We start from the raw sequence: 40468 nt of genomic DNA, 5'->3' as shown, positions 1-40468 counted from the left end.
CAACAAGCATAACTACATGGAGAGCCCGTTGCGGCGAGAGTCGCACGGCGGGTTCGGCGGGCGGCCTCTGGGAAACGCACCCGAGGAAACTCGGGCGGCGCGCCCAGGGCCGACCCATCTGCCACCGTCCGGCGGAGCTCTCCGAGATCGACCACATCACCAGCTGGGCACGGAATGGGACCACTGATCACCACAACTGCCACGGCGCCTGCAAAACCCACAACCTCCTCAAAGAAGAACCCGGCTGGCACGCCGAACCCACCGGCAACGGCGGCATGACCATCACCACCCCAAGCGGACACACCTACGACACCGCACCCGAACCGCTCCACGACCCACGCCCCGAACCAGAGGAAGACGTCCCACCCTTCTGACTCGACATTCTGTTGCCCTGTGGTCATTCACTGGACGAAACGTTCCCAGCGCCTCGCCCAGCCGGCACCGGGCCCGCCCATACCACGTCGGGCCGTCGATGAACGCTGTCTCAAAACTGTCCTCTCACGCCAACCCAGACTTCCCCGCATAGCCGAAGGGAGCGAGCGATAGCCTCCGCCACGCGGCGATCCTGGTGGTCTCCACAAGAACCAAAGCGCAGAGCTACGTCCAAACAGGGCCGAAAGACCTCTTCGTCGGGCCTGTCCAGTCGAAGCCGCGGTCCGGCCCGACGACATAGCCGTGAGATGGCCATCGAATAAGTCACGTCGCGCATCAGGAGGTCTCGAAACTCACCCGCGAAGCGATCTCCCGAGCGCAGGCCAGGGCTTCGGCCGACCCCGTGTCCACCTCGACGTCATAAGCCACACCCCGGTGCACGACTTCGGCTTGCGACTCGGCCATTCCCGTGACCCGATCCCCTCGCGCCATCTCCCGGCCGGCGGCCACGGCGCCGTCGCACCGGACCCCGACCCAAAGCACCTCAAGCCCGTCCAGCGCATCCCGCCACCGGCGCTGCGACTCCGCACCGCCCAGGAACGCGTCGTCGACGATGACCCGCGCACCCGCCCGCACCATCGCCGCGACACCGGCCATCCACGCGTCCTCGATGCGCCGGAAACCGGCCCCGACATCCACCCCGCCATCCGAGGCGAAGGAGATCCCGTCGGGCACAGAAGGCATCGCGTCGATCAGCGTGTCCACCCCGAGCGTGAGCCAGGGATCCGGCAGCATCGCTTGCAGGCACCGGGCGATCCCGGATTTACCCGAACTGGACCCGCCGTTCACCACGATCACCTGAGTCACCGAATCACCCTAAAACGGACGTGACGAAACCGGCAACGGCCCACCGCGTTCGGCAAGGAAACCCCCACCCGGACGGTTCAATACTCTCCTCGCACCGTTTACCGACTTCGGTAGGTTACAAAAACTCTTACCGCCCCATAACTTGGTGAAACCGTTTCAAGTCGAAACGAACTCCCCGACGCAGGCCGAAGGGCGTATTCATGCGTATGTCCACAATTGCCGCAACGGTGGCCGGTGCCGCCGCGGCGCTCACCCTCGTAGCCACCCCCGCCGCGAACGCGGGCCAGGACATCATCGGCGGCGGCACCGTGAGTTCCGCGCCGTGGGGCGCCCAGATCTACTGGGACGACGCCACCGCGTTCGGCGGTTTCAACTGCTCCGGCACGATCATCGCCCCGCAGTGGGTCCTCACCGCGAAGCACTGCCTCAACAAGCCCGGTATGCACGTCAAGGTCGGCAACGTCAACCTGAACCAGGGCACCTCGGCCGCGGTCGACCAGCAGAAAGCCGCCCCGAGCGGCGACATCGCACTGCTGCACCTCAAGACCGCGGTCAGCACGACGTACATGAAGCTCGGCACCGCGAACCCGGCCAACGGCACCACCAACCAGATCTACGGCTGGGGCCGCACACAGGGCAACAACCCGCCGTCGAGCGTCCTGAAGACGGCCAACGTCCGCATCACCGGGACCAGCAGCGACGCGTACGGCGGCCAGGCCATCGCCAGCGTCGGCGTCAACGGGTCGGCGTGGCACGGCGACTCGGGCGGCCCGCAGCTTTCGGGCGGCGTCCAGGTCGGTGTCTGCTCGACGGGCAGCAACTCCGGCACGAACCCGCAGGGCACCCAGAACTACGCCAGCGTCGCGGCCAGCCGCAGCTGGATCCGCACCACCGCGGGCGTCTGACGCAAAGGAAAGGGCCGTTCGGAAAACGAACGGCCCTTTCCTCCTGCGCGAAAGATCAGGCGCACTTCGACTTCGGGTTGATCATCGACACGGCGCCGACCTTGTCCCCGTTGACGGTGAATTCGTAGACCCAGTCCGGCTGGCCGTCGACAGGCACCTGGAAGCGGCCGTTGTCGCCGACCTTCATCCCCTTGGCGTCGTAGGCCGTCTTGAGGCCGGCCAACGGTGAACCGGTACCGATTCCCTCGGCCGTCTTCGCGTCCGCGGGAGCGGCGAGCTCACGCAGTCCGTCCTTGCCGAAGGAGGCCCCTCCAGCGGCGACGAACGCCTTGTCGCGCTCCTCGCGTTTGCCCGCCAGATCGGCGGACGCCTGAGCGGCGTCGGCGAACAGTCGCGTGTCCTTGGCGGACTTCTCCGCCGACTTGGCGCTCTCCTCGGCGGACGCGCCCGGCTTCGACTCAGGATCGGCTTCGAGTTCGTCGGCCTTCTTGTTCAAATCCTTGGCCTTGGCCTCGACGTCGGCCTCCGCCTTCATCCGCACCTGGTCGGGTGCCGGACCGCCGGTGTAGGAGAAATCGGTACAACCATCCAAAGTGGACGTCGGCGCCGAGGCGAGCTTCCCGCCCGCCAGCGCGGCGTCCTTGGCCATGCCCAAGGTCAGCCCGCGGTATCCCGCCGGGCCGAACACCTCGGGTGCCGCCGGCGCGGCCGCGTCGGGAGAAGATCCCGACGAACAGGCCACCCCGCCGATCAGTACCGCCGCGGCGGTGAGCACGACGCCCGCGCGTCTGCCCGAAATCCGCCGAAAAGTTCGCGTTCCCTGCACGCTTACCCCCTTCATCACCCGGAAACTATCCGGTTCCGAAGGAAGTACCGAACGGATTTCGCGAAGATCACGTCAGCTGGTGCATCGGCCGCGGCGCCCGGAGCGAAAGCGTCGAACCGGCCGCCACGACGGCGATGATCCCGGCGCCCGTGACCAGCGTCCAGAAGTCGGGGTGCACGATGGACTGCCCTCGCTGGGCCTGCCAGGTGAGCAGCGCCAGCAACCCCGCGAAACCCACCGAAGTGGTCCGGACCAGATTCCGCCGCACGAATTCCGATTCGAGCACCGGATACCGCCGGGCGAGCACGAGCAGTCCGTAAGCGACCAGTGGCAGCACCTGGATCGCGTGGATCCCGACGAAATGCGGGATCCGCAGGTCCCCGCCCACCGTGCTCCAGCCCAGCACCGGCAGGCCCGGTCCGCCGTCGGGCACACCGACCGCGTGTGCGCCGACGATCGACGGCTTCTCCCCGGCGCGGTACTGGGCCAGCTGCTGATCGTTGGGGCCGAACATCAGCATCGCGATCCCGATGCCGACGACCGACAGGGTGGCACCCGCGCGTAACGCCGAATTCATCGCCCGGTCGGGAAGACGTTGGAACAGCAGGAGAATCGCGATCGCCGCCGTCGCTCCCCAGCCGGTGAAGGCGCCGTTCGCGACCATGTTGTTGATCCACTGGTCGGCCGGGGTTTCCCGGTTGAAGTGGAGCGTCCGGCCGCGGCCGATGATCTGCCAGAACAACAGCGCCATGTCCAGGGCGAGGCCAGCCGCGAACACGGTGCCGAGCCACCAGCCGAGCCGACGGCCCCGGGTCAGCTGTCCGATCAGCCAGGCCAGTGTCACCGCGTAGAGCCCAACGGAAATCGTGAACTTGAGCGGCTTGAGCCAGATGGGCGCGTTGACGAGGCTGCGATCGTCGAAGAGGAGCCCGCCGAGCGCGATCGTCCCCAGCACCGCCATCGCCGCCGCCAAGATCATCAACGGGCGATGCAGTACTGCCCCAGAACCCTTGTCCACCATGGATTCGAGCCTGCCGGTGGGCTCCGATTCGGACACTGGAGTGCTCCCCCGGATCGAAGGTGGGGAAGGCCCTACCGTCGACCTGTGGGTAATAGTGCCGTCACCGCAACCGGCAGTTGTGCCGTTTGACCACAGTCCCCTGTTTTCTAGCGTGTCCTTCACAAGAGCAGACAGGGCGTCCCCTGGTGCTCACCGGGATTTCCAGCGAGATGAGAGGAGGTGGCCCATCAATGACCGGTACGGGATATCAGGCAGACGCAGCTGCGATGGCGCGCGCCGTCCAGGGGTTCGAGGAAACCGCGTCGAACGCCAAGACCACGATGGCCAGCTTGGAGAGCGAGCTGACCCAGACCCTGCACAACTACAAGGGTGACCAGGCGGTCGCGTTCTGGGACCTGCAGCGCCGCCTGCAGGAGAAGATGACCATCGCCGTGAACGAGCTCAACACGATGTCGCGCCTCGTCCACGAGAGCAACCGGAACTACAACTCGGGTGACGAGCAGGTCCGGGAAAGCCTCACCGGGGTCAGCGGAACCGTCGACCAGACCGTGATCCACCGGCTGAACCCCTGATCCGCGAGAGGACCACCAATCATGGCTGACGTCGTCGAAATCAACTTCGCCGCGCTGCAGCACAGCTCGGCCTCGCTGGCCGCCAAGGCCAAGGCGCTCACCTCACAGCTCGAACAGCTGCACACCAACCTGCAGCCGATCACCCAGACCTGGTACGCCTCCGGCAGCTCCGCCGGTGAGGCCGCTCGTGCGTCTGAGACCCGCCTGCGCCAGGCCACCGCGGACATCGTGGCGATCATCGCGCAGTTCGGTGGCAAGGTCGGCGACGCCCACGACATCCAGCACAGCCTGGAGAACCGTAACCAGGGCCTGTTCGCCGGCTGAGTCCCCATCCGTCGGCCGGCCGGTGCTTTCACCCCCCTCGGCACCGGCCGGCCGGCTTTGCGCGTAGTCGCCTGAGGGTGTGTCTCTCAAACCAAAGTCGACTGATGGGGTGAGGACACGCGCGCGTTTCTTTTCAGCCGGAGGCCTCGGATTTGCGGAGGCGGGCCGCTGACATGGCTCGGTGAGTGCTCAGCCGATGCCACGGCCCGGCTACGGAAATCCGAAAGCGCGCTTTGAGAGAACACCGTCCCTTGATGGCATGGCCGATCACGAGAGAGCCGGGATCAATGCAAGACCAGTCGTACTACGTCCATCTGGAATCACTGAAGGACTTCGTGCGGGAACTGGAGACCCAGATCCACGCGATGTCCAAGCCGAACGACTTCCTGCTGACCCTGAGCGAGCAACCGCTGCTGTTCGGCGAGTTCGGGGAGGCGGGTTCCCTCAACAAGGCGCACCAGGCCGCGGTCGCCGAGATGCAGGGCCTGCTGGACCAGGTCAAGGGTGCGATCACCTTCGCGCAGGACGTCACCACGACCGTCGCCGACGGCTACGCGGCGGCTGACGACTCCGTGGCCGGCGACATGAACCACGCCAGCCAGCAGACCGGGCTGCTCGATCCGCTGCTCAACGTCCTCGGCGGCGTGCTGGGTGGCAACAGCGGCTCCAACGGCGGGGGGAACAAGGGATGACCGACACCGCGCACACGAACTTCGCCGCCTACTCGCACCAGCAGCTCTACGCGATGCTGCAAGCGGGCGACCCCAACACGGCGCGCCACGCGGCCCACAAATGGCAGTCCACCGGCACCGGGCTGTTCGAACAGTCCGAGAACCTGACCGGCGAGCTGAAGGACTTCTCCGGCAGCTGGACCGGTGGCGCCGCCGACAAGTACCACACGATGATCACCGATCTGGTCGGCGGCATCCGCAAGGTCGCCCAGACCGCGCACGCGATGAACAACCTCCTCGAGGACGCGGCGGACGCGCTGGTGAAAGCCAAGAAGGAGATGCCGCCGCCGGTCGCGGTGCCGGACGTCTCCCCAGCCGACGTCTCGCTGGCGGTCAACCCGCCGCTGCTGCCGCCGGATTCCTCGCAGGCGACGATCATCAACGCCGCCCAGCAGCGGCAGCAGGCGATCGCGAACGTCGAGGCGCAGCAGCAGGCCGCGGGCGCGGCCAGCGCGGCGCACAGCAAGGCGATCGTGGTGATGACCCAGCTCGCGGGCGAGTACACCACGACCGAAGCGTCCTTCCCCGCCTCGCCGAACGCCGTCACCCCGCCGCCGGTCACCGGTGGCGGCACGGCCCCGGGCGGCGGCTCCGTCGGCAACAACATCGGCGGCACCCCCGGCGTCGGCGTGACACCGGGCGACAACACGCACCCGCTGCCTTCGGACGGCTCGACGCCGCCCACCACCGGGCAGCCGGGCCAGATCCCCAAGTCGAACCCGTTGTTCGGCGACATGTTCACCGCCGGTCTCGCCGCGGCCTCGGCCGCCGCGTTCGGCCGGTTCGGCTCGATCATGCCGCGCGTGCCCGGATGGGCCGCCGGCAAGAACCCGAACGACGGCAAGGACAAGAACGGTGAACCCGTCGGCGGAGGTGCCGGTGGCGCCGGCGCGACCGCGGGCGGAGCCGGTGGCGGTATCCCGATCGGCGGTGGCGGCGCGCCCTCGCTGGACGGCGGCGCCATCGGCGGCGGAGGGCTCGCCGGTCCCGGTGAGGCACCGGCCGCGTTCTCCGGTCTGGCTGGCGACGGTTCGGCCGGCAGCGCGATGAGCGGGCTGGCCGGCGGAGCCGCCGGTGCCGCGGGCGCGGCGGCGGCCAAGGGCGCGATGCCGATGATGCCCATGATGCCGATGGGCATGGGCGCGGGCGGCGACATGGGCTCGGGCCGTCGTATCCCGCCGTGGCTCGTGGAGACGGAGAACGTCTGGGGTCAGTCGTCCCCGGTCGCTCCGGCCGTGCTCGGCGAAGAACCCGAACAGTACTGATTTTCCTGAGCAGGAGAGGCGGCTCGGTGATGGCATCCAGCGCGGGCGGTTACCGAGTCGCCCCCACCAGGCTCGAAGCGGCGGCGGCCGAACTCGAACAGCGCGCCGGTGTGCTCAAGACCGCGCAGACCGCGCTGGCGGGTGAGAACGTCCCCGCCACCGCGTTCGGCCAGGTTTCGGCCTCCAGCGCGGCTTCCGCGACGTACACCAAGACGATCAAGGACGTCGCGAGCAAACTCGACGGCCAGCTCACCAAAGCGACCGTCATCCACCAGGGACTCACCTCGGCAGCGGGCGGCTACCGGCGTGCCGACGTCCAGGTCGCCGCCTCGTACCGGGCGCTTATGCCGGAGAGCCCGTTGCCCAAGGCCGGGAATCCCGCGGGCATCGGCGGCGCTGCCGACACCGGGCAGTGGGCGACCGCCATCGCCGAGAACCGCGCCAAGGTCTCCGACGCGCTGACGTCCGAACGCGACAGGCTCGCGAACCTCCTGGCACACGGCGGAAAAGCCGACGACATCACGAACGCCCGCAACCGGATCGCGCTGTACGAGGACATCCTCGCCAACGACCGGCAGATCCTGCGGTTCGACCCGTCCGGAAACGGCCGCATCGCCGAACTGGTCGGCCGGATCGAACCGGGCACCCGCAACGTCGGCCTGTTCGTCCCCGGTGTGAACACCTCGTTCGACAACTTCCAGAGCTACGCCGACCTCGGCAAGAGCCTGGTCGCCGCGGACGCCACCGGGCGGACCGCGATGGTGGTCTGGGCCGACGGGGTCTTCCCCCAGAACGTCATCACCGAAGGACCGGCCGCGCACTACGCCCAGACGATGGCGCCCGAACTCAAGGCGTTCGGCGACGAACTACGCGGCCAGATCGACAGTCACGCCGGCCCCGGCGTCGTCGTCACCGCCGTCGGGCACAGCTACGGCGGGGCGACCGTCGGCCTCGCCGAACAGTTCGGGCTCCGGGCCGATCAGGTGCTGCACGTGGAATCCGCGGGCATGGGACACGGCATCTGGGGCCCGGACGACCTCCCGGCCAGCCAAGCCGGTGTGCAGCGCTACTCCATGACGGCCCCCTTCGATCCGATCGTGGTCGCACAGGGCAACGCGGGCCTGGTCGAATGGGTCGGCGCCGGACATGGAGCGGACCCCGACCGCTTCCCCGGCGTCGTCGAACTGGAAACCGGCCGCGACGCGAACGGCGACCTGCAGTGGGGCATGGATTCCCACAGCGGGGTGCTCAAGCCCGGTTCGGATTCGTGGAACAACATCTACGGTGTGATCACGGGCGGGCCGCTCACGCACGAGGGCTTCACGAGCGGCTCGCTGCGGGAGATGGCCGTCGAAGGTGTGGGCCGAGGACTGTGAGGGGTTGGTCATGATCACCAGGAACACCGAACTCGACCCGCTGGCCGAGGATCTGACCGCGGTCATCGACGGCGTCGCGGGCACCTTCGGCACCAGCGCGGAGCGCACCGTGGAAGGCGAGCTGGACTGCGACCCGACCCAGCCCGGGCGGCTGCTCTGCTGGCAGTACGGCCTCCGCGTGGACGACGCGTCCGACGCGATCCGCAAGCTCGTCGACGTCGTCCTGCCCCTGCTGGAAAGCCAGGGCTGGCGGACCCGCGATCGCAGCAACCCGCGTGAGCTGATCGCACAGTTCAGCCGCGACGGCGCCGACTTCAACGTGCACGTCTCCCGCGCCGGCGACGGCGTGGCCATCGTGGGCTCGACAGCCTGCGTAACCGTCCCCTAAAACCCCGGGGGTCGCGAAAGACCTCGTGAGCGGCAGTGATGTCCCCCAGTACACCGCTGCCGCTCACGAGGCGCGAAATCGTGAAGGCCGCCAGCCTCGGCGCTTGCCCCGCCGGACCGCGGCCACCACCACACCCGCCGCGATGGCGACGGCCACTCCGGCGATCGCGAGTACTCCGGAAACCTTGTCCGCTCCTCCGCGGGCGGGTGCGGCCGCGGGGACGACGAAGGTGTCCGGGCCGACGCTCGGCGGTCCTCCCGGTCCAGGCGTATCGGCCGGAATGGCGGCGGAAACCGCGGCGTAGGCGTCGATCGCGCCCCAGCCGCGGCGGGGGTCGTGTCCTCCGCTCGGGCCCCGGTGCGCGGTCAGCGTCAGCCGGGCGACGACCTGTTCCGGCGACAGCTCGGGGTGATATGCGCGCACGAGCGCCGCGACGCCCGCCACATGCGCGGCGGCCAGGCTGGGATCGCTCACCGGCCATCGGTGCGCCACGGTCCCGCCCGCACCCGCGGACGTGCTGACCAGTTCGGCGCCGGGCGCGGAAATCCCCACGTAGGAACCGGATTCCGTCTGGACCGCTTCGCCTGCCTGGTTGGTCGAGCCGACGGCGAGCACGCCGGGTGTCGCGGTCGGATAGGACGTCTGGCCCTGCTGTGACCCCGCGGCGGGAGAGACGATGAGCGCGCCTTTCTCCCTGGCGCGCGAGACGGCGCCGGTCAGCGCGGGACCGTCTGCGGCGGCGGGGACGGCGATCAAGATGATCCCGGCGTCGCGGTTCAGCGCGGTCTCGATGGCCGACGCGAGCTGCGCGGGGTCGCCGCCGCCGTTCACCTGGGTGTAGCGGATCGGGAGGATCCTGGCGCCGGGCGCGATCCCGGTGAACGTCGTGGACGGATCCGGTTGCGCGCCGACGATCCCGGCGGCGATCGTGCCCCGGCCGTCGCAATCGTCGCTCGTGGTGCCCTGTCCGCCGACGACCTGGCCGGGGGCGAACTGGCCGTTGCGGCCGTCCACGCCGGTGCCGATCACCGCGACCAGCTGACCGGTGCCGCGGGAAAGCGGCCAGATCCGCGCGGGATCGATCAGCCGCTGTCCCCACGGGACGGCCGCGGTGTAAGTGCCCGTCGGATTCGCGCACTGCTCGGCGATCGCCGTCGCCGGGCCGGGAGCGCCGAGTACCGCCATGAACGCAGCGCATCCCGCGACGGCACTTTTACCGGCAATGCCCACCATTCCTCCAGAATTCCCTTGTCACACAAGGAAATTCTAGTGCTCTAGTGGTTACCATCGGAAGTTCTCCCGGGGTATTCGGCGGATCCAGGTTTCCGCTGGGCGTGCGGCCGCGAGGTCCTCGTACCGGGTTTGTACTCGGACCTTGCGGCCGTGCGTCCAGTGGGAAGCTGGGCCGTCGAGACCCCGGGAGAACTTCCGATGGTGACCACTCACGTCAGCGCAGGTCCATCCCGAGATCGAGCGCGGGCGAGGAATGGGTGAGCGCGCCGACGGCGAGGAAGTCCACACCGGACTCGGCGTAGGCCCGCGCGACGTCCAGCCTCAACCCGCCCGAGGATTCCAGGCGGGTCTTCGGCGAGACCTCGTCGCGCCTGTCGACGGCCTTCGCGCACTCGTCGGGCGTGAAGTTGTCCAGCAGCACCTCGTCGGCCCCCGCGGTGAGCGCCTCCTCCAGCTGCGCCAGGTCGTCGACCTCGACCTCGCAGTGCAGCTCGGGCGCGTGCTCGCGGGCCGCGGCGAGTGCCGCCGTCACCGAACCGGCGGCGACGACGTGGTTGTCCTTGATCAGTACCGCGTCGCCGAGGCCGAGCCGATGGTTCACCCCGCCACCCGTGCGGACGGCGTACTTCTCCAGCAGCCGCAACCCGGGCAGTGTCTTACGGGAATCCCTTACCCGGCAGCCGGTTCCCTCCAGTGCCGCCACCCAGGCGGCGGTGGCGGTGGCGATGCCGGACAGGTGACACAACAGGTTCAGCGCGGTGCGTTCGGCCGTGAGCAGGCCCCGCACCGGACCGCGGACGACCAGCGCGGGCTCCCCGGCGATCAGCCGGTCACCGTCGTCGCGGGCGGCCAGGATCTCCAGGTCCTTGCCGAGGACGAGGTCGAACACCGCCAGTGCCACCGGGATCCCGGCGACGACGCCCGCCGTTCTCGGCGTGAGTTCGGCCAGTGCTTTCGCGGACTCGGGCACGGTGGCGTTCGTCGTCGCGTCGGGCCCGTACCGCAGGTCTTCGGTCAGCGCCGTCGTGACGACGCGACGCACATCGGCGACGTCGAGGCCGTGATCGGCCAGCGCCTTGGTGACCCACGGGGAGAATTCGGTCATGCCACACCCTCCAAAGCGATCGGATCGGCCAGCACCGGCTGCCCCGACGGGCTGAGCCGGATGAGCTGACCGCGTTGCCAGGTGACGTCGTCCCGTGCGGGGAAATCGGTCCGCACGTGACAGCCGCGGGATTCCGTCCGGCGCGCGGCCGCCGCGACCAAGGCCTCCGCCACCACCGTGAGCGCCGCGTCTTCGACGATCCGAGGCGTCCACAAAGGACTCTCGGTCACCGAAAGATCCAGCACCGAGCCGACGACCGACAGTCCTTCGGCGTCCCGGCCGATCGCGGCGTAGCGGCTCATCGCCCGCTGAAGCGCGTCGCGGTCGGCCACCGCGACCTTCGCCGGGGGCGCGAGCACGCCGCGACGCGGGTCAGCGAGCAGCCCGGCGGCGAGGTCGGCGGCGACCGCGTCGGCTACCCGCCGTCCGACGACCAGACCTTCGAGCAAACTGTTGGAGGCCAAGCGATTCGCGCCGTGCAGACCGGTCCTCGCGACCTCGCCCGCCGCGTAGAGCCCGCGCACGCCGGACCGTCCGTCCACAGTGGTCACGACGCCGCCGCAGGCGAAATGCGCCGCGGGCGTGACCGGGATCGGGTCCTTCACCGGGTCGAGCCCGATCGCGACGCAGGCCGCGTGCACGGTCGGGAACCGCTTAGCGAACCCGGCGATCCCAGTGGCGTCAAGGAAAACGTGATCGTCGACGCCGCCGGGAGCCTGCACCATCCGGCGGGTGATCGCCGCCGACACGACGTCACGGGGCGCCAGGTCGCCGAGCGGGTGCACGCCGCGCATGACCGAAGCGCCCGTCGCGTCGTGCAGGGTCGCGCCCTCGCCGCGCACCGCCTCGGTGACCAGCGGGCACCGGCCGCGGGCGCCTGGGGTGAACAGGACCGTCGGGTGGAACTGCACGAACTCGACGTCCGCGAGCTGCGCCCCCGCGCGCAACGCGAGCGCGAGCCCGTCACCCGTGGCGAGCTCCGGATTCGACGTCGCCTGGTAGAGCTGTCCCAGCCCACCGCTGGCCAGCAACACCGCCGGCGCCCGGACGACACCGGGAACGCCGTTGTGGTCCAGGACGGTCAGCCCGGCGACCTCACCGGCGGGCGTGCGGATCGCGTCGACGGCGATGTGGTGCTCCAGCACCGGGATCCGCCGGTCACCGGCCTTCGCGACCAGAGTCCGCTCGACCTCCGCCCCGGTCGCGTCGCCACCGGCGTGGATGACCCGGAACGCGCTGTGCCCGCCTTCGCGCGTGCGCGCCAGCTCGTCACCACCTTCGACGGCCGGGTCGAAGCGGGCGCCCTCGGCCCGCAGCCTGGCCACCGCCGCCGGGCCGCCGTCGATGATCGACCGGACGGCGTCCTCGTCGCAAAGCCCGGCACCGGCGGTGAGCGTGTCCGCCGCGTGTTTGCCGACCGAGTCGCCCCGCTCGTGCTCACCCTCCAGCACGACGGCGACCCCGCCCTGCGCCCAGCGGGTGTTCCCGTCGGAGACCGCCGCCTTGGTGACCACCAGGACGTGCAGACCGAGTTCCTGGGCACGCAGCGCGGCGGTGAGCCCGGCCACTCCGCTGCCGATCACCACAAGATCGGCGGCGGCCTCCCACACCGGGTGGGTTTTCGCCTGAAGGGCAGTAACCGAGTCGGTCATTCTCCGCCGCCAGGCTGCCCGATCTCGATCATGCGCTGCACGGAAGCGCGGGCACGGGCGGCGGTCTCGATATCGACGTGGACCTCGTCGGCACCCTCACGCAGCGACCGCAGCAGGGCGGCCGGCGTGATCATCTTCATGTACCGGCAGGACGCCCGGTCGTTCACCGCGCGGAAGTCGATCTCCGGGGCGGCCTTGCGCAACTGGTGGATCATCCCGATCTCGGTGGCCACGAGCACCGACTTCGCCTTGGTGTCGCGGGCGGCGTGGACCATGTCGCCGGTCGAAAGGATCTTGACCCGCTCGGGCGCGACGGCACCCTCGCCCGCGAGGTACAGCGCCGACGTCGCGCAGCCGCATTCCGGGTGGATGAACAGGTCGGCGTCCGGGTTCTCCGCGGCCCGCTCGGCCAGTTCGGCACCGTTGATCCCGGCGTGCACGTGGCACTCCCCGGCCCAGATGTGCATGTTCTCCCGGCCGGTCACGCGCTTGACATGCGCGCCGAGGAACTGGTCCGGCAGGAACAGAACCTCCTGGTCAGCGGGGATCGAGGCGACCACGTCGACGGCGTTCGACGAGGTGCAGCAGATGTCGGTCTCCGCCTTGACCTCGGCCGTGGTGTTCACGTACGAGACGACGACGGCGCCGGGGTGCTCGGCCTTCCAGGCGCGCAACTGGGCGCCGGTGATCGAGTCCGCGAGCGAGCAGCCCGCCCGCGCGTCCGGGATCAGGACCGTCTTCTCGGGCGCCAGGATCTTCGCCGTCTCGGCCATGAAGTGCACGCCGCAGAAGACGATGGTGGACGCGTCGCTGCTCGCCGCGATGCGGCTGAGGGCGAGGGAATCGCCGGTGAAGTCGGCGATGTCCTGGATCTCGGGGACCTGGTAGTTGTGCGCGAGCAGGACGGCGTCTCGCTTGCGAGCGAGGCTCCGCACCTCCTCCGCCCAAGCCTCGTCGGCGACGACGCCACCGTAGGGAGTCAGGTCGTTCTGCAGGGTGCTCGTCATCGTTCTGGCCCTCCGGACCGATTTGTCCATTGTCGGTTTTCGCCTTACAATCGAAAACCGTGCGAAGTCATCTTAACACCCAGACCCCCCTCGCCCACGAGGTTTTGGGAGCGGTACTGCAAGTGCGCTCGGACACACTCCGGGTCCTGCTGTGGCGGCGCGCGCTCGATCCGCATCTGGGCCGCTGGTCCCTTCCCGGCGGCAGGCTGCGTCCGGACGAAGACGTCGAGGCGTCCATTCGGCGGCAACTCGCGGAGAAGGTCGACGTACGCCAGTTGAAGCATGTGGAGCAGCTGGCCGTGTTCAGCGCGCCGGACCGGGTGCCTGGCCCGCGCGTCGTGGCGACGGCGTTCCTCGGCCTCGTACCGTCCGATGTGGACCCCGAGATCCCGGAAGACACGGAGTGGCACGACGTTTCCGAGTTGCCGCGGACGGCGTTCGACCACGAGTCCATCGCGCTGCGCGCGCGGGACCGGCTCCGGTCGAAGCTCTGCTACACGAATCTCGGGTTCGCGCTCGCCCCGGAAGAGTTCACCGTTTCGGCTTTACGGCGGCTCTACTCGGCTGCGCTGGGTTACCGGGTGTCCGCGACGAACCTGCAGCGTGTGCTGTCCCGGCGAGGGCTGCTCCTCCCCACCGGGCACACCGCGCCACCGGGACGCAGCGGTGGGCGGCCGGCGGCCCTCTTCTCCTTCGCGGGCAAGGGGATGCAGATCACCGACCCGTTCGCGGTGTTCCGCCCGCCCGCCGGAAAGTGACCGTCCTGCGAAGTACGTGCCGTGCCCGTACCTTGAACGGGTGACCGAGCCGAGCGATGAGTCCACCGGGAAGGCGATCTTGCCGCTGTTCCCGCTACAGACCGTGCTTCTGCCCGGAACACACCTTCCTCTGCACATTTTCGAACCGCGATACCGGCAACTGATGACCGACCTCGTCGGCGACGTCGTCCCGGACCGCGAGTTCGGGGTCATCGCCCTGCGGACGGCGATGATCAGGGAGGTGAGCGGGCCCGAACACGTCCACGAGGTCGGTTGCACCACGGTGCTGCGCGAGGCGAAACGGCTGCCTGACGGCAGATTCGACGTCGTCACCACCGCGCGGCGCCGGTTCCGGCTCCTCGAAATCGACCGCGTTTCCGCGCCGTACCTGATCGGCTCGGTCGAGTGGGTGCCCGACGACCGCGTCGCCTCGGTGCACGGCGACACCGTGGCCAGACTCGCCGACGTCGCGAAGGCCGCGCACCGGCGCTACTGCGAGTCCGCCTGGCACGCCGACGACTGGACCACCCCACCCGACGACGGCGACATCAACGCGCTCGCCTACCGCCTCACCGCGGACTGCCTGCTCCCGCTGGAAGACCGGCAGCGCCTGCTGGAGGAGACCAATCCGCTGCGGCGACTGCGGATCGCGTGCCGTCTGCTGACTCGGGAGGCGGGGTTCCTGAACACCCTCGGCGCGGTGCCGATGCCGCCGGGGGAACTCGGCGAGTTCACGCGCCCTTCGAACCTGAACTGAACGTCGTCCGGCCCCGTGAGTGGAAATTGCGGTAGGGCCACTCACGACCGCACTGGGCCGGTGTCCCCAATGTGGCATTGGGGGCGTTCAGCGTCCCCAATGCCACATCGGGGACACCGACCGTCCTCGCAGGCAACCTTCGCGACACTGCGGCGAGATTGCGCGAAGTCGCATTTAGTCACCTACTTGCGTTTGCTCCGCCTCGCCGATCTGGCAGCGGTGAGCCGACGTCGCGAAAGCCACTTTCGAGACATCTCATGTCCCGAAAGTGGCTTTCGCGACATCTCCGGCCAAAGACCTACTTGCCGGACTCCGGGGCGCTCTCGCCGTCGGACCCGTTCGCACCGTTGCCGAACTTGCTCCACACCTTGCCCGCCGCCCCGGACACCGCCTCGCCGACGTCGCTGAACACCTTCGTCAGCGGGTCGGCCGAGCTGTTCCAGGAATCCTTGTACGACTTCGCGGCCGACTTCAGGTCGTCGGTCCAGGTGGAGGACGGCGCGTCGGCGTCGCGGCGCGGGTACTGGCCCGCCAGGATCGCCCGGTACTCCTCCGAAGCGGCCCACTTCTGCAGTTGCGCGGCACGCACGACGGCCAGCGGATGCGACATCGTCTCGACGTAGCGCAGCTTCAGGTAACTGTCGCGGATGTCGTCGACCGACTCGTACTCCGCCGCCTGCCGCAGGAACGCCGGGATGTCGATCTTCGCGGGGTCGATACCACCCGCGACCAGGATCTGCGACCGCAGTGCCGCGGTCGGGTCCTGCGAGCACAGCAGGCCGGCGCGGTCGCAGGACAGTTCGGCCTTGCGGTACCACTCGCGCAGCGCGGCGATGACGACGCGGATGCCGATCGCGCTCACCGGCGTCCACGACATCGACATCTGCAGGCCGATCAGCCGGATCATGATCGTGCGGTACACCGCGTGCCCGGACAGCACGTGCCCCATCTCGTGCCCGATCACGAACCGCAGCGACGCCAGGTCCATCGCCTCGACGGCCGCGGTGTTGAGCACGATGAACGGCTCGTCCATGCCGATCGTCTGCGCGTTGACCTCGGGGCTGCGGGCGACGAACAGGTTCGGCACGCGGTCGAGATCGAGGGTCTCGGCGCATTCGTTGCGGATCTTGTCCAGTTCCGGGTACTGCGTCGGGCCGACCCGGATCCCGGACGCGAGCGCCATGAGCCGCTCACCGCGTTCGGCGTAGAAACCGGAAACCGCCTTCACGACCTGCGCGAAACCGGGAACCGCGCGCAGGGTGGCCAGCGCGCCGCGGTCTACGGGGTGTTCGTAGGCGCGCGGGCTGATGCCCGGGAAACGGACGGCGTTGTGCCGGGAAACCTCGATGTCGTCAGTCAAGAAATGCCCCCTAGAGAAGTATCAGCCCACCCTAGAGGAAAACGCTCAGCCGAGGCGGCGACCCAGATCTTCCCTGCCGTTCCACGCGGTGAGCAGCGTGTAGGCCAGCGTGGTCATCAACGGCGCGGCGAGCATGATCCAGACCGACTCGATCTGCGGCGCCTTCGCGATGACGTCACCGACGGCGGGCGCGGCGCCGATCTCGTAGCGGCCGTTGGCGAAAGCGACGCCCATCGACGTGCCCAGCCAGCCTGCCAGGGTGGCGCCGCCGGTCGCGGCGATCAGCACGACCGGGCCGCGGCGCTCCCGCAGCATCCAGGTCACGATGCCGATCAGCAGCCCGGCGCCGAGCGCGAGGAATCCGTAGATGGCGAGGTCGTCGAAGCGGTGCCAGCTCTCCAGCTCCAGTGGTGCGAGACCGCCGCGGTCGTTGATCACCCGCATACGCTGCGGCGGCGCGAGCCGCGCCCAGAGCCAGGCCAGCGGGAAACCGAGCAGCCCGGCCGTGGACAGCACGCTGATCGCCGGGAGCAGGTCGGCCTTGATCACGACCTTGGGATGTGGGCGGCGCGGCTTCGGCAGCACGGGCACCGACCAGGGGTCGGACACGCTGGAAGACAGGTGTGCCGGTTTGCCCGACGTCTCGCCCAACCCGGACTCCTCCCTCACGCAGCTTGTGCAGAGCGTAACCAATGACGCCCCCAGCGCACACAACCCCGGCACCGAGTCGCGCCCCCTGCCGCAATTCGGCACCTGGTTGCGATGGATGCGTGCGCAACCAGGTGCCGAATTGCGAGGGGGTTAGCCGGAGAGAGCGCCGTGACGGCTGCATCGGGCCGTCCAGCCGACCGGGGTGATCTGGACGACCATCCGCCGCGCGCAGAACGTGCAGTAGCGCGGCGGTTCGAGTGCCGTTCTGGGGTTGTGGCAAGCGGGATGTTCCACGCCATCGTCGAACGACTGTCCACAATGGACACAGAACGCCGGTTGGTCAGAGGACGTCACTGATCGCCTTCACCGGCATCTTCAGCTCGTCGAGCATCTCCAGGTCCGCGGTGGCCGGGCGGCCGAGGTTGGTCAGGTAGTTGCCGACGATGATCGCGTTGATGCCGCCGAGCATGCCCTGTTTGGTGCCCAGATCGCCGAAGGTCAGTTCACGACCGCCGGAGAAGCGGAGCAGCGGACGCGGCATCGCCAGCCGGAACGCGGCCACGGTGCGCAGCGCGTCCTTGCCTTCGACGATCTCGTACCCCTCGTACGGCGTGCCCGGCTGCGGGATGAGGAAGTTCATCGTGCACTCGTCCGGGTTCAGCTCGGCCAGCTGCGCGGCGAACTCGGCGCGCTGCTCGATGCTCTCCCCCATGCCGATGATGCCGCCGCAGCAGACCTCCATGCCCGCCTCGCGGATCATGCGCAGGGTCTCCCAGCGCTCTTCCCACGTATGCGTGGTGACGACGTTCGCGAAGTGCGAACGCGCGGTCTCCAGGTTGTGGTTGTAGCGGTGCACGCCCATCTCGACCAGCTCGTCGACCTGCTCCTGGGTGAGCATGCCGAGCGAGCAGGCGATCTGGATGTCGTTGCCGTCCTCGCGGATGGCCTTGATCCCCTCACGGACCTGCGAAAGCAGCCGCTTGTCGGGGCCGCGGACGGCGGCGACGATGCAGAACTCGGTCGCGCCGGTCTCGGCGGTCTGGCGCGCGGCCTTGACCAGGCCGGGGATGTCCAGCCACGCCGACCGCACCGGCGTCGGGAACCGGCCGGACTGCGAGCAGAAGTGGCAGTCCTCGGGGCAGCCGCCGGTCTTGAGGCTGATGATGCCCTCGACCTCGACCTCGGGGCCGCACCAGCGCATCCGGACCTCGTGGGCCAGCGCCAGCAGATCGGTCAGGTGGTCGTCATCGAGCCGCAGGACGTCGAGGATCTGCTCCTCGCCGAGGCCGACGCCACGCTCGAGGACCTGGTCACGCGCCACGGCGAGGATGTCGACGGTCTCCGGGGCTGTGGTCACGAGGCGGCTCCTGTTCGGGTGGGGCATCAAAGCAAAGGCACATCATCGTGCACGACGGGACCGCTCGGCCACAGCGACGCAGATCACTTCTGGGCCGACGCGCGGCCGACGAAGCATTCCGGATCGAACTCCCCGCCGAACCACGGCGAGAGACCCGCCCTGGCCAGCGCGGCGAACTCCTCGGGTTCGGCGGTGCCCAGCCCGGCGGGCAGCACGCCCAGCAGCGGGGCACCGGCGGCGACCGGCAGGTCCTCCAGGTTCGACACCGCCGCGAGGTCCGGATCCTCCGGCCACGAGCCGATGATCACCCCGGCCACGGTGAGCCCGCGTTTGGTCGCGACCTCGGCCGTCAGGGCGGTCGCGTTGAGCGTGCCCAGCCCCGCCTCGGCCACGACGATCACCAGCGCGCCGAGCGACCACGCGACGTCGGCCAGCGTGGCCCCGGCGGCGTCGAACCGGACCAGCAGGCCGCCCGCGCCCTCGATCAGCGTGAGGTCGTGCTCGCCGTTGAGGTCGCTCGCCGAAGCGGCGATCTCACTCGGGGAAAGCGCCGGCAGTCCGGAGAGCCTGGAGGCCGCCTCCGGCGACAGCGGATCCGGGTATCGCCGCAGTTCACGGGTGGTGACCGGACCGGCGAGCCGGAGGACGTCGGCGAGGTCGCCGGGCTCGTCCGGCCCCACTCCGGTCTGCGCCGGTTTCAGTACGGCGACGCGTTGGCCCTGCCCGGCGGCCAACGCGGCGATGGCGGCGGTGGTGATCGTCTTGCCGACACCGGTTCCGGTGCCGGTTATGACCAGCATGCTCACGTGCGTTGAATCTAGTCTGCGGGGCGCAGCCCCTCCGTTGAGGGTGGTGGCGGGGCGGGGTCCGGGCTAGTGGGTCGGGCTACAGGAGTGCCGAACGGCTCCGTCAGCTCCCCTGTTCGGGCACGGCAGCGACGGCGCCGACTGGGGCGAAAGCCGGGCTCCCGTCATCCGTCAGGTAGACCTGAGCGGCCCCGACGTCGAAGTACATCCCGGTCAGGTGCAGTTCACCGCGCGCCTCCGCCTCGGCGATCAGCGGGTAGTGGCGCAAGTGCTCCAGCTGCTGCAACACGTTCTGCAACGCCAGCCGATCGACTTCGGTCTCCGGACGTTCGCCGTCGAGGGTCACCGAAACCTTGCGCTTGGCGCTCGGCTCGGCGTGCCGCAGCCAGGAGGTCAGCATCGGCGCGCCGTCGGGAGCGCCGGTCGCCAGCGCCTGCATCGCACCGCAGCCCGAATGCCCGCAGACCACGATCTCTCGCACCTTCAGCACGCCGACGGCGAACTCGACGGTGGCGCCCATCGACGGGTCGGCCTGCCTGGCGGGCACCAGGTTCCCGATGTTGCGGACGGTGAACAGGTCGCCGGGACCGCTGGTGGTGATCATGTTCGGCACGATCCGCGCGTCACCGCAGGTGATGAACAAGGTGTGCGGCGACTGGCCACCGGCCAGCTTACTGAGCGCGGGCTGCATGAGCGTGGCCGTGCGCCGCTGGAACTCCGTCGCCCCGCGCAGCGTCGGTCCGCCGCGCTGGCCGGGCACCTCGACGTCCTTGGCCTGCCAGTCGGACCACGGCGCGAGGAACCTCGGCACCGAACGCACCGCGTCCGTCCTGCTCAGGGTGGGGTCGCCGGATTTGCCGTTGGCGAACCACGGATGCCCGACCTCGTCGACGATCACCTCGCCGCCGGTGCGCTCGTGCCCCTGCTGCCAGTTCGACAGACTCTCGAAGGCGGCGTGGTCGAGATAGTCGACGACCAGCTCCAGGGTCACCTTCGCGCCGTCGGGCACGGTCGCGAGCACCCGGCTGAGCCTCGGCACCGAAAGGAACGTCAGGACGCCTTCGACGACGACGCGCCATTCGCCACCGTCGCGTTCGGCGTGGATGCCGGACCACACCGTGCGGCGCAGCATCAGCAGCACCGAGAGCGCGATGCCGAGCAGGACTCCCGTGAGCAGGTCGAAGACGACGACACCGGCGAGGGTCAGCAGGTACAGCCCCAGATCACCGTGTTTGAGGACCTGCTTCATGTGGCCGGGGTTCACCAGCTTCGCACCGACGTGGACGAGCAGGCCGGCCAGCGCCGCGAGCGGGATGTTCTGGATCAGCCCGGCGAACGCCGCGACGAACACCAGGATCCAGACCCCGTGCAGGATCGCGGACGTGCGAGTGCGGGCGCCCGCGGCGACGTTGGTCGAGCTGCGAACGATCACGCCGGTGACCGGGAGGCCGCCCAGCGCGCCGGAGGTCATGTTCGCGGCACCCTGGCCGATCAGTTCGCGATCGAGGTTCGACCGCGGCCCGGTGTGCATCTTGTCGACCGCGACCGCCGACAGCAGGCTTTCCACACTGGCGATCAAGGCGATGGTGACGACCGCGAGGGCGAACGCGCCCCAGCCGCCGTCCGGGAGTTCCGGCGCGAATCGGATGGTGAGCAGGTCGCCGGGCAGTTCGACGCGGGGCAGGGTCATCCCGGTGGTCACGGACAGCACGGTCACCAGCGCGATGGCGGCCAGCGGGCCCGGGATCTTGCGGACGGACTTGGGCAGCCGCGGCCACAGCAGCAGGATGCCGATGGTGAGCACGCCGATCAGCGCGGCGGTGTCGTGGTGGCCGACGATCTGCGCGGGCAGTTCGGCGATGTTCTTGAGCGCGGAACTCTGCGCCGATCCGCCCAGTACGACGTGCAGCTGGCCGAGGACGATGGTGACGCCGATACCGGCGAGCATGCCGTGCACGATGGCGGGTGAGATCGCGAGCGCCGCGCGGGCGATGCGGCTCAGCCCGAGCAGGATCTGGAGCGCCCCCGCGGCGACGGTGATCGCGCAGGTCGTCTTCCAGCCGAAGGTCGCGATCGTTTCGGCCATGATCACCGTCAGCCCGGCGGCCGGGCCGCTGACCTGAAGCGGGGAGCCGCCGAGCGCGCCGGCGACCACACCTCCCACCACGGCCGCGATCAGCCCCGCGACGATCGGCGCCCCTGACGCGAGAGCGATCCCGAGCGAAAGCGGGACGGCGACGAGGAACACCACCAACGAGGCGGGCAGGTCGTGACGAAGCACGGCGAGGGCTTGGGGTTTCATGATCACCAGGAAACTGGTGATTTGTCCGCTATGCACCACCTGATCGAGTGAATATCGTCCCTCCAGCGGGTGGCGTAGCCCACTTTCGGGTCGCTTTGTTGCCTGGAGATGTCCCGCGCGTTGCGAAAAGCCTTGCTGGCTCCCAAATATTGGGATTCAGGGGCGGTCGATCGCGAATGACATTCAGGTTCTGGCGAGGTGGTCGTCGTGGCCGCGCCCCGGAGACCGAGCGTGTCGCGAAAGCCACTTTCGGGACATCTGATGTCCTGAAAGTGGCTTTCGCGACACCGAAGTCACCCTAGGACTTCACCGGTGAAGCGGCCGAAGTGAACGACCGGCGCGCCGCGTCGAGCAGGTACACGTTCGCCTTCCCGACGTCGAAGTACATGCCGGTGAGCCGGAGTTCGCCCCGCGCCAGCGCGGCGTCGACGACCGGGTACGAGCACAGGTTTTCCAGTTGCTGCACCACGTTGTGCAGGGCGAGCTGATCGGCCTCGTGGCCGGGGCGGGCGCCGTCGAGCAGGAGCGGCCCCTCGGTTTCCCTGCGCCGCAACGTTTCCTCGGCGTGGCGCAGCCAGCCGCCGAGTCGCGCGAGCCCCGTGGGCGCGTCCCCGAGCAGCGCTTTCATCGCGCCACAGCCGGAATGCCCGCACACCACCACTTCCCGTACCCGCAGAATACCGACGGCGTACTCGATCGCCGCCCCCACGGAGAAGTCCGCTTCGGCACTGGCGTGCGGGACGAGGTTTCCGATGTTCCGCACCGTGAACAGGTCACCCGGCCCGCTGGTGGTGATCAGGTTCGGCACGATCCGCGCGTCGCCACAGGTGACGAACAGCGTATGCGGCCGCTGCCCGTTCGCCAGCCCGTCCCACGTCCGCCGCAGCAACGGCGCGGTCCGCCGCTGGAACTCCGAAGTACCACGGCACAACGGCACGCTGCCACCGCGCTGGCTCGGCAGTTCGAGATGCTCCGCCTGCCATTCCGACCACGGCGCGAGCCAGCGCGGCACCACCCGGGACGCGACACCGCGCCGCACGGTCGGCACTCCGGCTTTGCCGCGTCCGAACCACGGATGCCCGATCTCGTCGACGAGCACGACTCCCCCGGCCCGCTCGTGCGCGCGCTGCCAGCCGCGCAGGCAATCGAAAGCGGCGTGGTCGAGATAGTCGACGAAGAGTTCCAGCGTCACTTCCGAACCTGCGGGGACTCCGGCCAGGACGGTCGTGAGCCTTGGCACGGAAAGGAAAGTGAGCGCGCCTTCGATGACGACGCGGGTCCGCGCGCCGTCCGGTTCGACGTGGATGCCGGAGAACAGCATCCGGCGCAGCATGAGCACGAGCGCCACCGCGATCCCCGCGGCGACCCCGGTGAGCAGGTTGACGGCGACCGCGCCCACCAGTGTCGCGAGGTAGACCGGCAGGTCGCCGTGGCGGCGGACTTCACGGAGGCTGGTGACGTTGACCAGTTTGGCGCCGACATAGACGAGGAGCCCGGCGAGGGCGGCGAGCGGGATCAGCCGCAGCGCGCCGGCCAGGAACAGGCAGCAGCCGAGAATCCAGGCGCTGTGCAGGATCGCCGACATCCGGGTGCGGGCGCCCGCTTCGAAGTTGGTCATGGTGCGGACGACGACGCCGGTGACCGGGAATCCGCCGAGCGACCCGGTGGCGACGTTCGCCAGGCCTTGGCCGATCAGTTCGCGGTTGAGGTCGGTACGGGGTCCGTCGCGCAGTTTGTCGACGGCGAGGGCGGAAAGCAGGCTTTCCAGGCTGGCGATGAGCGCGATGGTGAGCACGGCCGCGGTGATCGCGGCCAAGGACCCGGACGGCGCCTCGGGGACGAAACCCAGCCCTGGCAGGCCGTTCGGGAGGTCGACGCGCGGCAGGTCCATCCCCGCCGCGACGGAAAGCGCGGTGGCCAGCACGACGGCGGCCAGCGGACCGGGGACGCGGCGCACCGAACGCGGCATCCGGGTCCACGCCAGCAGGACGCCGACGGTGACCACGCCGACCAGCGCGGCCTGGTCGTGGTGGCCGACGATCTGGCCCGGCAGCGCGAGGATGTTCGCGATCGCGGAACCCTGCGCCGCTCCGCCGAGCACGACGTGCGACTGGCCGAGGACGATGATCAGGCCGATCCCGGCGAGCAGGCCGTGCACGATCGCGGGCGAGATGACCAGCGCGGCCCTGGCGAGGCGGCTGACGCCGAAGAGGATCTGGACCACGCCGGCCGCGACGGTGATGGCGCAGGTGGCGGCCCAGCCGAAGGTGGCGATGGTCTCCGCGAGGACGACGGTCAGCGCGGCGGACGGGCCGCTGACCTGAAGGGCGGAACCGCCGAAGAGGCTCGCGACGAGTCCGCCGACGACGGCGGAGACGAGTCCGGCGAGCAAGGGAGCCCCGGCGGCGTGCGCGACGCCGAGGGAAAGAGGGACGGCCACGAGGAAGACGACGACCGAAGCCGGGATGTCGTGGCGGAGGTTCTTCAGGAGGGTCGAGGCGGGGTTTCGGCGGCCCGGAGGAGGCCCGGTGTCGTGCTCGTCACCAACGATGTCGATCATGGGGGCAGGAAACCGGATCGTCGCGCAAAAGTCCGCTACGCAAAGGTTTCTCAGGTTTGCTTGTGCACCAGAGAACTAGGGCATACCGCACTTTTGCGACAAAACCGTCGTCAAACGTCCCGATCGGACTCGCCCGTTCGCCTGATCATGATCAACTCGCGACCACGCTCTGTACCCAGCGTGGCCTTCCAGGTTTCCTGTGGCCACCGTCACACTCTTTAGGTTGAACTTGGCCGTTTTTACGCTTTTTGCGCGGCCGCGACCATTGCGGAAGTGATCGCGGCCAGGTCGTCCGCGCCGGAGATGTAGGGCGGCATCGTGTAGATCAGGTTCCGGAACGGCCGCAGCCAGACCCCGTTCGCCGTGAGGACCTCGGTCGCCACCGCCATGTCCACCGGATGGTCCAGCTCCACCACGCCGATGGCGCCGAGCACCCGTACGTCGGTGACCGAAGACAGCTCGCGAGCGGGTTCGAGCCCGGCTTTCAGCGCGGCCCCGATCCGCGGGACGTCGGACTTCCAGCCGCCTTCGGCGAGGATCCCCAGCGACGCGTTGGCCACCGCCGAGGCCAGCGGATTCGCCATGAACGTCGGACCGTGCGCCAGCACCGGCAGTTCCCCGCGCGAGATGCCGTTCGCGATCTCCGGCGTGCACAACGTCGCGGCCATCGTGAGGTAACCGCCGGTCAGCGCCTTGCCGAGGCAGAGGACGTCCGGCGTCACCCCGGCGTGTTCCGCGGCGAACATCGTGCCGGTGCGGCCGAAACCGGTGGCGATCTCGTCGAAGATCAGCAGGACGCCGTTGGCCTCGGTGATCTCGCGCAGCGCGCGCAGGTACGCGGGCGGGTGGAACCGCATGCCGCCGGCGCCCTGCACGACCGGCTCGACGATGACCGCGGCCAGTTCATCCGCGTGCCGCTCGATTTCGGCCGCGAGCAGGTCGAGGTAGGCCTGGTCCGGCTCGTCACCGAAACCGCCGGGAGGCTTGGGCAGGAACAGCTGGTCCGGCAGGATCCCGCGCCACAGCGAGTGCATCCCACCTTCGGGGTCGCAGACGCTCATCGGGGTGAACGTGTCGCCGTGGTAGCCGCCGCGCCAGGTCATCAGGCGCCGCTTTTCCTTGCGCCCCACCGACTGCCAGTACTGCAAGCACATCTTGACGGCGACCTCGACCGAAACCGACCCGGAGTCGCACAGGAAGACGTGCCGCAGCCCGTCCGGAGCGAGGTCCACCAGGGTCTTCGCCAGCCTGATGGCCGGTTCGTGGGTGAGCCCGCCGAACATGACGTGGCTCATCCGGCCCGCCTGGTCGGCCAGCGCCGCGTCCAGCACCGGGTTCCGGTAGCCGTGGATCGCCGCCCACCAGGACGACATGCCGTCGACCAGTTCGCGGCCGTCGTCGAGGGTGAGCCGGACGCCGCTCGCCTCGCGGACCAGCAGGGACTCGACCGGGCTCGGCATCGGCCCGTACGGGTGCCAGACGTGTTCCGCGTCGAGCGCGAGGAGTTCGGCGGCGTCCATGCCGCGACCCTACGACACGCCGTCCTCAGCGCAGCAGCACAGGGAGGGTTTCCAGGCCGTGGACGAGGGTGCTTTCCCTCCAGCGCAAGGTTTCCGGCTCGGCGTCGAGACGCAGCCGCGGGAATCGGCCGAGCAGGCCGCGCAAGGCGATCTCGGCCTCCAGCCGCGCCAGCGGGGCGCCGACGCAGTAGTGGATGCCGTGCCCGAACGCGAGATGCCCGTTCGCCGAACGCGTGACGTCCAGCCGGTGCGGGTCCTCGAACCGCTCGGCGTCCCGGTTCGCGCCGATCAGGGAGACCAGCACGAACTCGTCCGCCGGGATCTCGACGCCGCCGACCGTGACGGGCTCGCTGGTGAACCGGATGGTCGCCAGGTGGATGGCGCCGTCGTAGCGGAGGAACTCCTCGACAGCGCCCGGAAGCAGCGCGGGATCGGCGCGGAGCGCGGCCAGCTGATCGGGTTCGCGCAGGAGGGCGAACACACTGTTCGCGATCAGGTTGACCGTCGTCTCGAATCCGGCGACCAACAGGAGGAACGCCATCGACAGCAGCTCGTCCCCGGAAAGGGAATCGCCCTCGTCACTGGCGTGGATCAGGCCGGACAGCAGGTCATCGGCGGGTTCCGCACGCTTCTCCTCGATGAGTTCGACGAGGTACGCGTGCATCTTCGCCGCCGCGCCACGGAGTTCCTCCGGCGTCGACCAGGCGACCATCGTGTTCGACCATGTCGCGAAGGCGGGCTGGTCGCCAGCGTGGACGCCCAGCAGTTCGCAGATCACCCTGATCGGCAAGGGGACGGCGAAGGCGGTCAGCAGGTCGGTGCGCTCCGCGTCGCCGATTCCGTCCAGCAGTTCGGCGGTGATCTGCTCGATCCTCGGCCGCAGCCGGGAAACGGTCCGCGAGGTGAAGGCCTGGTTGACCAGTTTGCGCAGCCGCGTGTGATCCGGCGGATCCAGGTTGAGCATGTGCCCGCTGAGCGCGCGCACGGTGTCGTCACCGGCGGATTCGAAGCCGTCGCGTTCGAAGAGCCGCCTGACCTGGGCGGTGTCCTTGCCCACACGGGGATCCGAGAGTACGGCGCGGGCCTCGGCGTGCCCGGTGACGATCCAGACGTCCAGGCCGCGCGGCATACGCACCTTCCGGACCCGGCCGTCCTCCCGCAGCAGCGCGGAAATCCGGTGCGGCTCCTGGACGAGGTCCCCGCCAAGGCTTTTCGGTTCTTCGGACACCCGCATCGGCTTGCCTCCCAGCGCGCTGGTCAGCGTTCGGCCAGCGCGGCCACCACCCGCTCGGTCACGTCCGTCCAGTATGCCCGCTGTTCCTCGCGCTCGTCGGCGCCCGCGAGCCACTCCTGATGGAAACGGAGCGTGCTCTTCTGCTCGGTGCCGCTCACCGTGATCCGCAGGGTCGAGTCGTGGTCCCAGTCCTTCGGCCGCCAGGTCAGCCAGAGCTTGTCACCCTCGGCGCGGGCACGGAGCTCGCCGGTCGTCCCGGCCGCCGTCTCGTACGCCGCGCCCGGCTCATGGCCGAGTTCGGCACCCGGACCGAGCCAGATCTCCACACCCTCGCGTCCGACCAGGAAGTCCCACACCTGCGCGCCGCTGTACGGCACCGTTTGGGAAACGCCTACCTGCCAACCACTTCCGGCGGTTTTGGCCACTGCTTTCGTCACCGGGCCATCATCCCATCGGGTGTACCGTGCGACAGTCACCGGTCCGGGTGGAGGATCTCTTTCTGTGCGCTACCGTCCGATTTCTCCCGCTCTGCTGGTCTCCGAACTGACCGAACGCATCACGGCGATCACGGGCCGCCGCCGGATCGCGGTCGCCGTCGACGGTGCCGCCGGTGCGACCGACACCACAGAACTCGCCGATGCCCTGGTCGATCCGCTGCGAGTCGCCGGTCACGCGGCGTTGCGGATCTCCGCGAACGACTTCCTCCGCCCCGCCTCGCTGCGTTTCGAACGCGGCAAGGAGGACCCGGACTCGCGCTACACCGACTGGCTCGACATCGGTGCCCTGCGCCGCGAAGTGCTCGACCCGCTCGCCGAGGACGGCAGCGGCCGGGTCCTCCCCTCGCTGTGGGACCCGGTCCGCGATCGCGCCACCCGCGCCGAACGCGTCGATGTGCCCGAAGGCGGCGTCGTCCTGGTGCACGGCGAGTTCCTCTTCGGCGCGGGGCTCGCTTTCGACCTCAGCGTGCACCTGTGGCTCTCGTCCGCCGCGCTCAAGCGGCGGGTGCCCGACGCATGGGCGCTGCCCGCCTACGAGCGCTACGAACAGGAAGTGGATCCGGTGTCGCTGTCCGACGTGGTGATCCGCGTCGACGACCCGAACCACCCGGCGCGCTACGAACCCTGACCGCGCTCAGCGCACCGCCGCGACCGGGTCGCCGTCGAGCAGGCCGGAAAGCCTGCTCGCCATGGTGTCCCATCGCCAGTTCTCGGCGACCCATTCGCGGCCGGCGGCCCCCATCCGCCGTGCCCGCACCGGATCGGCCAGCAACGAGGCCAGCGTCTCCCTCAGTTGCTGTTCGTCACGGCCGTCGACGACGTGCCCGGTGACCTCGTCCAGCACCGTTTCCGGCGCGCCGCCGGAATTCCCGGCGACGACCGGCAGCCCGGTCGCCGAAGCCTCCAGGTACACGATGCCGAGGCCCTCGACGTCGAGCCCCTTTCCGCGTGTCCGCGCGGGCATGGCGAAGACGTCACCCGCGTTGTAGTGGGCTGGCAATTCCTTCCATGGCACCGATCCGGTGATGACCACGTTGTCCTCGACCCCCAGCGCGCCGACGAGCCCGTGGAGCGTCTTGCGGTACGGGCCGCCGCCGACGAGCAGCAGCGCCACGTCCGGGATCCGGTTGCGGAGTTCGGGCAGGATCTTGATCAGCATGTCCTGGCCCTTGCGCGGCACCAGCCGCGAAACGCAGACGATCGTCGGACGGTCGCCGAGACCGTGCCGATCGCGGATTTCCTTGCCCGCGGCGGCATCCGGACGGTAAAGCGCGGTGTCGACACCGCACGGGAGCATTTCCAAACCCGCCATCGGGCCGAAAGCGGCCGAAAACCGGGTTCGCGTGTATTTGCTGACATACGTGACCACGTCGACGGTGTCGCCGATCCGCCGCAACGCCTGCCGCGACCCCGGGAGCATCGACCAGCCGACCTCGTGGCCGTGCGTCGACGCCAGCACACGGCGGGCGCCCGCCGACCGCAGCGGATGCCCCAGCAACGCGAGCGGCGCGGCGGCGCCGAACCAGACGGCCTCGCAGTCGCGGGCGCGCATGATCTCCTTGGCCCGCTTGAGAACGTCCGGTGTCGGCAGCATCAGGGACGTCGGATGGCGCACCACCTCGAACGGGGCGGCGGCGTCGAACTCGCCGTGCGAGCCGGTGCTCGATTCCCAGGACGGGGCGTAGACGACGAGGTCGTCCGCGGGCAGGCGGGTGGCCAGCGAGTTCAGATAGTTCTGGATACCGCCTGGCCGGGGCGGGAAGTCGTTGGTCACCAGCAGGGTCCTCAGCACCCCTGCAAGGCTACTTGGCCCTCCGCACGCGAAAGGGGCGGCACCGCCTGCGCGGTACCGCCCCTTTTTTCGCTTTTCGTCAGGCCGTCGGGCGACGGGCTCCGACGTAGTTGTTCTGCAGCGGCGACACCTTGACGACGTCACCGGTGGTCGGCGCGTGCACCATCATGCCGTTGCCGACGTACATGCCGACGTGCGAAACCGGCGAGTTGTAGAACACCAGGTCGCCCGGCTGGAGCTGCGAGCGCTCCACCGGGGCGCCGAAGGTGGACTGCTGACGGCTGGACCGCGGCAGGGTGAGACCGGCCTGCTTGTACGCCCACATCATCAGACCCGAGCAGTCGAACGACGACGGGCCGACGTCACCCCAGCCGTAGGGGCTGCCGAGCTTGCTCTTCGCGGCCGAGAGGGCCGAAGCGGCGGCGGGACCCGGAGCGGGCAGGTTGGGGAACGCGCCGCCCTTGTCCTTCTGGGCGGCCTTGTCCGCGGTGCTCAGGTTGCCGCTGGCCCGCTGGATCTCCTGGAGCTGGCCATCCAGCGTCTTCTTGCGCGCCTCGATGTCCGTCGTCAGCTTGGCGGCGGTGTCACGAGCGGCGGTTGCCGCGCCTTCGGCGTCCGACGCCTGCTTCGCGGCGGCCGCGGCCTGGGCGACAGCGCCGCTCAGGTTGTTCAGGGCGGTGTTCTTGTTCGCGGCGAGGACCTCGAGCGCCGAGGAGCGCTCCAGGAAGTCCTGGGTCGACGCGCCCGACAGCAGCGAGGACAGCTTGTTCAGCTGCACACCGCTGGTGAACGACGCACCGGCGAACTTGTTGACCTCGGCCTGGAACGTCTTCTCGTCTCCGGCCGCCTTGATGCCGGTCTCCTTGGCGGAGGCGGCGTCCGAAGTGGCCTTGTCGAGCTCGCCCTGCTTCGCGGCGAGATCGTCCTTCGCCTTGAGGAGGTCTTCGTTTGCCTTCTCGGCCTGTGCCGCGAGGTCGCGGTACTTGGCGAGCGCCTCCGATCCGGAGGGGGGCTGTTGGGGGGCGGGGGCTGGGGCAGCAGTGGCGGCAGGCTGGGCGACCGTTACGGCGGTGATCACCGCGGCCGCGGCCAAAGCTCCTGACACCACGCGCTTGACTGGATGCGACTGCACGGTCGCGCGTGTCTCCTTTGCTGTCGGCCACCGACTCCGAAACCTGGGACGAAGAGGTCGGGGGCCCTCTTCCGCGAAGCCGCGTCGCCGACCGTGAGGCCCGCGCGGTTCCCCGCGTTCCCGCCTTGCGCCTGGCCGAGTGCTATCGCAACAGGTTTGGCGCGCGGCTGGTTCTGGTGCAACTCCCCGACAAAGCTGCTTCGGTGGCGATCCCGTGTCGTCATCTGGCGACGACTTCCGGCCACGAGATCTCGGACAGGTTACGAAACCACGGGCACCACGTCCACCATGGCAGGCGCAAAAACTCTCCGTGATGCGCCGAAACACCTTCGGACCAGCATGAGCGGAAAGTTGTGACGGGCGTTACATCCTGGGGCTGGTCGCGACTACCTACCGTTCACCCGATCGGATCGACCACTCGCCGAATGCCACCGTCGTGGCGTGTCTCAAGCCGACATCCGGCGCTCCTGACCGACGATTTCGACCATCCTGAGGTGCGGGACCATCCCGGCCTTCGCGAGCGCGTCGACCGCTTTCCGCTCGTCGGCGTCCCATTCGAGCGACGGCGGCGCACCCAAAAGGACACTGACGACACAGTCATGACATGCGTCACCGCGGACCGCGCAGCGGTCACAATCGATGACGAACGTCTCTATGTCCGCTATATCGGCGATGGCCTTGTCGTCCATCTCGGCTCCTCACTTTCAGTGGTGAGGTGCACATTAAGAGCGACCACCGACAGTTTCGGAGCCTCGTACGTGGTGGGCGCCGGCTCGGGACCGGCGCCCTGGGCGCCTGAAGTACATGAAGGCCCCCTTGTTTGCGCCTAGGTCAGGGTCCCGGCAAAGTCGCAGAGCTGCTGATCAGCACTGCTCTTGGTAATCCGGACTTGACACCGCTAGTGCCCGAAAGGGTCGAGCGGGGAGGATTCCGCAACCGGTGTGCCCCCGCGACGGTGAAGGAATTGGGACACTCAACGTCCCAATTCCTTCATCGTCAGCCTGCGCCATGACGAATAGCCAGCTGACCTGCATCGCCACTCACGACACCCTGCCCCGCCCTAAACCCGGCTGAGCCGCGACACCAGCACCGCCGAAGGCACCGGGTGCGCGCCCTTCCGCCGTACCGAGTCCGCCACCGCCCGGTCCGTGCTGGCGACCACCATCGGCCGCCCTGGCGGCTCGGCCGCGACCAGGGACCGGATGACGTCGTCCGCGAGCACGCCGCGTTCGGAGAACAGCACCCGCACCCCGCGCGGCACCGCCGCGGGCACGGAGAGCACACCGGCGCCGTCGAACACCACGGTCACCTCGGCGCCGGTCCGCGCGGCAAGCGCGGAAAGCTGGTGGATCAGCCGGTCGCGCTGGTCGGAAAGCGCCAACTCCGGATACCCGGTCTTCGTGACGTTGTAGCCGTCGACGATCACGTGCACGTTGGGCAGCGCGAGGTACCGGTCGAGCGCGGTGACGTCCTGGATCTTGCCGCCCGCCCCCAGGCCCGACGTCGCACCGCGGACCATGTCCGCCGGACGCTGGCCCCGCGCGCTCACCGAAAGTTCCCGGCGCAGCCCGCCGACCGCGCCCTCGATCGTGTCCAGCAGCAGCCCGAGCCGGACCTCGTCGGCCTGACGTGCCTCGCGCGCGGACTGACGGGCGATCTCAGCGTCCGTAACCGCCTTCTCCGCCCGCGCCCGCTCGGTGGCGACCCGCTGCCGCTCACGGTCCAACTGGGCCTTCAGCGCCTTGATCTCCTCGGCGCGCTCGGCGCCGCCACTCTCCATCTGGGCGTGGACATCGGCGACCGCGTCCTTGGCCTGGCGAAGCTGGACACCTTGCTCTCGCAGGCGCTTCAGCAGTTTCTCGACCTCGGCGTCACGTTCGCCCCGCGCGCCACCGGCGATCTCCTTGGCCTCACGCAACTCTTCGCGGAGCTGGGCCACTTCGGTCTCGAGCCGCTGGTTGCGCGCCAGCGCGGCGTCGCGTTCGGCACGCAACGCCGTTTCTTCGGCGTTCTTCGCCACCAGCCGGACCCGGCCCGCCGCGCCCGCCTCGCCCAGCAGCACGGCGGCGGCCGCGGCGGTGACGGAATCGGGGTCGTTCGGGTCGAGGGCGTCCTTGCGGTGGTCGCGCAGCCATTCGGTGACCGCGACCCGGAACTGCGACGACTCCCCCAGCGCGGCGATCAGCGCCGTCCCGCCGAGTTTCGCGCGTTTCGCCGGGGCGAACTTCGCGACCGGGCGCAGCTGCCTCGGCACGTCGGCGATCGGCAGCTTGCCGACGGCGGCGGCCGCCAGCTCGGCGATCCGCTCCCGCACGGCCTCCGGCAAGGCGGTCCAGCCCTCCGCCGGGACCTCTTCGGACGGCTCCGTCCCACCTGCCGACGCCACGACGCCCGAGGGTCCGCCAGTGGCGTCCTCGGGCAGTTCGGGCACTGCGGGCTGCGGCTGCATCGCTCCAGCGTAGGCCCCACCGGCTCGGGGCGCGCTCGATGGGACACCGTGCGCGGATCGTGAGATTGTCGGTGCCCACCCCTACTGTGCCCGATCATGGACACCGAACGGCGGCCGGGGGCGGCACAACTCGCCTTCGACGAACTCGGAACACCCTTGCGGGACACCACTTTCGTCGTATTCGACCTGGAGACCACCGGAACGAAACCCGGGCCGGACGGGATCACCGAGATAGGCGCGGTCAAGGTCCGGGCGGGTGAGGTCCTCGGCGAATTCGCCACCTTCGTCAACCCGGGGATGCCGATCCCGCCGCAGATCGTCGAGCTCACCGGCATCACCAGCGCGATGGTCTACGACGCTCCCCGCATCGATCGCGTGCTGCCCGCTTTCCTCGAATTCATCTCCGGTTGCGTGCTGGTGGCGCATAACGCCCCCTTCGACACCGGGTTCATGCGCGCGGCCTGCGAAGGGCACGGTTACCACTGGCCCAAAACGACCGTCGTCTGCACGGTCCGGCTCGCCCGCCGCGTCATTTCCCGGGACGAGACGCCCAGCTACCGGCTTTCCGCGCTGGCGGCGTTGTTCGGGGCCACGACGACGCCCAACCACCGCGCCCTCGCGGACGCGCGCGCCACTGTGGACGTCCTGCACGCGTTGCTCGGACGCGTCGGCAACGTCGGTGTCCACACGCTCGAAGAACTGCTGGACTATCTGCCCGAGGTCACCCCGGCCCAGCGGCGCAAACGTTCTCTCGCGGAACATCTGCCGTCGAGGCCCGGTGTGTACCTGTTCCGCGGCCCCAGCGACGAAGTCCTCTATGTCGGGACGTCGTCCGATCTGCGCCGCCGGGTCCGGCAGTACTTCACCGGTTCGGAGAGCCGTGGCCGGATCCGGGAGATGGTCGCGCTCGCCGAACGGGTCGACGCGGTCGAATGCGCGCACGCGCTGGAGGCCGCGATCCGGGAGTTGCGGCTGATCGCCGCCCACCGTCCGATGTACAACCGCCGTTCCAAGAACCCACGGCACGCCTGGTGGGTCGCGCTGACCGAGGAGGCCTTCCCTCGCCTTTCGGTGGTCCGCATGCCGCGAGACGGGATGCTGGGGCCCTTCCGTAGCCAAACGGACGCCCGGTCCGCCGCGGACGCCCTCGCCGGCGCCTCGGGACTGCGGACGTGCACTCAGCGCATCTCGGCCACCGCGCCGAGCGGCAAGCCCTGTGTCCTCGCCGAACTCGGCCGCTGCGGAGCGCCGTGCGCCGGGCTGCAAACGGTCGAGGCGTACCAGCCAGGTGTGCTGGCGGTGTCCGGTCTCATCGCCGGGACGGACGGAGGGCCGCTGCGGGCCGCCGCCGATCAGCTGGCCCGGCTCGCCTCGGCGGAGCATTTCGAACAGGCGGCCCAGCACCGCGATCAGCTGGCCGGGCTGATCCGCGCGGTCGGCCGGGCGCACCGGCTGTCGGCGCTGGCCGGCATTCCGGAGCTGATCGCCGCCGGCCCGGACGGGAACGGCGGCTGGGAACTGGCGGTGATCCGGTACGGCAGGCTCGCGTCGGCGGGCGTCGCGCGGCGCGGGGTGCCGCCGATGCCGGTGGTCGAGATGCTGGTGGCCTCGGCCGAAACGGTGCTCCCCGGTCCCGGCCCGCTCTTCGGCGCGATCCCGGAGGAGGTCCGCATCCTGCTGCGCTGGCTGACCCGGCCCGGCGTCCGGCTCGTGCGCACCACCCATCCGTGGGCGGAAGCGGCCGTCGCGGGCGGCTGGCAGGAGTGGCTCGACCTGGCGGCGAGTGCGACGGCACTGGAACGGGTCGCGGGCTGACACCGCACCCCTGCTGTTACGTGTTCCGCCTTCAGACACGCGTGTCCCGCCTCCAATCACGCATGACGTCGCGTGCCCCTGCTGTTTGACGTCCTTGGTCCCGTCATCGCGTGCCTGGGGCCGGAACTCGCGCGGTGTCAGGGTCGCCTGGGCGCGAAGACCGCGAGTGCGACGGCACTGGAGCGGGTCGCGGGCTAGGATTCTGGCACCGGATTCACCGACGTAGGAGGACCCTTTGATCACGGCGATCGTGCTGATCCAGGTCGAGGCCGATGCGATCCCCGAGGCGGCACAGGCGATCGCGGACATCGAGGGCGTCCGCGAGGTCTACTCCTGCGCGGGCGACGTCGACCTGATCGCTTCGGTCCGCGTCGCGGCCCACGAAGACCTCGCGGATCTGATCCCGGCGAAGATCGGCAAGGTCCCCGGCGTGCTGAGCACGGTCACGCACATCGCGTTCCGCTCGTACTCGAAGGCCGACAGCGAGTCCGCGTTCGACATCGGCGTCGAAGGCGCCTGAGCGCCCCCAAGTACATGAAGGCCCCCTTACTTGCGCCTGGCGCAAGTAAGGGGGCCTTCATGTACTTCTGACGGGCTAGTGCCCGGAGGTGATTTCCTTGCGCTCCGCCGAGGGCTCGCCGCCGATGTCGTCGACCTTGCCGTTGCCGTGCCCGTTGGACCGGGCGCGCTCCAGCGCGATCGTCTCCTCGACCGGGTCCGGTGACCAGGTCGAACCCGCGACGGCGTGTCCGGCCGAGCCGAGCTTGTTCATCTTCTTCGGCACCGACGCGCCCTGGTACTCGAGCGGCAGCGGGTGACCGTGGTCGTCCACCGGGCCGAGCGGCTGGTGGATTTCGATGAACTCACCGTGCGGCAGGCGCTTGATGATGCCGGTTTCGACACCGTGCTCCAGCACCTCGCGGTCGGCCCGCTGGAGACCGAGGCAGATCCGGTAGGTGAGGTAGTACGCGATCGGCGGCAGCAGCAGCACGCCGATCCGGCCTGCCCACGTCGTCGCGTTCAGCGAGATGTCGAAGGCGAACGCGATGATGTCGTTGAAGCCCGACAGCATGATGACCGCGAAGAACGTCAGGGCCATGATGCCCAGCGACGTCCGGACCGGGACGTCGCGCGGACGTTGCAGCAGGTTGTGGTGCGCGGTGTCCTTGGACAGCTTTCGCTCGATCCAGGGATACATCACCAGCAACCCGATCAGCAGTGGCATGCCGACCGCACCGGGGAAGAACACCGCCGGGACCGTGTAGTTCCCGAGGTAGAGCTCCCACGCCGGCCAGATCCGCAGCATGCCGTCGGCCCAGGCCATGTACCAGTCAGGCTGTGAACCCGCCGAGACCTGCGCCGCGTTGTACGGGCCGATGTTCCAGATCGGGTTGATCTGGAAGAGGCCCGACATCAGCGCGATGACGCCGGTGACCAGTGCGAAGAACGCACCACCCTTGAGCGCGAAGACCGGCATGATGCGGACGCCGACGACGTTGGTCTCCTTGCGGCGCACGCCAGGGAACTGCGTGTGCTTCTGGTACCAGACCAGCGCGAGGTGCGCGCCCACCAGTGCGAGCATGATGCCCGGCAGCAGCAGGATGTGGATCGTGTACAGGCGCGGGATGATCTCGTTGCCGGGGAACTCCCCGCCGAACAACGCCCAGTGGATCCAGGTGCCCATGACCGGCACCGACAGCACAATGCCCGACAGCGTCGCGCGGATACCGGTACCGGAGAGCAGGTCGTCCGGGAGCGAGTAGCCGAAGAAGCCCTCGAACATGCCCAGGACCAGCAGCAGCGCGCCGATGACCCAGTTCGCCTCACGCGGGCGACGGAACGCGCCGGTGAAGAAGATCCGGAACATGTGCACCATCATCGAGGCCACGAAGATCAGCGCGGCCCAGTGGTGCAGCTGGCGGACGAACAGACCGCCCCGGACGTCGAACGAGATGTCGAGCGTGGTCGCGAAGGCCCGCGACATCTCGACGCCTTGCAGGCCGGTGAAGCTGCCGTTGTAGACGACCTCCTCCATGGAGGGGTCGAAGAACAGCGTGAGGTACACACCCGACAGCAGCAGGATGATGAAGCTGTAGAGCGCGATCTCGCCGAGCAGGAACGACCAGTGCGTCGGGAACACCTTGTTGATCTGGTGCCGCATGCCCTTGGCCAGGTGATACCGGTCGTCGGCCCACTTCGCACCCGCGCCCGCGGCCTTCTCGACCGGGTTCGTCCCCTTCGTCGGAGTGGTGAGTGAACTCATGACTTACGCTCCCAAAAGGCCGGCCCGACGGCCTCGTTGAAGTCTCCGCGCGCGACCAGGTAACCCTCTTTGTCCACTGTAATCGGAAGCTGCGCCAACGGCCTCGTAGCAGGACCGAAAATCGGCTTCGCGTAGTGGAGCGCGTCGAACTGCGACTGGTGACAGGGGCAGAGGATGCGGTTGGTCCGCTGCTCGTACAGGGAGGTCGGGCAGCCCACGTGGCTGCAGATCTTCGTGTACGCGTAGTAGTCGCCGAAGTTGTAATCCTCCTGGTTCGCCCGCTTGACGACCTTGGCGGCGTCGGTGGGGCGAAGGCGGATCAACATGACGGGGTTGTCGACCCGCTTGAAGGCGGCCGACAGCGCGTGCTCGTCCTCCCGCTCCGACTCGCGGAACGGGAACACCGTCTCCATGGCGCCCGCGTCGAGGTCCTCGACCTTGACCAGGGAGACCTCGTGCGGACGGCCGGTGTTGCGGCGCAGGTAGACGACCTCTTCCGGGAAGTTCTTCTTCCAGCCCGAGTGCCACAGCGATTCGCGGTTCTCGGTGTCCTTCCACGGGTCCTTGATGAAGGACGCGACCGGCAGTGCCGCGACGGCGAGGCCGAGCACACCGGCACCGGCGCCCGCGGACCGCTTGATCAGCGAACGGCGCGCGATGGTGCTGTCGGTGCCCGAGTGGGCCAGCTGCGCGAGGATGGTGGCCTTGTCGACCTCTTTCGACCCGCCGTCCCCGCGCTCCTGCACCGCGACCTCGGCCGGGATGAACTTCTTGGTGTAGAGGACCGCGCCGATGCCGATGGCGAGCACGGCAAAGCCGAGCGTGACACCGAGAAGCGGCGTGTACAGCGTGTACATGGTGTAGCCGGTCTTGCCCGGCTCCTTGTACTCGAACCAGTGCGGCCACGCGATGAGGACCACGAACGCGAGGCCGGACAGCGCGGCCAGCACGAACCAGAGAGCGACCGAGCGCTCGGCGCGCTTCTCCGCCCGCGTCCCCTCGACCGGCCACGGCTTCGGGTACTCCACGATCTCGACCCCGTCGAGCGCGGTCCCCAGCTTGACGAGCTGGTCGCGATCCATGTCCGCCAATTCCGCCTCTGTCGGCGGCTTCGGCCCTTCGGCGCTCATGCCTTCGATCCAATCCACAACGTCACGCCGATCAGCGCGGCGATCCCGACGATCCACGCGATCGCGCCCTCCGAGGCCGGGCCAAGACCGCCGAGCGAGCTACCGCCGGGGGAGTTTTTCCCGTCACTCACGGACTTCACGAACGCGATGATGTCCTTCTTCTCCTCCGGCGACAGCTGCCGGTCGGAGAACTTGGGCATGTTCTGCGGCCCGGTGAGCATCGCGGTGTAGATCTGCTCTTCCGTGGCCGGGTCCAGGTTCGGGGCGAACTTGCCCGACGAGAGCGCGCCGCCGCGGCCGGTGAAGCCGTGGCAGGAAGCGCAGTTGAGGCGGAAGAGTTCGCTGCCGCGCGCGACGTCCTCGCCGCGCAGCGCGTCACCCTTCTCGGCGGGACGCTGCGCGCCACCGCCGTTGGCCTGGATGTAGGCGCCCAGCGCGCTGATCTCGGCCTCGGACAGCTTCGGCGGCTTCCGCTGCGCCTGGGCCTCCTGGCGCACGGCGGGCATGCGGCCGGTCGAGGTCTGGAAGTACACGGCCGCGTCGCCGATGCCGATGAGGCTCGGGCCACGGTCGGTGACGCCTTCGAGCTTCGGCCCGTGGCATTCGATACACGTGTTGTTGTAGAGCTTCTCGCCCTCACGCAGGAGGGCGGACTCGCCCTGCGCCTGCGCGGTCTGCGGCTCCGGTGCGAAAACGGCGTACAGCCCGCCCACGCTCAGCAGCGCGATCCCGAGCGCCAGCGCGCCGGCGAACCGCCGGTGCAGCTTCGACCGCGCGCGGAAGCGGCGGCGCTCCGTCTTGTCCTTACTGGAGGTCATCTTGCGGCAACCCTTGCTGTCAGTTCAGGCCGATAGGTCGTGGTGGGGGCTTCGATCACGGAAGGATGTAGATCACCGCGAACAGGCCCACCCACACGATGTCGACGAAGTGCCAGTAGTACGACACGACGATCGCCGAGGTGGCCTGGGCCGGGGTGAACTTGCTCAGCTTGGTGCGGATGAGCAGGTACACGAACGCGACGAGCCCGCCGATGACGTGCAGGCCGTGGAACCCGGTCGCGAGGTAGAAGACCGTTCCGTACGCGCCGGACGGGATGGTCAGCCCCTCGTGGATCAGGTTGATGTACTCGTAACCCTGACCGCCGACGAAGATCGCGCCCATGATCAACGTGATGATGTACCAGCGGCGGAGGCCGAACACGTCACCCTTTTCGGCGGCGAACACACCGAACTGGCAGGTGAACGACGACGCCACGAGGATCACCGTGAACGGGATCGCCAGCGCGATGTTCAGGTGGAAAGGCTCACCGTGCAGCGGCGGCGGCCATTGGCCGGACGCGTTCTGCGCCTTCACGGTGAAGAACATGGCGAACAGTCCGGCGAAGAACATCAGTTCGCTGGACAGCCACACGATGGTGCCGACACTGACCATGTTCGGCCGGTTCAGCGAGTGGACCCGCTGGCTGATGGTGGGAGCTGCCGTTGTCACGCGTCGCATTATGTCCTCTCACGCACGGGGCCCGCCGGGTGGGTCCACGGCAAGTCGCGTGCGTGTCGGGTCACATCTGAACGAAAGAGGGAACCGGGCTACTCATGGGTTTACTAGATCGGCTTCGTGACCTGGTCAAGAAGCCGAACCTCCCAGGTCTGACGGTCGACACGCCCGGCGTGGAGATCGTCGCGGCGGCCTTCGATCCGGCCGAGGCGGACTCTTCGGTGCTCGCGAGATCACCCGCTTGGGTCGCCGATGCGCCCGCGATCCTGCGCCACCACTTGAAACTGCCGCCCGAAAAGGTGGCGGAGGCGACATCGATCCTCGCCCAGGACGGCTGGGAGCTGCGAGAACAGGGGCCGGACGGCGACCTCACGCTGGCGCACGCGCTGCGCGTCCAGACCCTCGACGCGCTGCACTGCGCGCAGGAACGGTCACGGATGGTGGGGCTCGCGCAACGGCTCGGCGGCGATTCGCTGGGCTGGGACGCGCTCCAGCCTCCGACCGGTACACGTGATGTCGGTCATGGCGGATAACATCGCGGGGTCGACATGACTAGACGAGGCGGAGGCGCGCTCATGGGCGAGCAGGCGATGCGGATCCTGGTGTTCAGCCACAAGGCGGAGGTGCGCGAGGCGATCATCAACGCCGTCGGCCGCAGGCCCGCCGCCGACCTCGGCCGAGTGGACTACACCGAGGCGTCCGGTATCTCCGAGGTGCTCGTCGAGATGGACGCGGGCAACGTGGACCTGGCCATCCTCGACGGCGAGGCGCAGCCGACCGGCGGCATCGGGCTGACCCGCCAGCTCAAGAACGAGATCGAGGATTGCCCGCCGATCGTGGTTTCGGTCCGGCGCAAGGACGACCGCTGGCTCGCGACCTGGTCGCAGGCCGACGCGGTACTGGTCCACCCGCTCGACCCGCTGACCGCCGCCGAGACGGTCGCCGAC

General features: G+C 69.1%; 40 protein-coding genes (1 of these 40 running past the window's edge). 15 read left to right on the top strand and 25 right to left on the bottom strand.

Features of this window, described 5'->3' with window-relative positions:
• Positions 1 to 374, top strand: a 374-nt coding sequence (locus ACLARN_RS35495) for an HNH endonuclease (RefSeq protein ID WP_409495839.1), incomplete at its 5' end; no start/stop codon positions are given.
• A 334-nt stretch (positions 375 to 708) separates the two neighbouring features.
• Here ACLARN_RS35495 and cpt read toward each other — a convergent pair.
• A complete protein-coding gene (gene cpt / locus ACLARN_RS35490; protein ID WP_409495838.1) occupies positions 709 to 1239 on the bottom strand; it encodes a chloramphenicol phosphotransferase CPT in 531 nt (176 codons plus the stop codon).
• 206 nt (positions 1240 to 1445) lie between these two features.
• Here cpt and ACLARN_RS35485 point away from each other — a divergent pair, with 206 nt between their 5' ends.
• Entirely contained in the window at positions 1446 to 2144 is a 699-nt protein-coding gene (locus ACLARN_RS35485) for a S1 family peptidase (protein ID WP_409495844.1), read from the top strand.
• Positions 2145 to 2199: 55 nt separating this feature from the next.
• On the opposite strand, the gene ACLARN_RS35480 is transcribed toward ACLARN_RS35485, so the two are convergent.
• Complete coding sequence (locus ACLARN_RS35480) at positions 2200 to 2970, bottom strand: hypothetical protein (RefSeq protein WP_409495837.1); 771 nt, start codon at positions 2968 to 2970, stop codon at positions 2200 to 2202.
• 67 nt (positions 2971 to 3037) lie between these two features.
• Positions 3038 to 3991, bottom strand: a complete 954-nt coding sequence (locus ACLARN_RS35475) for a hypothetical protein (RefSeq protein WP_409495843.1) — start codon at positions 3989 to 3991, stop codon at positions 3038 to 3040.
• A 230-nt stretch (positions 3992 to 4221) separates the two neighbouring features.
• On the opposite strand from ACLARN_RS35475, the gene ACLARN_RS35470 reads away from it, so the two are divergent.
• From ACLARN_RS35470 to ACLARN_RS35445, 6 genes are all read left to right on the top strand, one after another.
• Entirely contained in the window at positions 4222 to 4563 is a 342-nt protein-coding gene (locus ACLARN_RS35470) for a WXG100 family type VII secretion target (RefSeq protein WP_073848466.1), read from the top strand.
• Positions 4564 to 4584: 21 nt separating this feature from the next.
• Positions 4585 to 4887, top strand: a complete 303-nt coding sequence (locus ACLARN_RS35465) for a hypothetical protein (protein WP_076168025.1) — start codon at positions 4585 to 4587, stop codon at positions 4885 to 4887.
• Positions 4888 to 5174: 287 nt separating this feature from the next.
• On the top strand, positions 5175 to 5579 hold the full coding sequence (locus ACLARN_RS35460; RefSeq protein ID WP_409495836.1) for a hypothetical protein: 405 nt from the start codon (positions 5175 to 5177) through the stop codon (positions 5577 to 5579).
• Complete coding sequence (locus tag ACLARN_RS35455) at positions 5576 to 6883, top strand: WXG100 family type VII secretion target (protein WP_409495835.1); 1308 nt, start codon at positions 5576 to 5578, stop codon at positions 6881 to 6883. Before ACLARN_RS35460 ends, ACLARN_RS35455 begins: the two co-directional genes overlap by 4 nt.
• A 29-nt stretch (positions 6884 to 6912) precedes the next feature.
• Positions 6913 to 8259 (top strand): alpha/beta hydrolase, encoded by a 1347-nt coding sequence (locus ACLARN_RS35450; protein WP_409495834.1) that lies wholly within the window; start codon positions 6913 to 6915, stop codon positions 8257 to 8259.
• Positions 8260 to 8269: 10 nt separating this feature from the next.
• On the top strand, positions 8270 to 8647 hold the full coding sequence (locus ACLARN_RS35445) for a hypothetical protein (protein ID WP_409495833.1): 378 nt from the start codon (positions 8270 to 8272) through the stop codon (positions 8645 to 8647).
• 63 nt (positions 8648 to 8710) lie between these two features.
• On the opposite strand, the gene ACLARN_RS35440 is transcribed toward ACLARN_RS35445, so the two are convergent.
• The 4 genes from ACLARN_RS35440 to nadA form a co-directional block, all read right to left on the bottom strand.
• A complete protein-coding gene (locus ACLARN_RS35440; protein WP_409495832.1) occupies positions 8711 to 9880 on the bottom strand; it encodes a S8 family serine peptidase in 1170 nt (389 codons plus the stop codon).
• Positions 9881 to 10094: 214 nt separating this feature from the next.
• Positions 10095 to 10985, bottom strand: a complete 891-nt coding sequence (nadC, locus tag ACLARN_RS35435; RefSeq protein ID WP_409495831.1) for a carboxylating nicotinate-nucleotide diphosphorylase — start codon at positions 10983 to 10985, stop codon at positions 10095 to 10097.
• Positions 10982 to 12637 (bottom strand): L-aspartate oxidase, encoded by a 1656-nt coding sequence (locus tag ACLARN_RS35430; RefSeq protein WP_409495830.1) that lies wholly within the window; start codon positions 12635 to 12637, stop codon positions 10982 to 10984. The genes nadC and ACLARN_RS35430 overlap by 4 nt, the downstream gene beginning before the upstream one ends.
• Entirely contained in the window at positions 12634 to 13644 is a 1011-nt protein-coding gene (gene nadA / locus ACLARN_RS35425; protein WP_409495829.1) for a quinolinate synthase NadA, read from the bottom strand. The genes ACLARN_RS35430 and nadA overlap by 4 nt, the downstream gene beginning before the upstream one ends.
• Before the next feature lie 122 nt (positions 13645 to 13766).
• On the opposite strand from nadA, the gene ACLARN_RS35420 reads away from it, so the two are divergent.
• Positions 13767 to 14402 (top strand): NUDIX hydrolase, encoded by a 636-nt coding sequence (locus ACLARN_RS35420; RefSeq protein ID WP_409495842.1) that lies wholly within the window; start codon positions 13767 to 13769, stop codon positions 14400 to 14402.
• A 40-nt stretch (positions 14403 to 14442) separates the two neighbouring features.
• Complete coding sequence (locus ACLARN_RS35415; protein WP_409495828.1) at positions 14443 to 15159, top strand: LON peptidase substrate-binding domain-containing protein; 717 nt, start codon at positions 14443 to 14445, stop codon at positions 15157 to 15159.
• Between the two features lie 298 nt (positions 15160 to 15457).
• Here the strand turns inward: ACLARN_RS35415 and ACLARN_RS35410 are convergent, their stop codons facing one another.
• The 10 genes from ACLARN_RS35410 to ACLARN_RS35365 all read right to left on the bottom strand — a co-directional run bounded on the left by ACLARN_RS35410 (position 15458) and on the right by ACLARN_RS35365 (position 27326).
• Positions 15458 to 16519: a M48 family metallopeptidase gene (locus tag ACLARN_RS35410; RefSeq protein WP_409495827.1), complete on the bottom strand. Its 1062-nt coding sequence runs from the start codon at positions 16517 to 16519 to the stop codon at positions 15458 to 15460.
• Positions 16520 to 16564: 45 nt separating this feature from the next.
• Positions 16565 to 17170, bottom strand: a complete 606-nt coding sequence (locus ACLARN_RS35405) for a DUF2567 domain-containing protein (RefSeq protein WP_409495826.1) — start codon at positions 17168 to 17170, stop codon at positions 16565 to 16567.
• A 150-nt stretch (positions 17171 to 17320) separates the two neighbouring features.
• Positions 17321 to 17524 (bottom strand): hypothetical protein, encoded by a 204-nt coding sequence (locus ACLARN_RS35400; protein WP_409495825.1) that lies wholly within the window; start codon positions 17522 to 17524, stop codon positions 17321 to 17323.
• Positions 17511 to 18554, bottom strand: coding sequence for a biotin synthase BioB (bioB, locus tag ACLARN_RS35395; RefSeq protein WP_409495824.1), 1044 nt, complete (start codon positions 18552 to 18554; stop codon positions 17511 to 17513). The genes ACLARN_RS35400 and bioB overlap by 14 nt, the downstream gene beginning before the upstream one ends.
• A gap of 56 nt (positions 18555 to 18610) precedes the next feature.
• The gene (gene bioD / locus ACLARN_RS35390; RefSeq protein WP_409495823.1) at positions 18611 to 19333 is read right to left on the bottom strand and encodes a dethiobiotin synthase; all 723 of its coding nucleotides are present in this window, start codon (positions 19331 to 19333) and stop codon (positions 18611 to 18613) included.
• A gap of 103 nt (positions 19334 to 19436) precedes the next feature.
• Positions 19437 to 21635 (bottom strand): SulP family inorganic anion transporter, encoded by a 2199-nt coding sequence (locus ACLARN_RS35385; RefSeq protein WP_409495822.1) that lies wholly within the window; start codon positions 21633 to 21635, stop codon positions 19437 to 19439.
• 298 nt (positions 21636 to 21933) lie between these two features.
• Positions 21934 to 24195 (bottom strand): bifunctional SulP family inorganic anion transporter/carbonic anhydrase, encoded by a 2262-nt coding sequence (locus ACLARN_RS35380; RefSeq protein ID WP_409495821.1) that lies wholly within the window; start codon positions 24193 to 24195, stop codon positions 21934 to 21936.
• Positions 24196 to 24434: 239 nt separating this feature from the next.
• On the bottom strand, positions 24435 to 25715 hold the full coding sequence (locus tag ACLARN_RS35375; protein ID WP_409495820.1) for an adenosylmethionine--8-amino-7-oxononanoate transaminase: 1281 nt from the start codon (positions 25713 to 25715) through the stop codon (positions 24435 to 24437).
• A 25-nt stretch (positions 25716 to 25740) separates the two neighbouring features.
• On the bottom strand, positions 25741 to 26949 hold the full coding sequence (locus tag ACLARN_RS35370) for a cytochrome P450 family protein (RefSeq protein ID WP_409495819.1): 1209 nt from the start codon (positions 26947 to 26949) through the stop codon (positions 25741 to 25743).
• 23 nt (positions 26950 to 26972) lie between these two features.
• Positions 26973 to 27326, bottom strand: coding sequence for an SRPBCC domain-containing protein (locus ACLARN_RS35365; RefSeq protein ID WP_409495841.1), 354 nt, complete (start codon positions 27324 to 27326; stop codon positions 26973 to 26975).
• Between the two features lie 124 nt (positions 27327 to 27450).
• Between ACLARN_RS35365 and ACLARN_RS35360 the strand changes: the two genes are divergently transcribed.
• Positions 27451 to 28074: a uridine kinase gene (locus tag ACLARN_RS35360; RefSeq protein ID WP_409495818.1), complete on the top strand. Its 624-nt coding sequence runs from the start codon at positions 27451 to 27453 to the stop codon at positions 28072 to 28074.
• A 6-nt stretch (positions 28075 to 28080) separates the two neighbouring features.
• Here the strand turns inward: ACLARN_RS35360 and ACLARN_RS35355 are convergent, their stop codons facing one another.
• From ACLARN_RS35355 to ACLARN_RS35340, 4 genes are all read right to left on the bottom strand, one after another.
• Positions 28081 to 29238: a glycosyltransferase family 4 protein gene (locus ACLARN_RS35355; RefSeq protein WP_409495817.1), complete on the bottom strand. Its 1158-nt coding sequence runs from the start codon at positions 29236 to 29238 to the stop codon at positions 28081 to 28083.
• Between the two features lie 79 nt (positions 29239 to 29317).
• Positions 29318 to 30370 carry an NlpC/P60 family protein gene (locus ACLARN_RS35350; RefSeq protein WP_409495816.1) on the bottom strand — a complete coding sequence of 351 codons (1053 nt, stop codon included), beginning with the start codon at positions 30368 to 30370 and terminating at the stop codon, positions 29318 to 29320.
• 446 nt (positions 30371 to 30816) lie between these two features.
• The gene (locus ACLARN_RS35345) at positions 30817 to 31059 is read right to left on the bottom strand and encodes a hypothetical protein (protein ID WP_409495815.1); all 243 of its coding nucleotides are present in this window, start codon (positions 31057 to 31059) and stop codon (positions 30817 to 30819) included.
• Positions 31060 to 31430: 371 nt separating this feature from the next.
• Complete coding sequence (locus ACLARN_RS35340) at positions 31431 to 32819, bottom strand: NYN domain-containing protein (protein ID WP_409495814.1); 1389 nt, start codon at positions 32817 to 32819, stop codon at positions 31431 to 31433.
• A 96-nt stretch (positions 32820 to 32915) separates the two neighbouring features.
• Here ACLARN_RS35340 and ACLARN_RS35335 point away from each other — a divergent pair, with 96 nt between their 5' ends.
• Positions 32916 to 34634: a DEDD exonuclease domain-containing protein gene (locus ACLARN_RS35335; RefSeq protein WP_409495813.1), complete on the top strand. Its 1719-nt coding sequence runs from the start codon at positions 32916 to 32918 to the stop codon at positions 34632 to 34634.
• A 235-nt stretch (positions 34635 to 34869) separates the two neighbouring features.
• Positions 34870 to 35154 carry an Lrp/AsnC family transcriptional regulator gene (locus tag ACLARN_RS35330; protein WP_005154220.1) on the top strand — a complete coding sequence of 95 codons (285 nt, stop codon included), beginning with the start codon at positions 34870 to 34872 and terminating at the stop codon, positions 35152 to 35154.
• A gap of 75 nt (positions 35155 to 35229) precedes the next feature.
• On the opposite strand, the gene ACLARN_RS35325 is transcribed toward ACLARN_RS35330, so the two are convergent.
• The 4 genes from ACLARN_RS35325 to ACLARN_RS35310 are packed head-to-tail and all read right to left on the bottom strand — an operon-like array spanning position 35230 to position 39524.
• Positions 35230 to 36897 (bottom strand): cytochrome b, encoded by a 1668-nt coding sequence (locus ACLARN_RS35325; protein ID WP_409495812.1) that lies wholly within the window; start codon positions 36895 to 36897, stop codon positions 35230 to 35232.
• The gene (locus ACLARN_RS35320) at positions 36894 to 38027 is read right to left on the bottom strand and encodes a ubiquinol-cytochrome c reductase iron-sulfur subunit (protein ID WP_409495811.1); all 1134 of its coding nucleotides are present in this window, start codon (positions 38025 to 38027) and stop codon (positions 36894 to 36896) included. Before ACLARN_RS35320 ends, ACLARN_RS35325 begins: the two co-directional genes overlap by 4 nt.
• Complete coding sequence (locus tag ACLARN_RS35315; protein WP_409495810.1) at positions 38024 to 38845, bottom strand: c-type cytochrome; 822 nt, start codon at positions 38843 to 38845, stop codon at positions 38024 to 38026. Before ACLARN_RS35315 ends, ACLARN_RS35320 begins: the two co-directional genes overlap by 4 nt.
• A gap of 55 nt (positions 38846 to 38900) precedes the next feature.
• Positions 38901 to 39524: a heme-copper oxidase subunit III gene (locus ACLARN_RS35310; protein WP_409495809.1), complete on the bottom strand. Its 624-nt coding sequence runs from the start codon at positions 39522 to 39524 to the stop codon at positions 38901 to 38903.
• Between the two features lie 95 nt (positions 39525 to 39619).
• Here ACLARN_RS35310 and ACLARN_RS35305 point away from each other — a divergent pair, with 95 nt between their 5' ends.
• Positions 39620 to 40054 carry a hypothetical protein gene (locus ACLARN_RS35305; RefSeq protein ID WP_409495808.1) on the top strand — a complete coding sequence of 145 codons (435 nt, stop codon included), beginning with the start codon at positions 39620 to 39622 and terminating at the stop codon, positions 40052 to 40054.
• A 42-nt stretch (positions 40055 to 40096) separates the two neighbouring features.
• A protein-coding gene (locus ACLARN_RS35300) for a hypothetical protein (RefSeq protein WP_016336048.1) crosses the window boundary here: on the top strand, positions 40097 to 40468 show its 5' portion. It continues 39 nt past the right edge of the window; only the first 372 of its 411 coding nucleotides appear in the window; its start codon is at positions 40097 to 40099; the stop codon falls past the right edge of the window.

The organism is Amycolatopsis sp. cmx-11-12 (assembly GCF_046269425.1).
In the GTDB taxonomy this organism is placed as follows: Bacteria; Actinomycetota; Actinomycetes; order Mycobacteriales; family Pseudonocardiaceae; genus Amycolatopsis.
Note: the sequence above shows the minus strand (reverse complement) of the source record. Positions and strands in the feature narration are given on the sequence as shown.

Excerpts from the sequence above, each read along its gene's own strand:
- ACLARN_RS35485 (WP_409495844.1), top strand. The coding sequence starts at position 1,446 with ATGTCCACAATTGCCGCAACGGTGGCCGGTGCCGCCGCGGCGCTCACC.
- ACLARN_RS35475 (WP_409495843.1), bottom strand. The coding sequence starts at position 3,991 with ATGGTGGACAAGGGTTCTGGGGCAGTACTGCATCGCCCGTTGATGATC.
- ACLARN_RS35470 (WP_073848466.1), top strand. The coding sequence starts at position 4,222 with ATGACCGGTACGGGATATCAGGCAGACGCAGCTGCGATGGCGCGCGCC.
- ACLARN_RS35465 (WP_076168025.1), top strand. The coding sequence starts at position 4,585 with ATGGCTGACGTCGTCGAAATCAACTTCGCCGCGCTGCAGCACAGCTCG.
- ACLARN_RS35460 (WP_409495836.1), top strand. The coding sequence starts at position 5,175 with ATGCAAGACCAGTCGTACTACGTCCATCTGGAATCACTGAAGGACTTC.
- ACLARN_RS35455 (WP_409495835.1), top strand. The coding sequence starts at position 5,576 with ATGACCGACACCGCGCACACGAACTTCGCCGCCTACTCGCACCAGCAG.
- ACLARN_RS35450 (WP_409495834.1), top strand. The coding sequence starts at position 6,913 with ATGGCATCCAGCGCGGGCGGTTACCGAGTCGCCCCCACCAGGCTCGAA.
- ACLARN_RS35445 (WP_409495833.1), top strand. The coding sequence starts at position 8,270 with ATGATCACCAGGAACACCGAACTCGACCCGCTGGCCGAGGATCTGACC.
- ACLARN_RS35440 (WP_409495832.1), bottom strand. The coding sequence starts at position 9,880 with ATGGTGGGCATTGCCGGTAAAAGTGCCGTCGCGGGATGCGCTGCGTTC.
- nadC (WP_409495831.1), bottom strand. The coding sequence starts at position 10,985 with ATGACCGAATTCTCCCCGTGGGTCACCAAGGCGCTGGCCGATCACGGC.
- ACLARN_RS35430 (WP_409495830.1), bottom strand. The coding sequence starts at position 12,637 with ATGACCGACTCGGTTACTGCCCTTCAGGCGAAAACCCACCCGGTGTGG.
- nadA (WP_409495829.1), bottom strand. The coding sequence starts at position 13,644 with ATGACGAGCACCCTGCAGAACGACCTGACTCCCTACGGTGGCGTCGTC.
- bioB (WP_409495824.1), bottom strand. The coding sequence starts at position 18,554 with ATGCCCCACCCGAACAGGAGCCGCCTCGTGACCACAGCCCCGGAGACC.
- ACLARN_RS35385 (WP_409495822.1), bottom strand. The coding sequence starts at position 21,635 with ATGAAACCCCAAGCCCTCGCCGTGCTTCGTCACGACCTGCCCGCCTCG.
- ACLARN_RS35380 (WP_409495821.1), bottom strand. The coding sequence starts at position 24,195 with ATGATCGACATCGTTGGTGACGAGCACGACACCGGGCCTCCTCCGGGC.
- ACLARN_RS35375 (WP_409495820.1), bottom strand. The coding sequence starts at position 25,715 with ATGGACGCCGCCGAACTCCTCGCGCTCGACGCGGAACACGTCTGGCAC.
- ACLARN_RS35370 (WP_409495819.1), bottom strand. The coding sequence starts at position 26,949 with ATGCGGGTGTCCGAAGAACCGAAAAGCCTTGGCGGGGACCTCGTCCAG.
- ACLARN_RS35345 (WP_409495815.1), bottom strand. The coding sequence starts at position 31,059 with ATGGACGACAAGGCCATCGCCGATATAGCGGACATAGAGACGTTCGTC.
- ACLARN_RS35340 (WP_409495814.1), bottom strand. The coding sequence starts at position 32,819 with ATGCAGCCGCAGCCCGCAGTGCCCGAACTGCCCGAGGACGCCACTGGC.
- ACLARN_RS35335 (WP_409495813.1), top strand. The coding sequence starts at position 32,916 with ATGGACACCGAACGGCGGCCGGGGGCGGCACAACTCGCCTTCGACGAA.
- ACLARN_RS35325 (WP_409495812.1), bottom strand. The coding sequence starts at position 36,897 with ATGAGTTCACTCACCACTCCGACGAAGGGGACGAACCCGGTCGAGAAG.
- ACLARN_RS35320 (WP_409495811.1), bottom strand. The coding sequence starts at position 38,027 with ATGAGCGCCGAAGGGCCGAAGCCGCCGACAGAGGCGGAATTGGCGGAC.
- ACLARN_RS35315 (WP_409495810.1), bottom strand. The coding sequence starts at position 38,845 with ATGACCTCCAGTAAGGACAAGACGGAGCGCCGCCGCTTCCGCGCGCGG.
- ACLARN_RS35310 (WP_409495809.1), bottom strand. The coding sequence starts at position 39,524 with ATGCGACGCGTGACAACGGCAGCTCCCACCATCAGCCAGCGGGTCCAC.
- ACLARN_RS35305 (WP_409495808.1), top strand. The coding sequence starts at position 39,620 with ATGGGTTTACTAGATCGGCTTCGTGACCTGGTCAAGAAGCCGAACCTC.